47 protein-coding genes, 1 tRNA gene and 2 pseudogenes (1 of these 50 running past the window's edge) are annotated in these 57,671 nt (G+C 37.5%); 13 read left to right on the top strand and 37 right to left on the bottom strand.

Translation table 11 applies throughout. The annotated features are described in order from the left end of the window. Positions 1-59 precede the first annotated feature (59 nt). Together H5058_RS03595 and galU are read right to left on the bottom strand one after the other, a co-directional pair. On the bottom strand, positions 60-386 hold the full coding sequence (locus H5058_RS03595; RefSeq protein ID WP_182676883.1) for a four helix bundle protein: 327 nt from the start codon (positions 384-386) through the stop codon (positions 60-62). 1,091 nt (positions 387-1,477) lie between these two features. Beyond that, positions 1,478-2,359, bottom strand: a complete 882-nt coding sequence (galU, locus tag H5058_RS03600) for a UTP--glucose-1-phosphate uridylyltransferase GalU (protein ID WP_182676885.1) — start codon at positions 2,357-2,359, stop codon at positions 1,478-1,480. A 223-nt stretch (positions 2,360-2,582) separates the two neighbouring features. On the opposite strand from galU, the pseudogene H5058_RS03605 reads away from it, so the two are divergent. Further along, a pseudogene (locus tag H5058_RS03605) lies at positions 2,583-2,972 on the top strand (MBL fold metallo-hydrolase RNA specificity domain-containing protein); the annotation flags it as partial. Positions 2,973-3,147: 175 nt separating this feature from the next. Here H5058_RS03605 and H5058_RS03610 read toward each other — a convergent pair. The 25 genes from H5058_RS03610 to H5058_RS03730 all read right to left on the bottom strand — a co-directional run bounded on the left by H5058_RS03610 (position 3,148) and on the right by H5058_RS03730 (position 30,914). Then, positions 3,148-5,082 (bottom strand): nucleoside-diphosphate sugar epimerase/dehydratase, encoded by a 1,935-nt coding sequence (locus H5058_RS03610; RefSeq protein ID WP_182676886.1) that lies wholly within the window; start codon positions 5,080-5,082, stop codon positions 3,148-3,150. Positions 5,083-5,230: 148 nt separating this feature from the next. Further along, positions 5,231-6,406 (bottom strand): DegT/DnrJ/EryC1/StrS aminotransferase family protein, encoded by a 1,176-nt coding sequence (locus H5058_RS03615; RefSeq protein ID WP_182676888.1) that lies wholly within the window; start codon positions 6,404-6,406, stop codon positions 5,231-5,233. Positions 6,407-6,442: 36 nt separating this feature from the next. Further along, entirely contained in the window at positions 6,443-7,066 is a 624-nt protein-coding gene (locus H5058_RS03620; protein WP_182676890.1) for an acetyltransferase, read from the bottom strand. Then, positions 7,059-7,655, bottom strand: a complete 597-nt coding sequence (locus tag H5058_RS03625) for a sugar transferase (protein ID WP_220485782.1) — start codon at positions 7,653-7,655, stop codon at positions 7,059-7,061. The genes H5058_RS03620 and H5058_RS03625 overlap by 8 nt, the downstream gene beginning before the upstream one ends. Further along, on the bottom strand, positions 7,639-8,871 hold the full coding sequence (locus H5058_RS03630; protein WP_182676892.1) for a glycosyltransferase family 4 protein: 1,233 nt from the start codon (positions 8,869-8,871) through the stop codon (positions 7,639-7,641). The genes H5058_RS03625 and H5058_RS03630 overlap by 17 nt, the downstream gene beginning before the upstream one ends. Next, a complete protein-coding gene (gene wecB / locus H5058_RS03635; RefSeq protein ID WP_220485783.1) occupies positions 8,861-9,934 on the bottom strand; it encodes a non-hydrolyzing UDP-N-acetylglucosamine 2-epimerase in 1,074 nt (357 codons plus the stop codon). The genes H5058_RS03630 and wecB overlap by 11 nt, the downstream gene beginning before the upstream one ends. Further along, on the bottom strand, positions 9,934-11,046 hold the full coding sequence (locus H5058_RS03640; protein ID WP_182676894.1) for a glycosyltransferase: 1,113 nt from the start codon (positions 11,044-11,046) through the stop codon (positions 9,934-9,936). The genes wecB and H5058_RS03640 overlap by 1 nt, the downstream gene beginning before the upstream one ends. A 122-nt stretch (positions 11,047-11,168) precedes the next feature. Then, positions 11,169-12,437: an O-antigen ligase family protein gene (locus tag H5058_RS18615; RefSeq protein WP_182676896.1), complete on the bottom strand. Its 1,269-nt coding sequence runs from the start codon at positions 12,435-12,437 to the stop codon at positions 11,169-11,171. Between the two features lie 12 nt (positions 12,438-12,449). After that, positions 12,450-13,565 carry a glycosyltransferase gene (locus H5058_RS03650; RefSeq protein WP_182676898.1) on the bottom strand — a complete coding sequence of 372 codons (1,116 nt, stop codon included), beginning with the start codon at positions 13,563-13,565 and terminating at the stop codon, positions 12,450-12,452. Positions 13,566-13,570: 5 nt separating this feature from the next. After that, the gene (locus tag H5058_RS03655; RefSeq protein ID WP_182676900.1) at positions 13,571-14,704 is read right to left on the bottom strand and encodes a glycosyltransferase; all 1,134 of its coding nucleotides are present in this window, start codon (positions 14,702-14,704) and stop codon (positions 13,571-13,573) included. Then, positions 14,701-15,258 (bottom strand): acyltransferase, encoded by a 558-nt coding sequence (locus H5058_RS03660; protein WP_182676903.1) that lies wholly within the window; start codon positions 15,256-15,258, stop codon positions 14,701-14,703. Before H5058_RS03660 ends, H5058_RS03655 begins: the two co-directional genes overlap by 4 nt. Positions 15,259-15,263: 5 nt before the next feature. Beyond that, positions 15,264-16,367, bottom strand: a complete 1,104-nt coding sequence (locus H5058_RS03665) for an N-acetyl sugar amidotransferase (protein ID WP_182676905.1) — start codon at positions 16,365-16,367, stop codon at positions 15,264-15,266. Between the two features lie 8 nt (positions 16,368-16,375). After that, positions 16,376-17,137: an AglZ/HisF2 family acetamidino modification protein gene (locus H5058_RS03670; protein ID WP_182676907.1), complete on the bottom strand. Its 762-nt coding sequence runs from the start codon at positions 17,135-17,137 to the stop codon at positions 16,376-16,378. After that, positions 17,138-17,779 (bottom strand): imidazole glycerol phosphate synthase subunit HisH, encoded by a 642-nt coding sequence (hisH, locus tag H5058_RS03675; RefSeq protein ID WP_220485784.1) that lies wholly within the window; start codon positions 17,777-17,779, stop codon positions 17,138-17,140. Next, a complete protein-coding gene (gene asnB / locus H5058_RS03680; RefSeq protein WP_182676909.1) occupies positions 17,780-19,690 on the bottom strand; it encodes an asparagine synthase (glutamine-hydrolyzing) in 1,911 nt (636 codons plus the stop codon). A gap of 4 nt (positions 19,691-19,694) precedes the next feature. Next, a complete protein-coding gene (locus H5058_RS03685) occupies positions 19,695-20,222 on the bottom strand; it encodes a DapH/DapD/GlmU-related protein (protein ID WP_182676910.1) in 528 nt (175 codons plus the stop codon). Beyond that, positions 20,209-21,459, bottom strand: coding sequence for an oligosaccharide flippase family protein (locus tag H5058_RS03690; RefSeq protein ID WP_182676912.1), 1,251 nt, complete (start codon positions 21,457-21,459; stop codon positions 20,209-20,211). The genes H5058_RS03685 and H5058_RS03690 overlap by 14 nt, the downstream gene beginning before the upstream one ends. After that, positions 21,459-22,523: a DegT/DnrJ/EryC1/StrS aminotransferase family protein gene (locus H5058_RS03695; protein ID WP_182676914.1), complete on the bottom strand. Its 1,065-nt coding sequence runs from the start codon at positions 22,521-22,523 to the stop codon at positions 21,459-21,461. Before H5058_RS03695 ends, H5058_RS03690 begins: the two co-directional genes overlap by 1 nt. 7 nt (positions 22,524-22,530) lie before the next feature. Next, positions 22,531-23,112: an acyltransferase gene (locus H5058_RS03700; RefSeq protein ID WP_182676916.1), complete on the bottom strand. Its 582-nt coding sequence runs from the start codon at positions 23,110-23,112 to the stop codon at positions 22,531-22,533. Between the two features lie 2 nt (positions 23,113-23,114). Beyond that, positions 23,115-24,071: a Gfo/Idh/MocA family protein gene (locus H5058_RS03705; protein ID WP_182676918.1), complete on the bottom strand. Its 957-nt coding sequence runs from the start codon at positions 24,069-24,071 to the stop codon at positions 23,115-23,117. 13 nt (positions 24,072-24,084) lie between these two features. Then, complete coding sequence (gene tviB / locus H5058_RS03710; RefSeq protein WP_182676919.1) at positions 24,085-25,365, bottom strand: Vi polysaccharide biosynthesis UDP-N-acetylglucosamine C-6 dehydrogenase TviB; 1,281 nt, start codon at positions 25,363-25,365, stop codon at positions 24,085-24,087. Between the two features lie 56 nt (positions 25,366-25,421). Next, positions 25,422-26,366: a Wzz/FepE/Etk N-terminal domain-containing protein gene (locus H5058_RS03715; protein ID WP_182676921.1), complete on the bottom strand. Its 945-nt coding sequence runs from the start codon at positions 26,364-26,366 to the stop codon at positions 25,422-25,424. 108 nt (positions 26,367-26,474) lie between these two features. Then, complete coding sequence (locus H5058_RS03720) at positions 26,475-29,150, bottom strand: SLBB domain-containing protein (RefSeq protein ID WP_182676923.1); 2,676 nt, start codon at positions 29,148-29,150, stop codon at positions 26,475-26,477. A gap of 122 nt (positions 29,151-29,272) precedes the next feature. Then, positions 29,273-30,064 carry a YdiY family protein gene (locus H5058_RS03725; RefSeq protein WP_182676926.1) on the bottom strand — a complete coding sequence of 264 codons (792 nt, stop codon included), beginning with the start codon at positions 30,062-30,064 and terminating at the stop codon, positions 29,273-29,275. Between the two features lie 31 nt (positions 30,065-30,095). Then, on the bottom strand, positions 30,096-30,914 hold the full coding sequence (locus H5058_RS03730) for a mechanosensitive ion channel family protein (RefSeq protein WP_182676928.1): 819 nt from the start codon (positions 30,912-30,914) through the stop codon (positions 30,096-30,098). A gap of 260 nt (positions 30,915-31,174) precedes the next feature. Here H5058_RS03730 and H5058_RS03735 point away from each other — a divergent pair. Next, positions 31,175-31,250: transfer RNA gene (locus H5058_RS03735), tRNA-His, on the top strand. 85 nt (positions 31,251-31,335) lie between these two features. Here the strand turns inward: H5058_RS03735 and H5058_RS03740 are convergent. Both H5058_RS03740 and H5058_RS03745 read right to left on the bottom strand, forming a co-directional pair. Beyond that, complete coding sequence (locus tag H5058_RS03740; RefSeq protein ID WP_182676930.1) at positions 31,336-33,885, bottom strand: GGDEF domain-containing phosphodiesterase; 2,550 nt, start codon at positions 33,883-33,885, stop codon at positions 31,336-31,338. Between the two features lie 4 nt (positions 33,886-33,889). Beyond that, positions 33,890-35,431 (bottom strand): PAS domain-containing methyl-accepting chemotaxis protein, encoded by a 1,542-nt coding sequence (locus H5058_RS03745; protein WP_182676932.1) that lies wholly within the window; start codon positions 35,429-35,431, stop codon positions 33,890-33,892. A gap of 80 nt (positions 35,432-35,511) precedes the next feature. On the opposite strand from H5058_RS03745, the pseudogene H5058_RS03750 reads away from it, so the two are divergent. After that, positions 35,512-35,709: pseudogene (locus H5058_RS03750) on the top strand (ATP-binding protein); the annotation flags it as partial. A gap of 266 nt (positions 35,710-35,975) precedes the next feature. On the opposite strand, the gene H5058_RS03755 reads toward H5058_RS03750, so the two are convergent. The 7 genes from H5058_RS03755 to ampD all read right to left on the bottom strand — a co-directional run bounded on the left by H5058_RS03755 (position 35,976) and on the right by ampD (position 46,152). Then, a complete protein-coding gene (locus tag H5058_RS03755; RefSeq protein WP_058372475.1) occupies positions 35,976-36,650 on the bottom strand; it encodes a tRNA-uridine aminocarboxypropyltransferase in 675 nt (224 codons plus the stop codon). A gap of 316 nt (positions 36,651-36,966) precedes the next feature. After that, positions 36,967-38,394, bottom strand: a complete 1,428-nt coding sequence (lpdA, locus tag H5058_RS03760; RefSeq protein WP_089367702.1) for a dihydrolipoyl dehydrogenase — start codon at positions 38,392-38,394, stop codon at positions 36,967-36,969. Positions 38,395-38,551: 157 nt separating this feature from the next. Beyond that, positions 38,552-40,516, bottom strand: a complete 1,965-nt coding sequence (aceF, locus tag H5058_RS03765) for a pyruvate dehydrogenase complex dihydrolipoyllysine-residue acetyltransferase (RefSeq protein ID WP_182676934.1) — start codon at positions 40,514-40,516, stop codon at positions 38,552-38,554. A gap of 10 nt (positions 40,517-40,526) precedes the next feature. Next, the gene (gene aceE, locus H5058_RS03770) at positions 40,527-43,193 is read right to left on the bottom strand and encodes a pyruvate dehydrogenase (acetyl-transferring), homodimeric type (protein WP_086997657.1); all 2,667 of its coding nucleotides are present in this window, start codon (positions 43,191-43,193) and stop codon (positions 40,527-40,529) included. Positions 43,194-43,276: 83 nt separating this feature from the next. Next, on the bottom strand, positions 43,277-44,026 hold the full coding sequence (gene pdhR / locus H5058_RS03775; RefSeq protein WP_011327101.1) for a pyruvate dehydrogenase complex transcriptional repressor PdhR: 750 nt from the start codon (positions 44,024-44,026) through the stop codon (positions 43,277-43,279). Positions 44,027-44,732: 706 nt separating this feature from the next. Next, positions 44,733-45,584: a beta-lactamase regulator AmpE gene (gene ampE / locus H5058_RS03780; RefSeq protein WP_011327100.1), complete on the bottom strand. Its 852-nt coding sequence runs from the start codon at positions 45,582-45,584 to the stop codon at positions 44,733-44,735. 13 nt (positions 45,585-45,597) lie between these two features. Next, positions 45,598-46,152, bottom strand: coding sequence for a 1,6-anhydro-N-acetylmuramyl-L-alanine amidase AmpD (gene ampD, locus H5058_RS03785; RefSeq protein WP_182676936.1), 555 nt, complete (start codon positions 46,150-46,152; stop codon positions 45,598-45,600). A gap of 557 nt (positions 46,153-46,709) precedes the next feature. Between ampD and nadC the strand changes: the two genes are divergently transcribed. The 8 genes from nadC (at position 46,710) to yacG (ending at position 54,856) form a co-directional block, all read left to right on the top strand. Continuing rightward, positions 46,710-47,555: a carboxylating nicotinate-nucleotide diphosphorylase gene (gene nadC / locus H5058_RS03790; RefSeq protein WP_182676938.1), complete on the top strand. Its 846-nt coding sequence runs from the start codon at positions 46,710-46,712 to the stop codon at positions 47,553-47,555. 511 nt (positions 47,556-48,066) lie between these two features. Next, positions 48,067-48,516 (top strand): pilin, encoded by a 450-nt coding sequence (locus tag H5058_RS03795; RefSeq protein WP_182676940.1) that lies wholly within the window; start codon positions 48,067-48,069, stop codon positions 48,514-48,516. Positions 48,517-48,564: 48 nt separating this feature from the next. After that, on the top strand, positions 48,565-49,875 hold the full coding sequence (locus H5058_RS03800) for an O-antigen ligase family protein (RefSeq protein ID WP_182676942.1): 1,311 nt from the start codon (positions 48,565-48,567) through the stop codon (positions 49,873-49,875). After that, positions 49,875-51,104 carry a type II secretion system F family protein gene (locus tag H5058_RS03805; RefSeq protein WP_182676944.1) on the top strand — a complete coding sequence of 410 codons (1,230 nt, stop codon included), beginning with the start codon at positions 49,875-49,877 and terminating at the stop codon, positions 51,102-51,104. The genes H5058_RS03800 and H5058_RS03805 overlap by 1 nt, the downstream gene beginning before the upstream one ends. A 36-nt stretch (positions 51,105-51,140) precedes the next feature. Then, complete coding sequence (locus H5058_RS03810; RefSeq protein WP_182676946.1) at positions 51,141-52,049, top strand: A24 family peptidase; 909 nt, start codon at positions 51,141-51,143, stop codon at positions 52,047-52,049. A gap of 1 nt (position 52,050) precedes the next feature. After that, on the top strand, positions 52,051-52,683 hold the full coding sequence (gene coaE, locus H5058_RS03815) for a dephospho-CoA kinase (protein WP_182676948.1): 633 nt from the start codon (positions 52,051-52,053) through the stop codon (positions 52,681-52,683). Between the two features lie 120 nt (positions 52,684-52,803). Continuing rightward, entirely contained in the window at positions 52,804-54,477 is a 1,674-nt protein-coding gene (gene pilB, locus H5058_RS03820; protein ID WP_182676950.1) for a type IV-A pilus assembly ATPase PilB, read from the top strand. A 148-nt stretch (positions 54,478-54,625) separates the two neighbouring features. Further along, entirely contained in the window at positions 54,626-54,856 is a 231-nt protein-coding gene (gene yacG / locus H5058_RS03825; protein ID WP_011327088.1) for a DNA gyrase inhibitor YacG, read from the top strand. Positions 54,857-55,092: 236 nt separating this feature from the next. Here yacG and H5058_RS03830 read toward each other — a convergent pair whose 3' ends face one another. Continuing rightward, positions 55,093-55,578 (bottom strand): Spy/CpxP family protein refolding chaperone, encoded by a 486-nt coding sequence (locus H5058_RS03830; RefSeq protein WP_086996570.1) that lies wholly within the window; start codon positions 55,576-55,578, stop codon positions 55,093-55,095. Between the two features lie 164 nt (positions 55,579-55,742). On the opposite strand from H5058_RS03830, the gene H5058_RS03835 reads away from it, so the two are divergent. After that, entirely contained in the window at positions 55,743-56,432 is a 690-nt protein-coding gene (locus H5058_RS03835; RefSeq protein ID WP_182676952.1) for a response regulator transcription factor, read from the top strand. Next, on the top strand, positions 56,410-57,671 hold the 5' portion of the coding sequence (locus H5058_RS03840; RefSeq protein WP_182676954.1) for an ATP-binding protein. 154 nt of this gene lie beyond the right edge of the window; 1,262 of the gene's 1,416 nt are visible here — the first part of the coding sequence; the start codon lies at positions 56,410-56,412; its stop codon lies off the right edge, out of view. Before H5058_RS03835 ends, H5058_RS03840 begins: the two co-directional genes overlap by 23 nt.

Raw genomic sequence — 57,671 nt, forward strand, 5'->3', positions numbered from 1 at the left:
TTCTAGGTTCATCAAGATTATAATTCGGCTCTGGCTCTTTAATCGAGCTTTTTCTAATTTTAATTAGTGCCACTAGCATAACTAGCAACTTCTTTCGATTCAGCAATCAATTTTAAACCTAGTTCTCTTTCTATTAAGCCTATTTCTATGCCTATATAGATTTGCGTTACAAGCTCTCCAGCGGAGCCTTTACCATAGTACAAAAACCTTGCTTGATCGGCCTGTGAGTCACGTTCCATTCCCTCCGCTATGTTAGAAGGAATTGAAACAGCAGAACGAGTAACTTGATCTTTAAATCCGTAGTCTCTGCAATTAGCTAGAGCCTTATATGTATTGCAAGCCAACCTTGAAGATCTTTTCCAAACATCCAATTGTTCAAACTTCATAGTAATTCCTTTTAAGTGCTAGGTTCTAGGGTTTAGGTTCTAGGTTCTAGGTCTTCCTCACGCCTATCTCTTCATATCCTCCTAGTGCCTAGTACCTAGCACCTATCTTTTCATATTTTTCTAGTGCCTAGTACCTCGTACCTATCACTTCAGGCACGCTTCCGCCCCTAGGTTGCAGTTCCTACGTACTGATGCAGCTTAAATTTTGATATTTATAAGTGAGATTAAAACTACAATTACAAATTGCATAAAGGTTATTGTATTTTTTGTTTTGGCTCGTCGCTTTTAACTTGCGTTACTGCACTGAGAATTGATTTTTTGTGACTGGCTTTGGAGAAGTGTATTTTTATTTATTACGGGATACTCGCGATTTATTTCGAGGTTGACTGGTAATAATACTCGCTTTCCATAGCTATCTGCACATTAAATCAATTGCAGTATATACAACATCAAACTAAATGAGCGCAGAATTATACCTGATGCAGTCCACATGTAAATGACTAATTAAAGGACAGGTTTAAATATAAAAGGGCTGGTAAAAAATAAAATACCCTGTTCTAAAGATCACCCTGTTCTATATTCTTAGGTGGGCATTTTCGACTTCAGTACAGTAATAAATCATGTATCTAGCGACAATTACTCGCATAGTTGATCATGCAACGATTATTCATTGCGAAGGTGAGAGTTACCGACGCAAAACAGCGCTCAATAAGAGCAAATAAAATTCGGTGTCAACCGGCCAAGATTATTAATGCGAAGCCGATCAAGTTAATTGATTTAGATATTGACGATAGGTTTAAGCAATTATCTGTTATTCCATAGATTAAAGGGGTACGTAAAAAAATAGAGAGTGACCAATTACTTTTATTTATTTATTTAGATATCGACGAGTCTGAGGCTTTTGCTGTACCAACGTAGTAACACTAAAGATGGTAAAACGGATATTTTCGCTTACAGATTAAATTTTGGTAATAAATTAAATATCATATCAGTCGACTGTATAGCTAACTGGTATGATATTTACAGTAAAACGGCTCGCTGAATACGCTGATTGTTTTGCTTAAAGGTAAAATGATATGACTATGTAAGGGCTAATTTACTAGCGCTTTTAAATGCTCTGTAAATTCTTCACCTAACGTTTCGTGGCGTAGGCTGTATTCAACAATGGCTTTTAAATAACCAAGTTTATCTCCACAGTCGTGTGAACGACCACTCATATGAAATGCTTCTACCGTTTCTTGTGCTATTAGTGCATCAATCGCATCGGTAAGCTGTATTTCGCCACCAGCGCCAACGTGTGTTTTAGCAAGTAGCGGCCAAATATTTTTACTTAATACATAACGACCAACAACCGCTAAGTTTGAAGGAGCTAACTCTGTGGCTGGCTTTTCAACCATGGTATTAATAGCGGCACTTTCAGCTGGGATTAGTTCTACACCGTTAATATCAGCAATACCGTATTTGCTTACATCTTCTAAAGCGACAGGTTCTAGCATAATTTGACTGGCTTGCGTTTGGTTAAAACGCTTGATCATAGCTGCCAAGTTCTCTATTTTTTGGTCTGCGGTATAAGCATCGAGGATTACATCAGGTAATACCACCACAAAATCGTCATCGCCTATAATAGGCTTTGCACACAATACAGCATGGCCTAAACCTTTAGCTTCACCTTGGCGTACATGCATAATGGTTACATCAGGTGGGCAAATAGAACGTACTTCATCAAGTAAAACACGCTTAACACGCTTTTCAAGCGTAGCTTCAAGCTCAAAGCTGGTATCAAAATGGTTTTCAATCGCATTTTTAGAGCTATGCGTTACTAATACAATTTCTTTTATACCCGCAGCAACACACTCATTTACTATGTACTGAATCAGTGGCTTATCAACCAAAGGCAACATTTCTTTAGGAATGGCTTTGGTCATAGGTAACATACGTGTGCCTAAACCGGCAACAGGGATTACAGCTTTCATGCTAGTCCTTTAATAGTGTTTATTTGTGCAATTTAACAGATAGAAAATTGCGCCAAGATGAATAGCATAACAATTTAAGCGTTGATATTAATAAAATCGAGCTTAAATTAAACTCGCCAAAAATCACCTTCTTGCTACTGCCTCTTGGCTCTATTATAAAGCAATAATCATTTGATTATACAGACTTGTACTTCACAATATCATTTAGAAGTAACTTATAATACCCGCCATTATTTTAGCCGCCAGCGGCATGTGCACCGGCGGGCGCATTGTAAATTACCTAGAGCGCTTTTTAAGTGACAAAACCACCGACATACTATTTGTAGGCTACCAAGGGCGTGGCACGTTAGGTCGCGAAATTCAAAAATATGGCCCTCGTAACGGCTATGTATTTATAAATAACACCCGTATTACCATAAACGCCAAAGTACACACTATAAGCGGCTACAGCGCACACGCTGATCAAAAAGGATTAATTAAATTTGTAACCGGCATGCACAAAAAGCCCAGCCATATAAAAATAGTGCACGGCGATGATGATGCAAAAAATGCACTAGCAGATAAATACCGAGAGATTTTAGGGTATGAAGTCAAAATTGATATTGCAAAGTAAACAGGAAACGAAAAACAGATACAAGACGCTTAAGTAACCTAAATGCTATGCTAAGCATTTCGTTCCTCTAGCGCCTTTGCTTTATAACGATAAGTACAGGTTATAAATCAAAAAAAGATAAATTATCATAAAGAATATTAAGTAAATATTTTAAAGCATCTATCTTCAGTTAATCTTAATTACCATTAATTGTTGGTAAAACAGTTACGTTTGATCTATCCGTTAATTTTTCATTCCAGTTTAAATCACAAATACCATCAGATGGGGAGAATGCTGTTGGTGCTTTTAATAATAATTTACGTATTTGAGGGTGTTCCGATTGGTCACACGCTAATTTTAATTGATCTAAAAATGGCTCTAACTCACACCAAGGCATTTTAATTTCTAGTGCACTTAATATACGTGAATGGTCTGTACCTACAACATTATCACCAATAAGTAATTCTTCAAAAAGCTTTTCCCCTGGGCGAAGACCCGTACACTTAATTTCTATATCGCCTGTTATATGCTTTTCTGTTTTCACTTCTAGTCCTGAAAGGTGAACCATTTTAGTTGCTAAGTCTTTTATTTTTACTGGCTCTCCCATATCAAGCACAAATACATCACCACCAACACCCATAGCACCAGCTTGAATTACCAGTTGAGCAGCCTCTGGTATAGTCATAAAGTAACGTGTTATATCTTGGTGAGTTAAAGTAATAGGCCCACCTTGTTTTATTTGCTTTCTAAATAATGGCACAACCGAACCTGATGAACCTAATACATTACCAAACCTAACCATAGTAAAGCGTGTTGTATTTTGAATATCAGAAAGACTCTGAAGTACTAACTCAGCCATTCGTTTTGTAGTACCCATTATGTTTGTTGGTCGTACTGCTTTATCAGTTGATATTAAAACAAACGTTTCAACTTTAGTCTCAATTGCGGCAGTAGCAACATTATAAGTTCCAAATACATTATTGCGCACACCTTCTATTACATTATGTTCAACTAATGGAACATGTTTATAAGCTGCAGCATGATAAATAGTTTGCACTTTAAAAGTTGAAAATGTAGACGACACAAGCTTTTTATTTTGAATAGAGCCTAAAATAGGTAAAATTTCAAGACTCGAATCGATTAACTTACAGTACTCAGATAACTCTTTTTCTATTGCATATAACGCAAATTCAGAAAGCTCAAATAAAACTAATTTTTTAGGTTTATTTTTAATAATTTGCCTACATAACTCAGAACCAATTGAACCACCTGCGCCTGTAACCATGACCACTTTATTTTGAATATTAGCAGCCATCAAACTCTCACGCGGCTTTACCGAATCTCTTCCTAGTAAGTCATCTATATCTACTTCTTTAATTTCTTCTACACTAGTTTTACCAGAGACAATGTCAGCCATTCCTGGAATAGTCATTACCTGTAACTTAAACTTTTCAATTGCATTAAGTATTTCTTTTCGGCGGCTACGTTTGGCGCTTGGTAGGGCGAGTAATATTTTATTTACACATTTTTGTTTAGCTATATTACCAATTTGAGAAGGGCTATAAACACATATTCCTTGTATTAAGGCTGAGTGCTTTTTAGGGTCATCATCAATAAATGCGATCGGAGAAAACTCAGGACCATTTGCAAGTGCGGTTGCAAGCTGACGCCCCGCAGAACCAGCACCATAAATAATAACTCCTTCTTTTTTACGCATGGTTATTTTTCCAACAACAGCTCTAACTGTTAACCTTGCGCCACCAACAAATAATATACAAAAACTGGCGTATATAAACGGAACTGTTCTTGGAATAGGTGCATTTAAAAAAAACGAAAAGGCCACCAAGTAAAGTGTTGAAAATATAACCCCAGTAAGTATTGCCCACAGTGCTTGTGTATTCATATACCGTAAAACAGCACGGTATAGTCCTAATTTTACAAAACTAAGTAAGCTTAAAGGCAATAAGGCGCTTAGCAGAATCCAATTATGAATATTTGAAAATATTTGTATGCTATCTAAGCGAAACAGAAGTGCCAGCCAAAAAGCTACTGTTATAAAAATACTATCAATAAAAAGAGATACCACTCTTTTTTGAGGGCGAGGTAAATTAACAAGTAAATTTAATGACACATGTATTCCCTGAAATAAACAGTGAGGCTACTATAATATAGGTGGTAATTTTACTATAAGATGAACAAGTATTGTACTTAATAGTTAAAGACCATATAAATTAACTTTATATGGTCTTTACGACTTAGTTATTTACCCAAATAAATAGTTATTTAGAAGCTGAAGATAAAACATTATTTATAGCTAAAGTAGTTTTAGCTATTTCATCTTCAGTAAGTGTTGGGTGCACTAAAAACATTAGTGATGTTTCACCTAACTCTACTGCATTTGGTAAACGCTTTTCTGGTCGCCATGGGGTGTTATCGAATGCTTTTTCAAGGTAAACCTCTGAACAACTTCCTTGAAAGCATGGTACACCATACTCGTTAATTTCATTAACTATACGGTCGCGATCCCAGCCACTTGCTAACTGTTCAGGTTTTACAAACATATAATGCTTGTATTCAGCATGTTCAACATAATCTGGCACTGCAACTAAGCGTATACAATTAAATTTACTTGCAGCTTTATCTAGCTCAGCAGCATTCGCTTGGCGTTTTGCACTCCAACCATCCATTCGTGTTAACTGTATTCTCCCTATAACAGCCTGCATTTCAGTCATGCGCCAGTTTGTACCAAAGCTTTCGTGAAGCCATCTAAATCCCGGTGGATGCTCACGATTATAAATTGCATCAAAGCTTTTACCGTGATCTTTGTAGCTCCACATCGCAGACCATAACTCTTTTGAGTTTGTGGTTACCATGCCGCCTTCGCCACCAGTGGTCATAATTTTATCTTGGCAAAAACTCCACGCACCAACATGGCCAATACTACCTACAGAACGACCTTTATATTTAGCGCCATGTGCTTGGGCGCAATCTTCAATTACATAAAAGCCATGCTCTTTACTGAGCGCCATTATGGCATCCATTTCAGCGGGCATACCGGCTAAATGCACTACAATAACCGCTTTAGTCTTAGGCGTAAGTACCGCTTTAATACTAGCAGCTGTAATACCTTGGCTATTTAAATCAACATCAGCAAAAACAGGTGCCGCGCCTGCGGTAACAATGCTTGAGGCAGATGCTAAAAAGGTACGCGGTGTCGTTATTACTTCATCGCCAGCGCCTATATTTAATGCTTTTAAGGCAAGGTCGAGTGCTAAAGTGCCATTACCAAGTGCAATTGCGTATTCACTATTAGTCCACGTAGCAAATTCTTTTTCAAATTCACGACCTTCAGTTCCGGTCCAATAGTTTACTTTATTCGACAAAAGTACACGGCTAACAGCATCGGCCTCATCTGATGTGAAACTAGGCCAAGGAGAAAATGGGGTATTTAACATGGTGTTCCTATTAATTTATATAGAAATAAGGTCTTTTTATTGAGGTACTGCAGGAGAGCCAAATGCAGTAACGTTATCCGGTATATTCTTTAAAACAGTGCTACCTGCACCAATCAAACAGTTATCACCAATTGCTACTAATTGTTTTACATGGCTACCAATACCAACCCAGCTTTTACGACCCACAGTAACACCACCTGCTAAAGCCGTATTTGGGCAAATATGGGTAAAATCACCAATGATACAATCATGCTCAACAATAGCTGCGGTATTAATTATGCAACCCGAGCCGACTTTGGCAAATGCATTAATAACAGCGATCGCAAAAACCACAGTGCCCTGCGCTATTGTTGCGTATTGGCTTACAATTGCCGTTGGATGAATTAAGGTAGTAAGGCTAAAACCATTTTTTTGTAATAACTTTATTTTTTGCTGGCGGATGTCGTTATTACCAATCGCAACTACAACACTTTTATTAAGCTTAACATTATTTAAAGCGATTAAATCAGCACATGTTCCCAGTATTGGCCAATGTTCAATATGCGTCTTACTTGGGTAAGCATCATCATAAAAGTTAACAGTAAAACCAAGCTGTTCGGCAATATCAGCAACAATCTTACCATGGCCGCTTGCACCAATTATAGCGAGCTTTTTAGTCATTATTAGAACCTTTAAATGGCTCAATAGTTACATGCCCATCAGCACTTATTCCTTCACGTACAAAAACTTTTTTTACGGTAAGGAATAAAATTTTTAAGTCGAGAAAAAAACTTTGATTATCGACATACCAAACATCAAATTTAAATTTTTGATCCCAACTAATCGCATTACGGCCATTCACTTGTGCCCAACCAGTAATACCTGGGCGCACATTATGACGACGCGCTTGCTCAGTACTGTAAAGAGGTAAATATTGCACTAATAAAGGTCGAGGCCCTACTAAGCTCATATCGCCTTTTAACACATTAAATAGCCCTGGTAACTCGTCTAAACTGGTAGAGCGTAAAAATGAACCAAATTTAGTCATACGCTCATTATCAGGCAACAAGTTACCGTGTTTATCTTTAGCATCAAGCATGCTTCTAAACTTCATCATTTTAAATACTTTACCGTGTAAACCTGGACGATTCTGCGTAAATAAAATAGGTGAACCTAATTTAAAACGAATTAGTAGAGCAACTACAATCGTTACAGGCAATAAAGAAAGTAATGCGCTCAGAGCAACTATAAAGTCAAAGAGACGCTTCATTAAATAACTCCATATACTTTCTACTTAACACGTCAAAGCTTCTTTCGTTTATCAAGAAATTATAACCAAGACCACCGATCAACTTTCTATCCAATGGAGTCATTAGTTGGTATTTCTCAATTGTACTTGCAAAATTATTACTATTTTCAGCAGGGGTAAACTCCCCACATTTAGCTTCATTTATCATAGATGGGTAACCAGAGTACATACAAACTATAGGCTTTTTTGCATACATATAATCTATAAACTTATTTAATGAAATTCCGTATTTATATATTTTTTCATCACGTACTGAGGCAACAAGTAAATCTGATAAGCTCAGCAAATGCTGCACTTGCTCTTTTACTACTTTAGGAGCAAAAGTGATGTTCGTAAGCTCTTTAGCACTTTCTATCAAATGATCTTTTAAATACCCATCTCCAACTAATAAAAAATGTATGCAGCTTAAATGTCTCAACTTTTTTGCAGAATCAATTATATACTCTAGAGCATTAGCTTCCCCAAAAGTCCCTGTGTAAGTTACAATAAATTTATTCTTAGGTATGTATTGTTCAACATACTCTTCGCTCAACTTTTCTTGACTATTATCATAAAAAGCCAAGCTCACACCTTGTGGAATACACCGCACTTTAGAACCAAGGCCCACTTCATTTTCAACATGCAGCTTTAAACCAGGCATAGTACCAACTATGGCATCTGAATATTTATAACCTAATTTTTCTATTTTATTCAAAAACCAAATTAAAGGATGCTTTGAGCTAAAACCTTTTAAATCAATCAATGTTTGCGGCCAAATATCCCTTACTTCAAATATAAACTTAGCCTTATAAAACTTCTTATAAAAGCAGCCAGTTAAAACTGTAAACAAGGATAGCGAAGACGCAATTACAACATCAGGTTTTTCATATTTTTTATTAAACGCCATCATAAATACAAAAAAATCAAACCATAACCAACTAACAATACGTTTAATGCTTGTAGCTTTTGAGTATTTTAAAGTATTTACCCAAGTAACATCAAAGTTATTACTCTTCATGTCGAAATAACGACTTTTGAAATTTGGTAAATTACCATACAAATGAGAAGAGTTCGATGTAATAAGCCTAACTTTATGGCCAGTTTTTGCAAATTCTTCGCAAAAACTGGCCTGCCTTGTATCTGCTCCATACTCTTTTATGTTGGCATATTTTGATATGTACCAAATGTTATTTTTCATAATCAATTAAAGCATTCGCAATATTACTAGAAGCAAGCCCACTGCCATATAAATCAATATTAAAATCATTTGAGAAAGTGTGTTCGTCAAAAGTGCTTATAATTTTTGTCTTATCTGCACCAACTAAGACATTAAAATTATGTTCAACTAACTCTACCCATTCAGTCTCATCTCTGAGAGTAATACAAGGTTTTTCAAAAAAGAAAGCCTCTTTTTGTAATCCGCCGCTGTCTGTCATGACTAGCTTGCAGTTATCAATTAACCACACCATATTTAAGTAGCCTACAGGATCAATTAATTTGATTTTTGAAGATAACTTAACATGTAAAGCTTCAAGCTTAATTTTTGTGCGTGGATGTAAAGGTAGTACAACGGCAACCTGCTCTGCGATTTCATTTAATGATTCCACAATTGCAGTTAGTCTTTTTTCCGAATCTGTATTTTCAGCTCGATGTATGGTTGATAATATAAATTCACTATCTAAAGCCAGATCAGATGGTTTTTCAGCAAGCTCTCTATAAAAAATAGCGCCATCTTGCATTACATCACCTGATAATTCAATTTGAGTATTCCATTTATTAACGCCTTCACTTTGCAGATTATCTATTGCAGTTTGTGTTGGGCAGAATAAAATTGAACTAATACGATCTGTAAGTATTCGATTTACTTCTTCTGGCATTTTCATGTTAAATGAGCGTAAACCTGCTTCTATATGCGCAACTTTAATGTGAAGCTTAGAAGCGGCTAAAGCGCCAGCTAATGTTGAATTAGTATCACCATAAACAAGAACCCAATCAGGGCTTTCATTCAAAAGTACTTCTTCAATTTTCTCGATCATTTGACCAGTCATAGCCCCATGAGACTTACCACCAATACCTAAAAAATAATCTGGTTTTGGAATTTTCATTTCATCAAAAAAAACATCACTCATATTTGCATCATAATGTTGCCCAGTATGAATGATAACTTCTTTAAAATTATCATATTTTGCAAACTCGCGGCTTACACTACCAGCTTTAATGAATTGAGGCCTTGCACCCAATATGGTTACAACTTTAGTCATTATAATAGTTCCTTATATAATTTGAACAGCGCCTGCTCTTCCACAGACCAATTATATTTATTTTTAATTGCAGCTAAAGCATTAATCCCCATAAGCTCTGCATCTTTAGGGTTATTGATTATATAATTAATAGCTTCAGCAATAGCATAAATATCCATTGGATCAACACAAATACCACAATTATTACCTTCAACAACATCCTTCCACATTGGAAAATTTGAAGTAATAATTGGCAAACCAGCTGACATGTATTCAAACATTTTATTTGGTTGTGCATCTACGTGATTAGGATAGTTATGAAAGGTAACAATGCCCGCTTTTGAACGCCCTAAAACTTTTGCAGCTTCTTCGCGATTAATAAAGCCAAGCTCATTTACTTGATTCCAAGCGTCCCAAGATTTAACCTCTTCTTCTACATGTTTTTCAGAAAAGCGCCCAGCGAGATTAAGCTTTATATTTGGAGTTTCATCAAGAGAAGCTATAACTTGTTTAATTCCTCTTATTTCGGCGATTCCACCTAAATAACAAACTTCATTAGCCCTGACGTCCCATGTTGTGCTTAGATCTGAACTTAATTCACCTAAAATTGGATAATTATTAACTGTAAACGAGTTTGAGTTTATTTTTTTCAATTTATTAGTAATAGAAGATGTGGCTCCGATTAAAGCATCAAACTTCCTGAATACAAACCGCTCATAAAGACCGAATACCACAGGGAGGATCTTCCTAAAGAAAATATTTAAATATGGCTTTGATTTTAATTGCTTAGGTAAGTCTTCATGTGCATCGAATACAACTATTTTCCCTAACTTTTTTAATTTTACTCCTATCGGGATTAATTCAGGATCATGCAAATGATATATATCAGAATCTAATTCTTTTGCTTTTTCATAAACACTGTTGACAGTTTTAGTCATTCGCTCAATTCGACCTTTAGCTTTTTCTCCTGTGTCGAATATATTTACCTCATTACAAATTTCATCTCCTTCACCATCAGCAACAACTAAGTTAACAAGATAGCCTTCTTTTGCTAACGAGCTACACATTTTCAAAAAAATTCGAATGTCATGTCTAGGATGTGCAGATGTTAAGTGAGTTACTTTATACTTCATACCATTACCACTTGTTGTAATTACTAATATTATAAACTTAAATACAACCCTACATATAGAACTATTAGGAGTATAAAAAGCAGAAAAGCTTTATGTTCAATGAGTACTCTAAGAAAGTAACTTTACTTATTTGTAAAAGCAAAAATTTGCTTATCGTTAAAAGCTAAGATAGCCACAAACAGTGAGCTAAGACTACTGCTAGTTATCACTCCTGCTGGGATCATGTATATAGATGTCATGATAACAACTGATAAAGAGAAGTAATTAAAATTTCTTATCGAGGATACCTTTAATGAATTATTTAAAAGAAAGGAAAAAAATAAAAAAAAGAATAGCCAGAACGTTCCCACAGCCCCATAGGACCTTAAAAAGAATAGCCACTCATTATCTGATGCACCAAATACTTCACCACCTCTAGGAAGAGGGCCAACACCAAAAACTGGACTTAAAGTAAAATACTCTATATTTATAATCCACCCATGAAAACGTGTGATAAAGCTTTTATCATCCATGATATTAGCAAGCCCTTCAAAACGCCATAGAATTAAATTATAAATAACTTCATTTTCTTTCAAAAAAACAAAAGCTCCAAATAAAAATATTCCCATAAGTGTTAATACCAAGTATTTATAATAAGAAAACATTTTATCCTTTTTATAAAAAAAAAATAAAAATAGAGCTCCTATAACAAAAACAGCTAATGAAGATCTTGAAAGAGTCATTATCATAGCTATAAATATTAATAGTAGTTTAATACCTAACAACCTAGAAGCATTCGTTAACATTAAATACAAACCAGATAACAAGGTTAAAGCCATTAGATAACCTTGTGCATTTGGATTTCCTATCATTCCCACAACTCTGGGTGTTCCATACCCCTCAATAAGCGTAGTAAATTGAGTTGGTGCGACAAATGGGACGTAATAGTTATTAATATTTAATGGATTAAAAAACTGACTCATACAGATTAAAGCTGACACAGAGGCTATAGTTACTATGGATGATAAAGCAGCATTTCTTCTCTCTATAACGTTATCAACTGTAGTATCAAAATAAATATAATTATAAAAAACTAAATAAATAACAAACAGCTTCGCAAGCCAAATATATTTTGTTAAATCAAGAATGCTAGTAGGAAGGCCATAGGTTGCCCCCCATGAAATAGAGATTAGCAATAATAATGAAAATATGAGTATTAAACCTGCACGTACTGGTACTTTAACACTGATGGTTGCCGATTTAGATAATAGAAAAAATAAAAAAATAATTAAAAATGCCAATAAATCATCTAACCTAATTCCAATAAAACCTGGAACCTTAACTGTCGGAGTTAATAAAAAAAAGACTGAAAAAAGCACAGTCAACTTTCTTAAAATATTAAGCTTTTGCACATTAAACCTTATTTATAAAGTGTAGACTTGCTTAAGTAAATGAGAGACAACACTTTGAGAAAAGTTTAGACGAGCATAATCTATAATTTCTTCTTTATTAAATTGCGTCACAAGGAGCTTTTCCATACAATCAATGAAATCCTTATCATCCTTAGCAATAAATCCTACGCTGCTATTAACAATAGATTCGCTACCACCATTTTGCAATGAAAGTATAGGCAATCCGGCAGCCATAGCTTCAATAAGAACTACGCCAAATGTTTCACTTTTACTTGGAAGTACAAAAAAGTTTGATTTCCATAGTAACTCTCTTATTTCATTTCTAGGCAATTTACCTAATAAAAAAACATTATTACAAAGATCTAATTCAGTAATTAGTCTTTCCAAGTTTTGCCTTTCAGGCCCCTCACCAGCAATGAATAATCTTACATTCTTAAATCTAGTGATAAAATTTTTTAAGGCTTTAATAGCTAGTCTATGATTTTTATTCTCAGTTAAATTGCCGACAGATACGAAAATAGCATCATCAACACTAAATTTTTTGTTATGTATTTCTGCCGAGGTCTTTATTGGTTTAAAGTAGCTAGTATCAACTACATTGGGAATATAATAAAACTTTTCATTATATTGTTTCGATAAATGCTGAGCAAACTTCTTACTTACCGCAATATTAGCCTTACTTTCTTTGAAAACTAAGCTACTTAATTTGTTATGTCCACTCCACATAAGACTAGAGTGCTCAGTAACTACAAATGGAATTTTATACTTTTTCTTAACCCAAAGAGCTAGCTCTGCAGAAGATGAGTTATGTACATGAACAACGTCTGGAATTGAGTTTCTCGAAAGGTATCGCTTAAATATGCACTTACCGATAAATAATTGAATTATATTATTTAAATAACCCACACCACGAATTGCAGGTAACGACAGCAACCAATTCTCTGAAGATAACCTACCAAACTTTAAATTACGACTATTAAAAATATCATTAAGAGTTTTAGGTATTCCACCTAAAACAGCCACACAATAACCTTGGTTTCTTAACATTTCCACTTGATCTTGTATAAAAATAGCACGATTTGGATTTTCTTTTGTTGGGTAATTATAAGGAATTATTAAAATCTTCATTTTGGTTAAAGCGTCTTTTTTAAGTCGATAAAATTTACTAACGCACCTAAACCGTGCTTCCTTGAAAATTTCTCTTTTGAAAAGCCATTAGCTTTATAGTTTAGTTCAGAGGTCATTATCTCTTGCAATGCGTCGATAATTGATTGCTCATTATTAGAAGCCCACCAGACCGCAGGATAATCTTTAGTCACCTCGTGGATATTACCAGTTTGAGCTTCCCCATTTGTAATTATCAAAACTGGCAACCCTAAGCCAATGTAATCAAATATCTTAGTTGTCGACTCAAATGCCATGCCTGAGGCTAAAATTAATCCGATATCAGCACCCTTTGCATACCCTACAGCATCAGAGTATGAAACCAACCCAGTACAAGTTACACCTTTGTGATTATCCAAACCTTCTAATGGCTTACCTATATGCAATATATCAAACGCAAAACCTAAAGCTTTATTTGAAGTAAGTAAATTATCTATATTTCGATCTACAGCAAAACTCCCTAAATATACTATTGTTTTTTTTGAATTATTACCGACAGTGATCTTTTTAGTCGTATTGTTTAAGCTTTTTTCGTCATAGCCGTTATCAATAATTTCTATAATTTCTTGCTGCCTACTACAGAGTAATTTTTTACAACCTTCATTCATAACAATAATTTTGTCGGCAAACTCACAAAAAAAGTACTCAAATAAAACCAACATTTTACGCTTGAGTTTTACTGAGAGAGCCGTGCTCGCGTTACGTTCATTTTTAGCGAAAGGATCTCTAAAGTCTAAAACAATTTTGCACCCCATTGTTTTCTTCAATATCCTAGCTATAAAAAAATGAAGAAATGGATTCCCAGTAATAACAACAACATCGTACTTTTTTTTATTTTTTGAAAAATGTTTTTTTAAATCATAAAACCATGTTGCTCCTAAATCGCTTTTAAACAAGTGGCCTAGAAGTCCGGTTCTTGAATTTGCTACATGAAAAATATTATCTACTCTCGAAACTTCTTTGATATGTTGCTCTGATGCAGTGATGACATCTACTTCAACATCAACATGCTCTTTTATATTTTTCGCCCAGTAGCTAACACGTTGAGCTGCAACAGTCTTTTCCGGGGAAAAATAATAGGATATAAAAAGTATTTTTTTCATGGACGTTCCTTCAGCTTTTTACATGGACTGCCTGCTGCAATGCACATTTCTGGAATATTTTTTGTAACAACAGAACCAGAACCTAAAACGGTCCCATAACCAACATTTGCCATGATTACTACATTAGCTCCTACCCAATTATCTCCTTTTAATTCTACACAATGAATGATACCTTTTTGTTTCCAAATTGGGACATCTCTATTATCAAATGAATGTTGCTTAGAGCCACTTAAAATATGCACATGTTGAGCAGTAATAATATCATCACCTAAATTGGCTAGGCCTACTGTATTATATGCTCCAAACCTAACATTATTGCCGATTACTGTGTTTACATTGGTTACCAAGCATCCAAAAGAAAATATTACATTTTCACCAAGGCTTTTTAAGTGTTTCTTATAAAACGTATATCTAACTTTATTGCCTAACTTATAAGGAATTTGGCTAATTCTGATAGCAACAGTTTCAAACCCGACTAACTTTGTTAATAAAGAAAAAAACAAAACTAACACCGATACGTATAAATGCACAAATAACTTTATTACCACTTTCATTGGCTCTACTTACTTTTAAGATTCTTTAATAATTTAAACCACCACTGATTATAATCAGACTTAAAGTCAGTATGTTTCCGCGGCTTGCTCTTCATTATTTCTTGCCATTCACTTATAGAAAAGCCCAATTTTTTTATAAAGTATTCAGTGTCTTCTGGTAACTCATCTTTATTATAAGGCGAGATTTCCATTTCACGTTGAGCGTCGTCTCTAGTCATTTGTCCAGATGCAATTAAATTTGATAAATGAGCTCGTCGTTTATCGAAACCAAACTTCGCTGGTAAATAATAAGATTGAAAAAATTTTGTAAATCGAGATTCAAAATGCTTACCCCCATAATCTTTCCAACCAAGATTATCAGTAATAAACCGTTTCACTTCTTCTTTATTGTAGGGAACATAGTTTAAAATTCTGAATGACTGCAACTTCTTAAAGTACCTATAATAGATAACTTTCTTAAACAATGATAACTTGGGGTAATTTTTTAACTTAACTTCACCAAATTTATTATGTATATCAATTAAATTATCTAAGTCGCCGCTGTCATAACCCCAAGAAGGAGGCAATATAAATTCAGTTACATTATTATGACCACTTATCATGTACTGAATACTATATTTAGCTGCAATATTATAAACCCCTGCCACAAAAGCATGATCTTGTGGTACGTCACAATTAGGAACAGAAGCTTTAAAATAAGCTCTCTGTAAATCTCGTACTTCTTTCCAATTAACAACAATTGTTTCTAAATCAATGCCAAGTTTATTTGTAGCTGACTCAATGTTTTTTACAGCAATTTCAGAATTCCAACCTGCATCAATGTGCACAGCGAGCGGTTTTAATCCGTATTTTTTTGCTAAATAGGCAACATAAGTTGAATCAACGCCACCACTCATTCCGACGATACAATCATACTCACCTTTGCTTGAAGCTTTTATTTTTTTTACGGTATCGAGAAGATAGTCATTTGCTTCTTTCCCATCAATTGACTTATTCATCAATTCAGAAAAACCATTACAATAATGACATACCCCTTTATCATCAAATGTAATACCCGAGTCTGATGTGTCTAAAATACATTTTGTACAAATTTGATATTCTTTTCGCATGAGTCTTCTTATTTAAAAAGTTCTAATAATTTTGAATAGTCTGGGTAATTTACTAATACTGCGTCACGCTTACCGTGGTAAACAAATAAGCTACCGGCTGCTACTGCTGAAGCTCCAAAGTCTTTAACGGCAATTCGCATGTCTTCTAAACAGCCAGCACCACCACAAACAGTTATAGGAACAGTTACTAGTTCTGAAAGAGATCTAATGTTCTCTCCATCGTAACCATTTTTCATACCATCACGATCTACAAAGTTTAAAAAGATTTCACCCGCACCAGCATTAACTAATTCTTTGCAATAGTCACTCAAGTCAATTTTAAGCAGCTTCTTATTGCTAGGATCATATAAACAAGACCTCTTAAATATATCTTTTTTAATATTAATTGTAGCTACAACACTTTGGTTGCCATATTGTGATGCGATATCGGTAATCAACTTTTTATCATGTATTGCATTGCTACCAATAATGACTTTTTCAACACCTAAATTAAATAAGATCGACGCCTGTTTTAATGAAGTAATGCCACCACCATAAGAAAATGGCATAAAACACTCGTTCGTAATTGTTTTAATTAATTCATAATCAGGCTCACTTTTATTTGGTGACGCATCAATATCTAAAAAGATTAATTCATCAACTTCCTTTTCATTCAATATCTTAACTACATTTATGGGATCACCTATGTATCTGGGCTTTTTAAACTTTTTCGTTTTAACTATTCCGCCTTCTTGCAACAGCAAACAAGGTATAACACGCGTACTTAACATTTAGTTGGTGCCTTTATAGTTCACAAAGTTTTTAAACAATTGAATGCCAAAGCGATGACTTTTTTCTGGGTGAAATTGACACCCTATTACATTCCCTCGTTGAAAGGCAGAGACAAATTCATGGCCGTAGTTAGTGCTACATAAAATATCTTTATTATCCGAACAACTCACATAATATGAATGAACAAAATAAAATCTAGACTCAGTTGGAAGGCTTTCTAGTAAAAAGCTATGCTTTTTAGGATTGACTACATTCCATCCCATATGTGGGACCCTAAGACCTTGTTGATTTGGAAATAAAGACGCCTTCCCAGGAACTAAGCCTAAACCTGAGATTTCACCTTCTGCACTCCCTTCTGTCAGCAGCTGCATTCCAAGGCAAATCCCCATAAGAAGTGAATCATCTCGAGCTACTAACGTTTTTAACGCATCCGAAATACCAAGATCATTTAACCTCTTCATTCCATGATCAAATGAACCCACTCCTGGTAATAGTACTTTATTAGCTGCTGCTATTTCATTAGGGTTACTAGAAAAAATAACTTTTTTCGCACCTACTTTTTTAAGCATATTGGCGACCGAACCTAAATTACCAATCCCATAATCGATAATGACAATTATATCTTCGCTAGAATGATTCAACTACTTGCCCTCAGTTTCGACATTAAATACCTGAACCCAAATAGACAAACAAATTATACGCCATGCAAAACCTTCATACCTGCTATTCCCAAGAATTATATTTTCAGCTTTTTCAAAAGCAGCAAAATTTACTACTGCACTCAGATTTAACTTAGCTGATTCTAGTAACTCTAAAAACAATGCTTGGTTATCTGACATCCAATTTTCTTCCGGTGTTGCAAAACCAATTTTACTAATTCGCTCATATACTGTTTTTGGTAGTATTCCCTTGAGCGACTCCCTTAATAAAAACTTTGTTTTTCCTTCTTTAATTTTTAATTCAGAAGGACAAGATAAAATATACTCTACTAATCTATAATCCAGGAATGGAGCCCTACTTTCGACTGAATGAGCCATTGAATCACGGTCGCACCAGTGTAACTGCATGGGTACACTTGTATTGAATAATTCGTAATTTGATTCATCAAGTATTGAAAAGTGAATTTTACTTACCTCAATTGAATCTTTAGAAACTTTCCACCAATCATTACCTTTCTCATTAGTAAAAATAGCTGATTTAAACAAAAACAATAATGTTTTTACAACTCTCAACCCATTATAGTTATGAAGCTTTTTCAGAGCTTTCACTTCTTTGAAAAAGCTAAATATCTTGCCAGACTTTAACAGCTCAATAAGATAAACAAAGAAAAACCTGTGATAGCCTGCTAAAGTTTCATCAGCACCATGTCCATCTAATGTAACTTTAACATTTTTACTTCTAGCTAACTTAAAAACAGACCACTCAGCAAATATACTTGTAGTACCAAATGGCTCATCTTGATGCCAAACAACTTCCTCTAACATCGATCTCTTATCTGGACATATCAACTCAACAAAATGAGGTTCAGCTGTAATCGTTTCTAACACATCATTTATATAATTTCGTTCATCATATTTTTTCACTTCAGTGTAGGCTGAAAATGTTTTTTGCAAGTCATCTTTTCCTTGCCCTTTCAATACTGCATTAATTTCACAAGCTATAGAAGATGAATCCATACCACCTGATAGCCCTGTCCCTAACGGCACATCAGCTTGTAAGCGCAAGCGTACAGAGTCTTTAAATAACTTATGAAACTTAGTTGTTGCTTCTTTTAATTTATCTTTTACTCTTGCTTGCGGCCTGACATACCATTTAGATATAATCAGATTATTTACTTCATTCAAATCAATCTTAAATTTATGCCCAGGAGGTACTTGATGCACTCCAGCGAATAAAGTCTGCGATGTATGATCTGTTTGTCCATATTGCAAAAAGTCATAAACTCTAGCCGTATTCATTTTTGATTTCCAATGCGGTAAAGTCGTAAACTGTTTGATTTCCGATGCCAATGCGAGTGAACCGGCAGTTTTCCAGTAATATAATGGCTTTACACCAAAGCGATCTCTGGCACCAAATACACAACGAAGTTCGGTGTCTAGTATTTGGAATGCAAACATACCATTGAACTTTTCAAGACAAGATTCTCCCCATTCAATATATGCTTTTAATAAAACCTCAGTATCACAGTGAGAGTTGAATGTATGACCTAACACTACCAACTCTTCTTTTAGTTCATGATGATTGTAAATTTCACCATTAAAAGCAATCACGTAGCGCTTGTCATCACTTACCATTGGTTGAAATCCTGAGTCAGATAAATCAACTATCGCAAGACGACGATGACCAATCAATACACTGAACTTATCATTCAAAATGTCACTGTTGTCACCTACTCCACTCGAGCTTTTCATTATGTGGCTGACTTTGTTTTTAGTATCAAAAAGGTAAAAACCCTCCCCATCAGGCCCCCGATGAGAAATAGCATCGTTCATTTTTACTAAATCTTTAAATTCTAATCCAGTTGTTGAATAAAGCGCAGAAAAGCCACACATATACCTATAATTCCCTAATAATACGAGCGGGAGTTCCCGCTATAACCACATTCCCAGCTGGGAACGATTTTGTTACTACTGAATTTGCACCGACAACAGTATTTGGCCCTAATCTAACTTTTGGCAAAACAACGACTCCAGCACCCAACCAACAATTTTCGCCTATTGAAATGGGGCCACTTCTCTCTGAGTTTTCTAATCTGTAATCCCTCAAATCATGATCAGAAGTAACCATAATAACGTTAAATGACCAAATTGTTTTGGCGCCTATTGATATGCCATGAGTTGCTTGAAAATAGCAACCACCACTGACAGCTAGACTTTTTTTTACCTCTATACAATTATCTTGTATTATAAATTTACTAGGAGCTATTAATCTGCTTGAGTAGTTTTTACTGTATTTACAAGCATCGATTCTGAAAACATTTTGAAATAGAAAGTTTATCAAGCAAACTCCAAACCCTATTGAGCGAGTAAACAGATACCATTTAAATATGTATGTTCCTTTAAGCATATACTTAATTTTTTGCATTTAATTGAGCCCTTTTTATACCAAATACTACCGCAACCAAAACGGTTGCATAATAAGCAACATTGATTAACGTATAAGTTTTAATAAAGTCACTTTCATCAATAAACTCGAGCAGTACAGAAGCCAAAGTGAGTATCCCTAAAAACAAAATACTTATCATCATCAATAAGTCTGATTTATCATAAGCAACAAAATAATATGACAAGGGTGAAATTACAAAACTTAAAAATATAAATGGAGACATTAAAGCTGCATATACTCCAGCAATACGCCATTCCACACCAAAAATAAATGAGAATATTTCTTCACCAAATAAATAAATAAATGCAAAACAGGGAAAAGATAAAGTTAAGAAAAAAATATTTTTTATAATAAAGGTAAGCATTGCCTTATCTGAAATAGACATTGCAGAGAATCGCTTATAAATAACTTGTCCTATAGCCTTATTAACTAAAGTCACTGGCAACATAACCATTCTATAGGCCAACCCAAATAAACCAGCAGCTTCTAACCCAAAATTTTTAAGTATAAAAAAAAGAGGGAAGTTTATGATTAATATATTAATAACATTAGAAGGGGTGTTAAATATAACTAACTGTTTATGTTTTCGAAAAGCCGCAAAAAAGCTTGTCTTTTTTAATGATAGTCTTTCTTTGTATATCTCAGCTTTATAAGATAGGTAGATAATTATCAATATTGTAGCAAGGGTGAAGCCAAAAACTAATCCATATTGAGTGTAACCAAAATAGAAAAATAGGTAGCTAAAAACAAATCTCAAGGCAACAAAAGATACCTGGGACGTAGCGTAAACGGAGAACTTTTCTTTTTTAGTTATAAATTGGTTTAATACTAAGTTAGTTGCTGAAAATAACACCCCTAAAAGAACGAGTTCTTTAATATCAAACAATTTATTAAAACCAATAAGTGTATAAAAAGTGCTTTCTAAATAAATTGTGATGCATAGTATTGAGAGCAAAAATATTGAAATTACAAGCATTAAACCTAATATACTTGATAATTCTCTAGCGCTTTTACTTTTTACAATAGCCATCTCTAAGCTTAAAAATATAAAAGCTGCAAGTGTTCCTGAGTAACTAATAAATGCAGTAAATACACCAAATTCCTCTGGAGAATATAGCCGAGTTAATACTGGTGTAAGTAATAGCGCCAAAACCTGAGCGAAAAGGGCGCTACCAACTAAAGTAAGAATATTTCTTACATACTTACTTTCAAACATTAAATATATGGATGCATAGGTAAGCTAAAAACACTCTTAGCTAATTTTGATGCTATAGGAAACACTTTATCAGCATAGTTTAATTGTTTAAAAGCAGTTTGCTGATGCATACAAGTACCATAATAAATCATGGTTGGTATACCTTGCTCTTTATATTTTGCCATTTCTGCGTCACGATTGTCAGAAACCAATGTATATTGTGCCCAAGAGCTAATATAGCCTTCAGGTACTTGAGGTGTTTTATATTTACCTACTAACGTTTTTTCGTAATTGTCAGCAGCCTTATTACGATTAACAAGTTCAGTGGGGAACTCTGCTAACTTTTCAAGTAATATTGCAGCTTGAATTGTATCTAGTCGAGAGTTCATACCAATGCGAACATTGTCATACTTGTCGCTACCTTTGCCATGCACACGATAGGATTTAATCAACTCAGCATATTCGTCATTATTGGTAAATATTGCACCACCGTCACCATAACAACCCAGTGGTTTAGCAGGGAAAAAGCTTGTTGTTGCTATATCACCAAAACTACCTGCTTGCTTACCATTAATACTGCCGCCAAAGCCTTGCGCGGCATCTTCAACTAATTTTAAATTGTATTTATCAGCAACTTTTTGGATTTCAGGATAATTGGCAGGTAAACCAAATAAATCAACAGCTATAATTGCTTTTGGAATTAGCTTGCCTTCGGCAATTGTTGCTTGAATACGCTTTTCAAGATCGATAGGGCAAATATTAAAAGTAGCCTCGTCTGAATCAACAAATACCGGTGTTGCTCCTTCGTAAGCAATAACCTCTGCAGTCGCAAAAAAAGTAAACGTTGGGCAAAATACTGCATCGCCTTTTTCAATGTTAAGCACCATCATGGCAAGCGTTAGAGCATCAGTACCATTAGCACATGTAATTGCGTGTTTTACACCTACGTACTCGGCTAACTTCTCTTCTAGTTCATGCACCTCAGGGCCCATAATATATTTACCATGATCCAATACACCTTGAATACGCTTATCTATTTTTGTTTTTAGGTGCTGGTACTGCGCAGCTAAGTCTATAAATTGCATTTAGTAATTACTCGTTAATTAAAGTCAGTGTTGAACCTAATAGTTGATAGGTATCGCCTGTATGCTTGCATTTTTCAGTGCCTGCACCACTAATTGGTAACCCAAGCTGCTCGCCATATTTACTGATCCAACCAATCTGCTTGGCAGGTACGCCCACCACAAGGGCAAATGCAGGTACATTTTTATTTATGACAGCACCAGCACCAATAAGCGAATATTCACCAATGGTTACACCACACACAATTGTACAGTTAGCGCCTAATGTTGCACCTTTTTTAACTAGCGTGTCGCGGTATTCAGTTTTTCGCTCAATAAAAGAACGTGGATTATATACGTTAGTAAAAACCATACTTGGACCACAAAAAACATCATCTTCAATATGCACATTATCGTAAACAGATACGTTATTTTGTACTTTAACGTTATTACCGATTGTCACTTTATTACCGACAAATACGTTCTGCCCTAAAGAGCAACCTTCACCTATTAGCGCCCCGCTACACACGTGTACAAAATGCCAAACACGCGTGTTATTGCCTATTTTAGCTCCATCATCAACAATGGCGCTTTCATGCACATGGTAATTCATAACTACAATACCTTCGATAGTGACGGGTGAGCTTTATTACCAGCTTCAACAATTGACATTTCACGAATTTTTTCAACTGTTTCAATAGCAACTCTATTTTCGTCAATTCCAAAGCCGTTACCAGCTAATATATTTTGATAGCTTTGAGTATGCAAATCGGTAAAGCCGCCTGAAAACTCAAGCTCTTCGGTATTATTTCCATCATTAATGGTAATACTACGGTAAGTGAGTTTTTCACCCTTAACCGCATTTTCAGGTAGATTATTAGCATCAATTGACAGAAACCATTTCACACGTGCTCGTTCGTACTCAAGGTAACCACTAGACGTTTTTTCATCCCTAAAATGGACTTCGTTATGCTTAAGCTCACCGAAAATAAAGTGCAGCATATCGTAAAAATGCACACCGATATTTGTCGCTACACCTCCTGATTTATGGTCAAATCCTTTCCAAGACTTCATGTACCATTTACCGCGCGATGTCATATACGTTAAATCCACATCAAATACTTTATCTGCTGGCGCTACGGCTACTTTTTCTTTAAGCGCGATAATAGAAGGGTGTAATCTTAATTGCAGAATAGAATTTACGCTTGCGCCATACTTTTCTTCATATTCTTTAAGAATATCCATGTCTTCAGAGTGAAGTACTAAAGGCTTTTCACAAATTACATCAATACCATTTTTTAATGCATATTTCATGTGAGGTGCATGCAAATAATTAGGACTACAAATAGCAATATAGTCTAACTTTTGCCCTTTCATTGCACAGTCTTCAACATACGCTGTAAAGTCTTCAAATTCAGTAAAAAACTCGGCGTCAGGGAAATGGCTATCCATAATCCCGACTGAATCGTTAATATCCATTGCGACTAAAAGATTGTGGCCTGTTTCTTTTATTGCTTTTAAGTGACGAGGTGCTATGTAACCTGATGCACCAATTAATGCGAAATTTTTCATTTTAAATCCTTTGTTACAATCTGATGTCTGAATCTTTAGAGCCAAATACATGCTTTACATCATATAAAACATGCTTTTGTTTACCTAGTTTACGAATGGCATCACTACCCATTTCTTTAAACTCACTGTGGTCTACAGCTAATATAATACCATCGTAGTGATTTTCTTTTAGCTCATTTACTAATACTAGGTCATACTCATGCTCTACTTCTGCAGCATTTGCCCAGCCGTCATAAACATCAACGCTCATGTTGAAATCTTTTAACTCTTTAACAATGTCGATAATTTTTGTATTACGTACGTCTGGGCAGTCACCTTTAAAAGTAAAACCAAGTACGAGTACCTTTGCTTCATCAACATGTATTTTTTGACTTGATATTTTTTTCACTAATTGAGTTGCAACGTATTCGCCCATACCATCGTTAATACGACGACCAGCTAAAATCACCTCAGGGCGATAACCTACTTCTTGCGCTTTATGCGTAAGATAGTATGGATCAACACTAATACAGTGCCCGCCAACTAAACCTGGCTTAAATTTTAGGAAGTTCCACTTTGTACCTGCAGCATTTAACACCTCTTCTGTGTCGATACCCAATCGGTTAAATATTTTTGCGAACTCATTAACAATCGCAATATTTAAATCTCGTTGGGTGTTTTCAATTACTTTCGCAGCTTCGGCTACTTTTATAGAGCCTGCTAAATGTGTGCCTGCAGTAATTATCGAACCATAAAGATTATTTACAAACTCGCCTATTTCAGGGGTCGAACCCGAGGTGATTTTCATTATTTTTGTTAACGTATTCACCTTGTCGCCTGGATTGATACGCTCTGGCGAATAGCCTGCAAAAAAATCTTGGTTAAATACTAAGCCTGACACTTTTTCAATAATTGGCAAACAAACTTCTTCAGTCGCACCTGGGTACACTGTTGACTCATAAATAACAACATCACCTTTTTTAACAAACTCACCAAGCAATTCAGATGCTTTACGAAGCGGTGTTAAGTCTGGCGCATTACCTTCGTCTATCGGGGTTGGTACCGTTACAATATATACATTACAGTTAGTTAGCTCTTGTTTGTCGCAAGAAAAGTTTAACTGCTTAATATCTTTAAGCTCTAAATCACTAACTTCTAACGTAGCATCATGCCCAGCGCTTAACTCATCTACTCGCTTTTGGTTTATATCAAAACCTAAAACAGGATATTTTTTCCCAAATTCTACAGCTAGCGGTAAACCTACGTAACCCAAACCGATTACACCTATTTTAATTTTTTCACATGGTATGTACATTTAATTTTCTCTTAAACTTTGAAAGCTTTTATTTAATATACTTTGAAATCTACACTTTAATCTTTTTTGTAGAAATAGCGCAATAATACATACATAACACCTAAAGCAGCCCCTAATATAAAACCCAAAATACATATTAAGGCTCGTTTAGGTTTTGCTTTTTGCTCTGCAACTATTGCGGGATCAATAGTTTTAAACACATACTCATCACGTGCATTAGCGAACATCTGTGTTTTAGTTTGCTCTTCAATTAAGCCGTATAAAACTGCTCGTATGTCTGCGACTTTAGTTTGTTCAATTTGTTCAGTTAAAAATGAGGTACTTCTTTGAGCCTCATTAATATCACGCTTTTTCATCTCTAAGTTAATATCTTTAATAAGCCAATCAACCCAGTTTCTAGCTATTATTGGAGACAAGTGTTCAATAGAAATAGTAACTAATGAAGTTTCTTGGGAGACATTAACTTTCATAATGTTTGAAAAATTATTATAAGCCTCTTGCATTGATGGTTCGGCACTTAGAGGAGGTTTGACATCACGTAACCAAGTCTGACTCTGTGAATCATAAACCTCTGGATTATAACCCAAAATGTTAGTACTTCTGTCCCAAGATTTTACAGCCATTAAATCTGGTAAAATTTGATGGCCGTCTATAAACTCGGTAATAAATTTACGAGACTTAAGTATTTCAAGTGCCATTTGAGTTTTATCAACCCCGCCGCCAGCACCTAAACTAACACCAGCCAAACTTGCTAAGCCACCTAATTGACCAGCAATCCCTGTAGCTTTATTTTGTTCAGCTGGTGCCAATAATGCTTCAGATTTATAAATATTAGGAAGATTAATAGCGTAAAAAACTGATGCCACAGCAAATAAAGTAGTTATTACAATAATAGACCATTTACCTTGCCAAATAGCTGCAAATAATTCTCGTAGATCGATTTCGTCATCAGCGGCTGCTAGCTCATTTTCTTTTTTTTGGTTGTCTAAATAGTTTTCCATGTAAATCTCAGGCTCACTCTGCACGGCATAAAACCCCGCCTATTTGAATACATGCGCGATGTAAAATCCCGCCTACGAACAAGCGCGGCGTAAAGCCGCGCATGATTATTAAATACCGCTTATAGCAGCGACTGCTACACCTAATTGGTAAAGAATTTGCGTTGCGGTGCTCCACAGAGTAAGTTTATCCATATGGCCTGCATCCATTGGCACTACTATGGTATCCCCTGGCTCTAACTTATCTGAGCTATTAGCGGAAAACCACCCACCCGTATTAGGTATTTTTACAGAGCCATTAGCTTTAATTATATAAATGCGGTCGTCATCGGCGCGCTCTTTTAAACCACCACTAAGCCTTATGTATTCATTTACATCTACACCAGCCTGGTATAAATGCGTAGTTGAGTAGTTAACCTCACCCACTACGCTAATAGAGTCGCGTTTACTAGGTACATATAACGTGTCGCCATCTTGTAGTACTAGGTTTTGTTTATTATTTACTATAAGAGGCAGGTCAATAACCAAACGCCCTACAGCTTCCACATCGGCTAGGTCGTTAAGTAACTTGTTCATTTCGTCATAAGAAAGCGTATTACCGCTTACCGAGTTTTGAAAGCTTCTTGAGGCTATATCACGTCGAAGTTCAGTTGCTAAACGTGTTAACTGCTGTTGTTCTTGCTGCTTAACCGACTGGCGAATAAACACTGCAGCTTTTTGCTCTGCAAACGGTGAAAAACCACCGGCACGCTTTAATAAGTCAGTTAATGTTTCACCGCGGCGAATAGTATAAGTTCCCGGAAACTTAAGCTCGCCATTAAGTGATACTTTCACGTTTTCTTGCCAATTAGGAATAGAAAATATGTTAACACTGTCTTTACTACGTAATGAAATATTACTTTTCGACTCACCTTTTAGTGCGTTGCCTAGGTCAAATTTTATATGTTCGATTCGCGATGCGTCATTTATATCAATGCGGGTAATTTCAGCTTGTTTGGTGTAACTGGATTCTAGCAAGCCGCCTGCTGCGGTTATTAAATCAAGCACTTCCCCATCTACCATTAAAGGATAAACACCGGGGTAGGTTACACTGCCGTTTATTTCTACCAACTGCATGGCATAATTAAGTGAGGCTTGCTGTTTTAATTTATTAATAATTGGCGCTAATAAATTATAACGACTGAATAGTGCGTAATCTTCAGGTTTTAACTCTTGATCTTCTTCTTTAGCTTTACGTTTTGAAATTTCGGCTAAAGTAAGTATTTTATTATTATCAAGTACAAGCTCTTCGCTCTCTTGATTAATACCTATGTATTTTTCAAACTCTTTTTGCTCATATTTATGCCATTGCTCTACTTTTTGCTGTTGCTCTTGCTGAGCCTGACTTAACGCCATGTTTTCGAGAGCTTTTTTTTCAATGTCTTTTTCTTCAAAACGACTAAACACTATTATTTTGTCGTTTGCTTTTAGTGCTAAATCGTTCTCACTATTTTTAATAATAGCTTGAGCTACGTCAAACTGGTGAATTTCAATATCGCCATTTATGTTAATTTCACGAACGATTAATGCATAACTTAAATCGGCTTGCGGTAATAAGTCACCACGTACCGACTTAAGTACATCAGAAACACGCTTACCTTGATACCACTGGTAGTTACCAGGGCGGGCAACAGCACCAATTAAACTAATTGAATTTTTATATTGCGCGCTAATAGAATTAACGTGAATACGATCGCCATCTTGCGGAATGTAGTTAATTTGCTGATCCGAAAAATCAACTGATAGCACTGTTTTTCGTTGTTGCTCGAAGCGTTCTACTATTACATTTTTTGCATAAGCATTCGGCTTTAAACCACCTGCCATATTTAATAACTGCTTAGCTGTTTCACCTTTTTTAAGCTCAAAAATAGCAGGGCGCTTTACTAAGCCATCTACTGTTATTTGTGCCCCAACCGAAGGTATAAATACTACATCACCTGGTTTCAATACAATATCGTTACTACTATCACCATTAATAAGCAGCTCATATAGATCAAAGTTAGTAATTACTTTACCCGCACGCTTTACTTGAATGTTGCGTAGTGAGGCAATGTCAGACACACCACCACTTACAAATAACGCGTGCGATACTGTAGTAAGCGACGATACGCTATAGCTACCTGGCTTATAGGCTTCGCCTAATACCATTATGCGCATACTACGTAGCTGACCAAGTGACACAAAAGCTTTAACGCCAATTATTTCTTGTTCTACTTTAACTTTTATTAGATCTTTAACCTCACCAAAAGTTAAACCCGCTACTTGTACTGGGCTTAAATCAGGAATATTTATACGGCCTTCGCGATCAACTATCACTTCAAAACTGTTGCTTTCTTTGCCATAAAAGTTAATAAGTAGTTGGTCTCCTCTCCCTACCAAGTAGGTATCGGGTACTGCTGCGGTTTCGCTAGGCATAAATGTGGTGGGTTCACCTGCAAAAAGCTCATAACCAAAGGGTTTAATTTCATTTACCTCTGGTTTAAAGCGCTCTTCGTCAGTTAGTTTTTTGTCTTCTTTTTCTGGGCGTTCACCAATTGTTGATTGTTGTTCAGCATTATTATTTTTTGATGAAGTAGCAGTACCAGTAATAATTGATAAATCAACCCCATACTGCTTAGCCAGAGCCTCTTGTTGAGACTTTGGGAGTTTTTTAAATTGCTCTAATTGTGAGGCTGTTGGCGTAAATGCCAACGCACTAAAGCTACACATTAATATGAAAGCACTAAAAAGGTGTTTAAAAACGTTCACAAGTAGGTATTTCCCTAAGTCTACAACAAGAATTGCTGCGTATGATACATGATTTAAATACAAATAAAAAAGGGACATTAGCCCCTTTTGTCACTTAAATGTCATTATATTAGTTTTATTGGTTAAAAGCTGTAAACCAGCGTTAATGAGGTCTCTGTATCTGTGCTTTCTTTATCATCGGCAACGTCTGAGTTGTTGATGATATTGTATGCAACCTTCATTTGTAATGAGCCATTTATTTTAGCAAGTAGTGCGGTTTCTGAGCGCGTTTTAGTGTTAGTGTCGCCGTATTCTACTGCTACTAATTGTGTAAAACGTGCGTTATCAGAAATTTGCCAGTTGTAATCAAGCTTACCTAAGGCAATAATTTCGCCTTCAAACTCACCCGCAAGTGAATTACCGTTGTCGTCAACTTCGCTGCTTTCGTCAGGGTATTTAAAACGTTTATAACCTGGGCCTACTTCAGCATTTAACCACATACTGTCTTCATTAATTAAACGCATACCGTAACCGGCAGATACTACCGACTCACTTCTGTAGGCACCAAAGTAGTCTGAAACGTGTGAACCATAAATGAATAAATGCGAGTGCTTTTCATTTAATTTGTAATTGCCTTGAGCAGAAATAGCATACTTTTCGTTGGTACGTTGTTTGTTTTTAGTACCGTCGTCGTTTTCTACTTCGTCTTCTTTGTAAATACCGTCAAGTTTGTACTCATTATTCCAACGCTCTAGGTGATGTAATACCTTAATGCCACCTTTAAGTGTGGTGGTTTCGGTGTTACCGCTAGTAATTATAGCGCCTAGCTCACTAGTAACTTCCCAAGTTTTTTGCTCAACTTGCTCAGCGTCGTCTGCAAATGCGTTAGTTGCTGCTGTTGCTGCAACTAAAATTGATAAAAGCTTTAGTTTCATTAAAAATAACCTTTGTATAGCTGTAAGTAAATTAATCTTGTTTGCGTAAATGTACATCCATTTGAGGGGCTGGAATATTGATCCCTTGCTCATCAAATATAATTTTAATTTCTTCGAGTAAACTCCAGTACGTAGGCCAATAATCGGCTGACTCAACCCACGGGCGAACTATAAAGTTTACGCTTGATTCAGCCAGTTCAGATACTGATACATTATAAGCTGGATCTTTTAAAATACGTGGCTCGTTATCAAGTATTGATTTAAGCACTTCTTTAGCTTTGCGTAAGTCGGCGTCGTAATCTACACGAATTACTAAATCTATACGGCGTGTTGACTCGCGTGAATAGTTAACGATTGCATCTGACATGATTTTTGAATTTGGCATTATGATAACTTTGTTATCTGGGGTGCGCAGCTCCGTTGAAAATATTTCTATTTTTTTAATGGTGCCGGCTTTATTACCTGCCTCTACGTAGTCGCCCGATTTAAAAGGGCGCAGTAAAATAATTAGCACGCCCGATGCAAAGTTAGAAAGCGAGCCTTGTAGTGCTAAACCTACGGCTAAACCCGCAGCACCTAAAATAGCGATAAATGAAGTTGTTTCGATACCTATTTGCGACAGCGCCATTAAAATAGTCGCCATAAATACTATGGCAAATACAATGCTAGAAACAAATGAGCCTACTGCTTTGTCTACTTTCTTTTTGTCGAATGCTTTTTCGGTTAAGTTTGCACAAAACTTTGCAATTCGCCCACCTAATAAAAAGATCACCAGCGCTATTACTGCTTGAATACCATAATGTAAAATTAGGCCGGAGTTTTCGTTAAGCCAATTGAGTACCGATTCCATTTTTATCCCTAGAGGTAGTTCATCTGATTTTATCGGCAAATTATATATCATTTACATTTTAGATTCATTAGATAATGGGTTTGTATAAATGAGTTTTAACCCAGTTACTTATTAAAGCAATCGTTAAGCTGACTGCTTTTCGTGCAAAATACACACTAAACACACTGTTTTACTCTTTTTTTAATTTTTTTCACTTTTTTGCTTCACAACTTTTAATACTTTATGTATTATGCGCCTCACACCAACCAAGGTGTGTTGTGGCGGTTGTAGCTCAGTTGGTAGAGCCCCGGATTGTGATTCCGGTTGTCGCGGGTTCAAGCCCCGTCAATCGCCCCAATTTTTCTTTCCTCAAGAAAAATCAAAAATCAAAAATCAAAAAAGTATTAATCCTTTAAGTTGTTTATCCAGTTTTTATATTTTATTAAAGCCGCTCTTTCCACTGTTCAATAAGGAGTGGTTTTGAAAATAAATAGCCTTGAAATAAGTTGCAGCCGCGTTGTTTTAAGTAATTAAATTGCGCGGTTTCTTCAACGCCTTCGGCAACACTATTTACACCTAAAGCACTGGCCATATCTATAATCATATTGACTATTGTTTTACTGGAACTATCCTCGTTATCCATAATGCCATCAACAAAGTATTTATCTATTTTAAGCTCTGAAATAGGCAGCTCTTTTAAATAACTTAAACTTGAATACCCTGTTCCAAAATCATCAATTGAAAACCTAAAGCCCATTTGATTAAGCTCGATCATAGTGTCTTTTACCAGGTCGATGTCTGACACTAAGGTAGTTTCAGTCAGTTCAATAATTAAGTGCTGTGGCAACACTTGCCATTTTTGCACGCTAGCTAATAACTTCTCTTTAAAGTCTGATGCCACTATTTGCTTGGCGCTTATATTTACTGCAATACAGGTGCTTTTACCTGACAGAGAAACTTGATGTAATAGCTTACATACGCTATCAATCACCCAATCGCCAATTTTAATAATGGCCTCACTTTCTTCGGCAATAGGTATAAATTCCGCAGGGCTTATTACGCCTAATTCCTCAGAATGCCAACGTAATAACGCCTCTGAAGAATGAAAAGTATTTTCATTAATATACTGCGGCTGAAGCGCGAGTTTTAGTTCGTTGCTTTTATCCACGTTAATCAGCAAATAGCGGATTTTATTGGTGCGTTCGTAGCGTTTTAATGCATCTAAATCGGCAAAATAATAACCAAAAGGCGCTAGTTTTTTTGCTTGCTTTAAAGAATACTCTAATTTATTGAATAGTGAGTCGTAAGAGTCTTTTTTTGCATTGATAATGGTGCTACCCAAAGAGGCACTTAATACCACTTCAAAATCATTGATTTTATGTGAAAAGTTTTTCAAGGCTAATATTTTAGAGTCGATTATTGGTTGTTGTAGCTCTAAATCACTTAAGCTGTGGTTGGGGTAAGTACTAATTATTAAAAAGGAATCAACTCCACTTTTATACAGCTTGTACTCTCCTTCAACGGCTTTAGAAAGCTTTTGGGCTGCTAAAATAAGTGCTTCGTTGCCAGCCTCAATTCCGTATTTAAAGTTAAATTGCGCTAACTTATCTATATCTAATAACGCAGCATAAATATAACCATCATTTAAACTGGCACTTTGCAGTAAACTTCTGCATTCACGCTCAAACCAGCGTTTATTTTTTAAACCGGTAATAGGATCTGAATAAGCTAAGTTATAAATGGTATCTTGCGCTTCAAGTTTTTCACTTATGTCTCTTACTACACCAATATATTCAACATGTTCACCTCTTGGTGCCTTTGTAAGCGACAACTCTATTTGAAAAATAGTACCGTCGCATTTACGAGCTGGGAGTTGCCTTCCCACTCCAATAATTTTAGCTTCCCCTGTTTGCTCATAATTTCGCATATAAGAATGATGCTTTGAGGCATAGGGCTCTGGCATTAAGTTATTGATTGATAAGCCTAACATTTTATTATCATCGTAGCCAAACATAGTGAGTGCTGTTTTATTACAATGAACAATAATGCCTTTTTGATTAATGGTAATAACCGCATCGTTAAGGTTATCTAAAATAGCCTCAAGGCGGCTTTTTTTATCCTCTACTTTAGCTTTTAAATCGTACTCTAAGGTAACGTCCTCAAACGCACCTTGAGCGGCAATTAAATCATTGTTGCTATCGAAAACAGGTTGCCCGCTAGTACGCACCCATTTTTTTCGCCCTTGTGCATCTACAAACTCAAAGTCTTCACAGTAAGGCAGCCCTTGTGTTTGTAGCCGCTCAAATAGCTGGCTTATTCGCGCTTGTTCTTTTTTACTAGCATAATGAGCAATAGCCTGAGTCGTATTTATTTTAGTATTAGTAGTAAGCGCATAAATTTTGTAAACTTCAGGCGAAAAATATAATTCATCAGTTAAAACTGTATATTGCCAACTCCCCACTTTTGCCATACTTTCAACTGCATCAGTCAGCAGCTTTTGCGAACTTGATTTATTCTCTAAGAAACATTTTTGTATGTAAACACTGGTATAGTTAGCAAAACTTAACAGGGTTGATTTATAAGATTCTAAATTTTGATGCGCATTAAAATACAGGCCCACTAATACACCTGTTAGTAAGCCCTCATCATTTAAAATAGCAGCCCCAATATAGGCATTGGCATTGATTGCCTGTAACAGTTTGTTTTCAGGGTAACTTTGCTGTAAATCATGAGTAATAAAGCAAATACTTTGGGTTAAAAGGGGCTCACACGGCGAACCTTCAAGGCTGTAAGAAAAGTTTTCAACCACCTCGGCATTACATAAAACTAACTGCGTAGTGGCTAATTTATCTTCATCAACGGAGGCAATAAATAAATAATCGGCTTTTATTTCTTGCTGCAAAGCACTCAATTGTGCACTTAAATTTGCGCATTGAGAATACGGTGCATCATAGGCTGCGCCTATATCGGAGTGTTTGCTGTCCTTGCTCACGTTATTAACCTACTTTAAAAGAAAGACCTAGGGACGCCAATGCCTTAGAGTGCTTTTCGATTGCATCAGACTCAGCACCTACACTATGTGCTTGGGCCAGATTATCTGACGATGCGCTGCTAATATTAGAAATATTACGACTAATTTCTTGCGATACCATACTTTGCTCTTCTGCCACGGTAGATATTTGCGTTGCTAAATCTGAAATATCAGTAATTGCAGCGTATACTTTTGAGACGATATCTTGGGTGTTACGGGTTTCTTTCACACAGCTCTCTGCCGCATTTTTACCCGCTTCCATGGTTTTTGACCAGTTAAGTAACGTAGATTGCATTTCAGAAATAGAGACTTGAATTTGCTCTGTGGCAGTATGTGTTCTGCTTGAAAGTGCACGCACTTCGTCAGCAACAACTGAGAACCCTCTACCGTGCTCACCGGCTCGCGCAGCCTCAATAGCTGCATTAAGTGCAAGTAAATTTGTTTGATCGGCAATCCCTTGTATCTCTTGCATTATATCACCAATTTTTTCAGCCTCTGTTGCTAATTCGGTTGCTGAACTTGCGGAGTTATCCACCTCATTGGCGAGTAACGATACCTCCTGCATGGTACCTGACATCGCTTTTGTTGCGCTTTCGCAGTCTTGGTGAGCTTGTTTAACGCGCTGATTAGTGACTAAAGTATTTTTAGCTACTTCATCTATTGAGTGCACCATTTCTTCAACCGCTGAGGATACTTGATGCAATTCGGATGCTTCTTTTTCAACGCCGGCCTGTGCAGCCTCAGCACAAATTTTGAGTGAGTCTGCACCTTTACTTAAGCTTAAGGTACCATCAATAATACGCCCTACTATTGTAGTGACTTTTCCTTCGAGTAATTTAATTTGAAAATCAGCAAAACTAAATATATTACTGCCCGAAAACACATGGCGGGAGATACTGTCTGACTCAGTTTTTCTTTTTTTAAGGTATCGCTGCGATAAAACGAGCTGATCATAATAAATAACAAATGGCAGAGGAATAAACAGCAAAATAAACCACAGTGAATAACTAGCTAACCAAGCAAAAAGTGCACTAAAGCATAAATATAGAGGGAGTTTGAGTGCCGACAGATTATGAGTAAATGTATTTATAGACTTGCCACTATTAATACGCTTATACAGATTTTCTGCGCTGTTTAAGTACTCAGGTAATAGTCGGCGCCTAACAGATTGATAGCCTATTTTTTTTCCATTTTCATAAATTGGCGTTACAAATGCGTCAACCCAGTAGTATTGACCATTTTTACATCTGTTTTTAATTGCACCTCGCCAAGCAATATCATTTTTTAAATTAGACCATAAATCGGCAAACGCAGCTTTGGGCATATCAGGGTGGCGCACCATACTATGGTTATTACCTACTAGCTCGTCTAATGTATATCCAGCAACTTTACAAAAGTTATCATTTGCGTAAGTTATAACTCCTTGCAAGTCTGTAGTAGAGAGTAGTTCTTCATCAATACCAAAAGTAACTTCCTGATCGACTATCGCTTGTTTTTGCTGACTCATTTGAATGATATTCCCTTAAGGTGATATATCGTTAAAGAATAATTTATAAATACAAAAGGCGCAATTACAATACTTTTTTATTTGAAAAAGGAGCGATAATACTCACAAGTAATCTCCCATTTGGACAATGGGGAAGCATTTTTGCGAATGATACAGCGTTAACATCAGCTATGTTAGATAGAATTTTACACCACTCACACATTGCTCAAATTAAGGGGGAAAGTTATAGAATTAAAGAAAAGAAACAAGCAGGGTTAATGGAAAACCTTAATAAATAGTGGATCAATATTCAAATGGTGGAGTGGATCACTTTTCGGTTGTTGTTGACATAAAGCCCCACCTACGGGCAGCTTAAACACCGTGCTTGGCTTACCTCTGCCTGAAACCTGATACCTAGCACCTGCTCTTAATCTTGTAGGCGAGAGTTTACCTCGCGCAGTTTTTTTATTTTAAAAAGCGCGGCATAAAGCCTCGCCTACGGGCAACTTAAACATCGTGCTTGGCTTACCTCTGCCTGAAACCTGATATCTAAAACCTGCCCTTTTTACTCTGGCCTACCTTTATTACGTTTACCTAATAAGTACGCGTCGCGGAATTTTATAAAGTGCTGTTCTAATTTAGAGGCTGCATCCTTCTCTCCCGCTAACGCTAATACCATAATAGCCACTTCTGCAGTACCAAGTTGATGCGCATGGGGAGCAACACGTAGACGGTAGTCTGAGAGTTTGTCGGCAGTGATCGATAATACCGGAAGGTTATCTAAATACGGACTTTTGCGGATCATTTTTTTAGCTTCGCGCCAGGTTCCGTCTAAAAATATAAATAGCGGTTTTTTACCGGCTGTTATATTTACTTCAGTTACGGCTCTGCCCGGCTCTACATCTTCAGCAGGAAATACCACCATAGGTTGATATTGCGGATCGTTTATTAATGCTAATAGTTTGGCATCGGGATCGGTTCTGTCCCATCTAAATGCATAGTTTTCAGGTATTATTTCGGCAATTAAACGCCCAGTATTTGAAGGTTTAAAGCTTTCATTATGATACATAAGTAAACAAACAGCAGCGTCGCAATCGGCCTGTATAACCCCTTCGCAAATACAGTAAAGCTCTGCAAGTAAGCATTGCTGGCAACGTGTCATTTTAGCACCCCGAGCATTGAACTCACGGCGCGATTCGCTTATTTGTTGGGCACGTAATGCTAAAACGGCATTTTTCACTGGGGGTTTACCTTAAATAAATTAGGCGCGCATTGTAGCTATATTTGATAAAAATAGATATGTAAGGGCGCAGTGAAAAGAGTATTTTAGCGTTCAGGTTTTAGGTATCAATAAGGTAATACAACCCTGTAGCCGAAAGTTCACCTCGCGCAGTTTTTTAATATTAATAAGCGCGGCATAAAGCCCCACCTACGCATACCTCCAGACACTGAGCTTGGTTTGATCTCTGCCTAATACCTAATACCTAAAACCTGCTTTTTCGCCCATAAAAAAACCCAAGCTGGGCTTGGGTTTTTAAACAATTAACTAAAAGAAATTACTTTTTCTTTTTAACTGCTTTTTTATTTGGTAAGTCAGTGATTGAACCTTCATAAATTTCAGCTGCTAGGCCGATTGATTCGTTCAATGTTGGGTGAGCATGAATGGTAAGTGCTAAGTCTTCGCCATCTGCGCCCATTTCTACTGCTAGGCCAATTTCGCCCAGCATTTCGCCTGCGTTAATACCAACCATAGCGCCACCGATTACACGGCCACTTTCTTTATCAAAAATAAGCTTAGTAGAACCTTCTGTACGTGCAGATGCAATTGCACGACCTGATGCAGCCCACGGGAATACCGCAGTTTCAATGCTAAGGCCTTGCTCTTTTGCTTCTTTTTCAGTTACACCAACCCACGCCATTTCTGGATCTGTGTAGGCAATTGAAGGAATACATTTAGGATCAAAGTAATGTTTTTGACCAGAAATAACTTCAGCTGCAACGTGTGCTTCGTGAACCGCTTTATGCGCAAGCATAGGTTGGCCAACAATGTCGCCCACTGCAAAAATGTGCTCAACGTTTGTTTTAAGCTGCTTATCAACATTAATAAAGCCGCGATCATCAACGTTAACGCCTGCTTTATCTGCATCAAGTAACTTACCGTTTGGTGTACGGCCAACTGCTACAAGTACTTTGTCGTAACGTACTGGTTCTGCTGGTGCATTTTTACCTTCAAACGTTACATATAGGCCATCGTCTTTTGCGTCAATGCCCGTTACTTTAGTAGAAAGCATTACATTAAATTTGTCGCTTACGTACTTTTGGTAAATTTTAACAATGTCTTTATCAGCAGCAGGTACTAGTTGATCAGCAAACTCAACTACGTCGATTGCTGAACCTAGTGCACGGTATACTGTGCCCATTTCAAGGCCAATAATACCACCACCAAGTACAAGTAGCTTTTCAGGGATATCTTTAAGCTCTAGTGCGCCAGTTGAGTCAATTACGCGATCATCTTCTGGGATGAAAGGTAAGCTAACTGGTTTAGAACCTGCAGCAATAATTGCGTTGTCGAACGTAATTGTTGTTGTACCGTCGGCGCCTTCAACAGCAATGGTGTTGCTGCCAGTAAATTTACCGTAACCGTATACAACTTTAACTTTACGCATTTTCGACATGCTAGTTAAGCCACCAGTAAGTTGGCCAATAACAGAGTCTTTCCATGAACGGATTTTGTCTAAGTCAATTTGTGGTGCGCCAAAAGTAACGCCATGATCGGCCATTGCCGCTGCGTCATCAATTACTTTAGCTACGTGTAAAAGCGCTTTTGAAGGGATACAACCCACATTTAGACATACACCGCCTAGTGTATCGCGAGACTCAACTAGTGTAACTTCTAAGCCCAAGTCAGCAGCACGGAAAGCCGCAGAGTAACCACCAGGACCACCGCCTAGTACAACAACTTGAGTTTTTAATTCGTTGCTCATGCTATTACCTTAATTATTTGAACGGGACACAGCCCCAAGGTTTAACTGCCATGCTTCTGCGAGGCAGAAATTCTGTGCAAAGATTGTATCATTGCAAATGGTAAAAATCCCAGCAAAAAACAACTGGCTGGGATTTGATTTCATACATTTTTAGCGATTACATCACTAATTGACGAATATCGCTCATGTAGCTTGCCAGCGTAACAGTAAAGCGTGCTGCTAGCGCACCGTCAATCACTCTATGGTCGTACGACATTGACAATGGCACCATAAGTTTTGGTTCAAACTCTTTACCATTCCATTTTGGCTTCATTTCAGATTTAGACACACCTAAAATAGCCACTTCTGGCGCGTTAACAATCGGCGTAAATGCCGTACCGCCAATACCGCCTAAGCTTGAAATAGTAAAACAGCCACCTTGCATATCTGCCGAGGTAAGCTTACCGTCGCGTGCTTTAGCTGATACTTCCATTAACTCGCGTGATAGTTCAATAATGCCTTTTTTATCAACATCTTTAAACACAGGTACTACTAAACCATTTGGCGTATCAACCGCTACACCAATATTAATGTACTTTTTAAGAATTAAGCTTTCGCCGTCGTTAGACAGTGACGAGTTAATAGTTGGAAATTCGGCCAATGCTTTTGCTGCGGCTTTCATTACAAATACTAGTGGCGTAATTTTAACACCTAGCTTTTTCTTCTCGTTAAGGGCATTTTGCTCTTTACGGAATTCTTCAAGGCTTGTTATATCGGCTTCGTCGAACTGAGTAACATGTGGGATTTGCACCCAGTTACGGTGTAAGTTTTTACCCGATAGCTTTTGAATACGCGATAGTTTTTTCTCTTCAATTTCGCCAAACTTAGCAAAATCAACTTTAGGCCATGGAATAAGCCCAAGCTCACTGCCGCCTGCGTTGCCTTTACCTGCCGACAATTGACCTGATTCAACTTGCTTAACTAGGTTTTTAACATAGTTTTGCACGTCGTCTTTTACTACGCGGTTTTTACGACCAGAGCCTTTTACGTTAGCTAGGTTTATACCAAACTCACGTGCTAAGCGGCGTACCACAGGCGATGCATGTGCATACGCGCTATTATCAGCAAAGCTTTCGTTGCTAGCTGCTGGAGCAGATTGCGTCGCTGTTTCGGCTTTTGGCGCTGGTTTTTCGCTTTTAGCAGCAGGTGCTGACTTTTCGGCTTCAGGTTTAGCTGCTGCAGCAGGTGCGCCACCAGCAACTTCAAAAACAAAAATTAACGAGCCGGTCGATACTTTATCGCCCGTAGCTACTTTAATTTCTTTAACTGTGCCTGCAAACGGTGCCGGAAGCTCCATTGCCGCTTTGTCGCCTTCAACATTTAGTAACGATTGATCTTCAGTAACGCTGTCGCCAACGGCTACTAAAATTTCGGTCACTTCAACTTCGTCGCCACCAATATCAGGCACGTTAACTTCTTTTGTGCTTGATGCTGAGCTTTGCTCGGCTGCTGCCGGTGCTGCCGGTGCTGCTTTAGTTTCGGCTGGTGTTGATTCAGCAGCTGGTGCTGCAGACTCGCTACCTGCTACTTCAAATACAAATACCAATGAACCGGTTTTTACTGTATCGCCAGTCGCTACTTTAATTTCTTTAACTGTGCCAGCAAACGGCGCAGGTACTTCCATTGATGCTTTGTCGCCTTCAACGCTTAAAATAGACTGATCTTCGCTAACGCTGTCGCCAACGGCTACTAAAATTTCAGTTACTTCAACTTCGTCATCGCCAATATCTGGCAAGGTTACGTCTTTTGCTGCAGAGCCAGAAGCCGCTGGTGCTGGTTTAGCGTCAGTTGCAGGCGCTTTTTGCTCTGCTGCAGTGTCGCTTTTAGCTTCACTTGCATTTTCGCCTTCACTCTCGCCTTCAAAGATAAACACTAAAGAGCCAGTAGCTACGTTGTCGCCAATGCTTACTTTAATCTCTTTTACCGTGCCAGCTGTGTCGGCCGGCACTTCCATTGATGCTTTGTCGCCTTCAACGGTTAGTAATGCTTGGTCAACTTCAACAACGTCGCCAACGGCTACTAAGATTTCGGTTACTTCTACTTCATCACCACCGATATCGGGTACTTTAATTTCAATACTCATTGCAAACCTCTTATGCGTACAGTGGGTTAAGTTTGTTGGTGTCGATATTGAACTTTTTAAGTGCTTCAATAACTACCGACTTTTCAACTTCACCACGTTTAGCAAGTTCAGATAACGTAGCAACTACAACGTAGTCTGCGTTAACTTCAAAGTGACGACGAAGGTTTTCGCGGCTATCAGAGCGGCCGTAACCATCGGTGCCTAACACTTTATAGTTATTGCTAGGAATAAACGAACGCGCTTGCTCTGCGTAGTTTTTCATGTAATCGGTTGCTGCAACCGTCACTGAATCGTTTAATACGCTAGTGATATACGCTGTTTTTTGCTCGCCTTCAGGGTTAAGCATGTTAAAACGCTCAACATCTTGGCCATCGCGCGTTAGCTCGTTAAAAGACGTTACTGAGAATACGTCAGACGCAACACCGTAGTCTTCGCTCAATATTTTAGCTGCTTTACGTACTTCAGTCATAATAGTACCCGAGCTTAATAGCTGTACGTTGGCTTTTTTGCCTGCGTAACTCTCTAGCTTGTAAATACCTTTACGAATACCTTCTTCAGCGCCTTCTGGCATAGCTGGCTGATGGTAGTTTTCGTTCATTAACGTTAAGTAGTAGTAAATGTTTTCTTGATCGTCACCATACATACGACGAATACCATCTTGAATGATAACCGCTACTTCGTATGCATACGTTGGATCGTAAGAAATACAGTTAGGTACTGTGCTGGCAAGAATATGGCTGTGGCCATCTTCGTGTTGTAAGCCTTCGCCGTTAAGCGTAGTACGACCAGCTGTTGCACCCAATAAGAAACCACGTGCTTGCTGATCGCCTGCCATCCATGCCATGTCGCCAACGCGTTGGAAACCAAACATAGAGTAGTAAATGTAAAATGGGATCATTGGTAAATCGTTGGTGCTGTACGATGTTGCTGCAGCAACCCATGACGACATTGCACCTAACTCGTTAATACCTTCTTGCAGTACTTGACCCGATGTAGCTTCTTTATAGTAAGAAACAATATCGCGATCTTGAGGTGTGTAGTTTTGGCCATGTGGGTTATAAATACCAATTTGGCGGAACAAACCTTCCATACCAAAGGTACGTGCTTCGTCGGCAATAATAGGTACTATGTTTTTACCAATGCCTTTGTCTTTTAGTAAAATATTAAGAGCACGAACAAAACCCATAGTGGTAGAAATATCACGTTTTTGTTCTTCAAGTAGCGGGTTAAACGCTTCTACTTCTGGCACTGTTAGCTTTTCGCTAAAGCGTGCAATACGCTTAGGTGTATAACCTTTAAGCTCTTCACGACGAGCGTGTAAGTAAGTGTGCTCAGGAGTGCCTTCTTCAAGCGTTAAATAAGGCAGTTCGGTTAGTTGCTCTTCAGATATTAAATCGTCAAGGCCTAGGCGTGAGCGTAGGTGTGCAACATGCGACATGTCCATTTTTTTAACTTGGTGCGCAATGTTTTTACCTTCAGCCGCTTCACCCATGCCGTAACCTTTAACGGTTTTAGCAAGAATAACAGTAGGACGACCTTTGGTTTCTTCTGCTTTTTTAAATGCAGCAAATAATTTAGATGGCTCATGACCACCACGCTTAAGCGCAAAAATTTCGTCATCTGTCATATCAGCAACAAGTGCTGCTGTTTCAGGGTAACGACCAAAGAAATGCTCACGTACATACGCGCCATTTTTTGCTTTATACGTTTGGTAATCGCCGTCAACCGTTTCGTTCATTAGTTGTAATAACTTACCGGTTTTATCTTTAGCCAGTAATATATCCCAACCGCTGCCCCACACTAGCTTAATTACGTTCCAGCCAGCGCCTTTAAATAGGCCCTCTAGCTCTTGAATAATTTTACCGTTACCCATAACTGGGCCATCTAAGCGCTGTAAGTTACAGTTAACTAAGTAACATAGGTTGTCTAACTTTTCGCGTGCGGCAAATGAAATAGCGCCACGAGATTCTGGCTCATCCATTTCGCCATCACCTAAAAACGCATATACACGTTGGTTTTTAGTGTCTTTTAAGCCACGGCCGTCTAGGTATTTTAAAAAGCGTGCTTGGTAAATAGACGAAATAGGACCAAGGCCCATAGAAACCGTAGGAAACTGCCAAAACTCAGGCATTAATTTAGGATGAGGGTACGACGGTAAGCCTTCGCCACCTACTTCTTGACGGAAGTTATCTAGCTGTGATGCCGATAAACGCCCTTCAACAAATGCGCGTGCATAAATACCCGGAGAAATATGCCCTTGGTAATAAACTAAGTCGCCGCCGTCTACATCGTTTGGTGCTTTAAAAAAGTGGTTAAAACACACCTCATAAAATGCCGCAGACGATTGGTAAGACGCCATATGGCCGCCTAAATCGAGATCTTTTTTCGATGCACGCAATACAATCATAATCGCGTTCCAACGAATTATTGAACGAATACGGCGTTCAATATTTACATCTCCCGGGTAAGCAGGTTCTTGCTCTACCGGAATTGTATTGACGTAGTTAGTGGTAATACCCGTTGGCATATCTACGCCATCTAAACGGGCTTGCTCTAACACTTGCTCAAGTAAAAACTGAGCTCGTTCAACACCTTCTTCGCGCACAACCGATTCAAGAGCTTGTAACCACTCTTGTGTTTCTAGCGCGTCTACGTCAATTTTATTGACTTCAGACATATGGAGGTTTCCTTATGTTTAAAATACGAATGTTGTGTATTTAACACATCCCACTTACTAATTTTGAGTAAGGATGTATTTGCTTAATTTTGTTTGGTGCGTCTTAAACTGCGTTCAATTCGCGAATGTTCTTTACCCGCTTCAAGTAATGCTTCTTCTATATATGCTAAATGCGCATTACTAGCTAAGCGTGCTTCTTCGGGCTTACCTTCAATAACAGCATCCATTAGCAAACCACGGTGGTGGCCTAATTGGTTACTGATATCTGATTTTGTTAATAACACGGTTAAATTTTGTAATACATTTTGCTCAAGCAATGCCTGCATGCCTCTCACCAAATGTAGTAAAACAATGTTATGTGACGCCTCTGCAATACAAAAATGAAAAGCATTTATTGCTTTCGCTTTTTGTTGTAGGTCGTCTTGTACCAAAGCAATTTGATCAAAGCTTTGTTTTACTTTAATAAAATCGTTATTGGTGCCACGCAGTGCAGCGTAATACGCAGCAATCCCTTCTAATGCATGACGAAATTCAAGTAAATCAAACTGCGACTCAGGGTGTTTACTGATCAAATCAAACAGCGGATCAGTGAGCCCTTCTTCGAGCTGATTTTTTACATACGTACCGCCGCCTTGGCGTCTGGTTACTAAACCTTTAGCTTCAAGCTTTTGAATCGCCTCGCGCAGTGATGGCCGCGACACTTCAAATTGCTTAGCTAACTCACGCTCCGGTGGCAGTTTTTCGCCTGGTGCCAACGACCCCTCAAGAATCATGTTCTCAAGTTGTTGTAAAATCACATCCGATAATTTTGCAGCTTTAATCTTTAAAGACATCAGTCAACGTCCGCGTTGTATAAATACCAAAAGCCCTTAAAACCAGGCTTTGAACTGAACAATTTAGCCAAAAGGTAAATTGGTCATACCAAATTTTGACATACGGTAACAAAAAGCCTAATTGCTGTCAATTTACAGTAGCTTTAAGGACACTTAGCCAGCGTAACGCATTCAGCGCAAAGTTTAAAGAATACACAAAATAGTATAAATAAAGAAAGGTAAATGAGACGAAAATAAATTGGTCAGACCAGGGAGGGTAAAAGTGATAACGGAGAGTTTAGGTGTTAGCAGTCAAAAATAAGTAAACACCCCGTAGTCCGCAGTGTAACTTTAATGAAAGCCCGTTTATTCACAAAGAGGCTAAGAGAGCGCTGCGCTTTAGAGCAGTGAAAAGTAATAGCTTAAAATGTTAACTTTTTTAATGTTTCCTCATTTACTCTCATTGCCTTCTCTTTGTGAAATAGTATCTTTGTTTGAAAAGAGAAGTGTAAAACCGCACTTACACAATCCACACACCGTGCTTAGTTTTATCTTTTGTCTGGAATTTGTAGTGCCAAGCTTGCTGGCGCGATATTTTTAACAAAAATTATAATTACTTAAAACATTCGCACTACGTGCGCGGTGGCAAGCCCCTCGCCTACGTATAACCTCAAACACCGAGCTTGGCTTTATCTCTTCCTAAAACCTGACGCCTAAAGCCTGCCCTTTAATCCAGCCCACCAAACAGGGTTAATAATGCAATCAGTACTAAATAAAACAATACATTACGTTTTACCAGTTTAATCATACAAGTGGCTTCGTACGCGCAGTCGTAGTAGCGTTTTTCTACTTGCTCTGCGGCTAAGGCGGTGTAAGTAACCACTTTGCGGTTAGGGCTTGAAAAATCAAGCGCGTAGCGTAACCAGCAACTAGTGCCTTTATTAAAGTTACCTATTACTAAATAACCAAAGCTGGTAATACGCGCTGGTAACCAGTCAAGCCAAAATAATAATCTGTGTAGCATTTTAGAATGCTTTGCTATTATTTCGTCGTCATCTTGCGTTACTAAATCGGCGAATGTGCGTACGAGTGCATATAAAACCGCACCGGCTACGCCTAATATTACAAACCAAAAAATCACCGCGCAGTAAAATCTAAAGTTAACCCATGCCAGGGTTTGCCCAACTGTTTCGCCGTCTTGCTCTTCTTCTGTGCGATTTTGGCCCATTTGCAGTGCATATAAAGTGGCTGCGGTTTTATCATCTCGGGTTAAAGCATTTAAGTACGACTTATATAAGGCACGCTGCTTAGCACAACCAAAGCAGACTAATAATATTGTTACATTAAAAATAAGTTGCCACAGCACAAAGTCAGACAGCAAATATAAACAACCAATAGCCAGTACAGGTAAAAGTAGCCACACTAAAAAGCCAACACCCGAGCCAAATACGCCTTTATTAGTGAGCAGGTTTGCCGAGCGATTTACATAACCGTCTGCGTAGTAGCTAATTTGCCAATGGGCTGAACGAGCACCTAAGCGCTCAAGTATTAATGCAATTATTATCGAAACCAAAATCATTGTTGTTACTCACTTAGCCTGATTGTTTAAGCATAGTTAAAAATAAATGCCAGTTAAAGCTACTACCGGGGTCTGTTTTTCGCCCTGGTGCTATATCGCAATGCCCTACAATTCGCTCTGTTGTTATATTTGGATAGCGTTGCATTATGGCTTTACTTAGTGTTTTTAAACTAGTGTATTGCGCTAAAGTATAAGCGGTGGTGTCGGTTCCCTCAAGCTCAATGCCAATGCTAAAGTTATTGCAGTTAGTTTGCCCATTAAATTCAGACGCCCCAGCATGCCATGCTCGCTTAGTAAATGGCACGTACTGCACTAGCTCACCGCTGCGTTTAATAAAGCAATGCGCCGACACCCGCACACCGTGTAAATCGCTAAAGCTGCTATGCGCTTCACAATTAAGCGTACCCATAAATAAATCATCAACATAAGGCGTGCCAAACTGCCCCGCCGGCAAGGATATATTGTGAATTACCAATAAAGAAACGTCTGTATCACTCGGGCGCTCATCAAAATGCGCACAACCACGCTGCACAGCACTATTTACCACCCCATTTAAATCTATGTTCATAATTTAAATCAAAAGATCGACATAACATCGATGCTAAAGGATTTAATTTAAAAATGATAGACGCAGCAATAAAAGCTTACCAACCACCGAATTTGTAGCCGGGAATTTACCTCGCACAGCTTTTTAATTTTAACCAGCGCGGCATAAAGCTTCGCCTACACATAACCTAAACACCGAGCTTGCTTTGATCTTTACCTAAAACCGACCCTTTTCACAAAGAGAAGACAATGAGAGCAAATGAGAAGCCACTTAAACAACTAATTTATTTTTACTACTCTAAAGCGCAGCGCCCTCTTAGCCTCTTTGTGAATATGTTTTTCGCACTACGTACGGCGCGGTGGCAAATCCCTCGCCTACAGGTAATTTAAACATCGAGCTTATCTCTACCTAAAACCTGATACCTGATACCTGAAACCTGCTCTTCCCTAAAACCTGACACCTGACACCTGAAACCTGCTCTTCCCTAAAACCTGACACCAGCCTTTACCACAAAGCTGGTTATTGCAATTCAAACATAGTAAAATTTACCTAATTTATTTACTGTTACGAGCTTTTTCATGCCTATTCCACACACTTTAGTTAGTCAACTAGTTACTCTTGCACTTGGTGAAGATTTAAATTACCAAAGTGCTGAAAATGGCGACATTACCGCGCAACTTATTCCAGCAAACGAGCAAGCAAACGCTAAAGTAATTACCCGCGAAGACTGCATATTTTGTGGTAAAGACCTAATTGTTGAAGTATTTAAGCAAGTAGAGCCAAGCGTTGTAATAAATGTACTAGTAAACGATGGCGATGCAGTTAAAGCTAACAGTACTTTATTTACAGCAACAGGCTCGGCTCGCGCTATTTTAACTGCCGAGCGTACAGCACTTAACTTTGTACAAACACTTTCGGGCACGGCTACTACCACAGCTCATTATGTAAAAGAACTTGCGGGTACAAAAACCCAACTACTCGATACCCGCAAAACCATACCTGGTTTACGCATTTTACAAAAGTACGCCGTTAAATGTGGCGGCGGTGCAAACCACCGTATTGGTTTATACGACGCGTTTTTAATAAAAGAAAATCACATAGCAGCGTGTGGCGGTATAAACAAAGCAATAGCGCAAGCTAAACAAAACCAACCAAACAAACCAATAGAAGTAGAAGTTGAATCACTTGTTGATCTAAAACAAGCGCTAGATGCGGGTGCCGATATTATAATGCTCGACAACTTTAACGTAGAGCAAATAAAGCAAGCTGTAGTAGTTACTAACAAACGCGCAAAACTTGAAGTTTCGGGCAATATGACCCTACAAACGCTTAAAACTTACTCACAAGCTGGGGTAGACTTTATATCGAGCGGAGCGTTAACAAAAAACTTACAATCAATCGATTTATCAATGCGATTTGATTAATAATAACGCAGACTTTAAATTTAAACTGCGCTAATTCATTGACAATAGATACTATAAAGCATTAAATAACTCGAAAGGATTGCTTTTTAACATTTTGTTAAATAAAATGCTTTTTTAAAATATAATCCGTGTACTAAAAAGTAAAAAACAGTGGTAAACTCACGCTGTTGTACTATAAATGAATGTACCATTAATATAAAAGCACTAATTAGCTGCTTTAATATTAATGAGTGCAATGAAATGTATAAAAAGTTAAGTATTTATACAGCTATACCTAAAAATATAAGCTAATTTATAAATATAAAAGTAACTAAGTAACACATTAAAGTGCTAAATATTGGTAAATTTAATAACTAAATTCACAGCGTGTTCTTGTTTATACAAACTAAAATACGCTGTACAGTAAAGTTTATTCTTTAAGTAAACAGGTTAAATAAACAAATTAAGCTAAGCACTAGTGCTACTTAAATAGCGTTTATTTACCACAACATTATCCTTTAGGAGAGGAAACATGAAAACAATGACTCAAAAACAACAGGGTTTCACCCTAATTGAATTAATGATTGTAGTAGCAATCATCGGTATTCTTGCTGCAGTAGCTCTACCTGCTTATCAAGACTACACAACTAGAGCGAAAGTAAGTGAAGTTATCTCATTTGGTAGTTCAGCTAAAACAGCTGTTAGTGAGTGTGCAATTTCAAACGGTGCTCTAACTAATTGTGCAAGCAATAGTAACGTTGGTTTGGCTGCAGCGGGTGATATTGAGTCAACTTACGTTGAATCAGTTACTGTAGGAGCTGCTGGTGCAATTACAGTTGCAATTCAAGGAACCAATACAGATTTAGATGATGGGTCGCTGTCATTTACACCATCATATACTGATAATGCAGTTTTATGGACGTGTGAAGTAAGTGCTACAACTCTAAATAAATTCGTACCTCAAAACTGTCGTAAAAGCTAATTAAAATTAATTCAAGTAAGTAGCCTAACGGGTTACTTACTAGCACATATGAAAATACAAAATATCGGTCTATATATATTATGTTCTTTTTTAATTTTATCGCTATTCCCTACAATCGATTCATATTTTCTCGGATTATATAACGAAAAAAGAGGCTTTCAAGTTGCGGTTTTAGCCTTATCTATTATTTTAGTTCCAAAACTAAGGTTAGATAAAAAGTATTATTCAATTTTAGTAATCATATTTTTTTCCGCTTTATTGTCGACAATTTTTAGTTATAATAAGCTGCAGGCAGTATTAAATTTTTTACACTTAATACTACTTATAAACATAATAAATTTAGGGTTTACTCTACAAAAAAATATAAATAAAATTTTCTTTCTACTTTTTTTCTCAAATCTATTTGTTGTATGTTATTCACTGCTTAATTATTCTTTTTTTATTATAAATCAGGCTCAACCATATCCTGATGCTATATTATACGGTTTTTATAACATTCGCTTTTTTAACCAATTCCAAGTTCTTTGTATTCCTTTTATTATTTATTTTTTACCGCATAAAGAGTTATCTAGAGTCGCATTTACATTACTTATATTGAATATATTTCTACTCCTTTTAAGTAGTGCTCGAGGAGCTATTTTGGCTTCGCTAGTTATGCTTATACTCGGCGGATACTATCAACTAATCAATCGGAAGCAATTATTAAAAATATTAAAGTGCAGCTTTATATCATTAATATTATTTTCTATATATTTTTTACACCACCAAGATTCTGAATCGATCAATTATGTTATACGGACAAGTAGCTCACTCCGCGTAGAGATTTGGAGTGACTTATTATCTAACTTAGTACTATCCAATATTTTTATAGGGAATGGGCCTGGAGTATATTTTTCTCAGGAATATGGTAATAGCCATCCACATAACAGCGTATTGCAATTTTTGTATAACTGGGGGGGAATTATAACCACTTTTGTTATAATCTTATTTTTTAAACTTTTTCAACTTTGCATCAGATATACCAAGAACAATAATATACCTGAATTCAATATTTGCTTTCTCTCACTTCTGGGGTTATTAACCTATTCACTAGTAAGTGGGGTTATTGTAATGCCTATACCTCAAACTTTTATTTTTATTTTAATCGGTATTTTACTGAGCTACTTACCTCTAAACTTGAAAGTTAGTAATAAATCAGAAAATAATATAATTATATACTCTCTATTATCTCTTTTTTATATATTTTTTGTAATACTAAGCTATAACTGTTTAGACTCGACTCCTTATGGACCTAACTTTTGGTCAAATGGTCAAGTTTCTTTTAATCAATGTAAAATAATGTACTTGAAGGACCTTTAATGGCAAAGCACTCAGGAAAAAAAACTTTAGATACTTTCCAGTGGGTTGGAGTTAGCGCCAGGGGCAAACGTCTTGAAGGGGAACTAACTGGTAATAGTATTGCTTTAGTAAAAGCTCAGCTTCGAAAGCAAGGTATAACCCCTTCAAAGGTTAAACGAAAAGCTAAACCTTTATTTGGTTTGCAGAGTGTTCAAAAAATAACTCCTAAAGATATTGCTTTAGTTACTCGCCAAATTGCAACTATGTTATTAGCTGGCGTGCCATTAATACAGTCAATAGAAATGATTGGCTCAGGCTCTACAAATAAAAGCATTAGTAAATTAATGGAAACCATCTCTGATGAAGTAAAGGCGGGCCAGCCATTATCTACAGCATTAAGAAAGCACCCGCGTTACTTTGATGATTTATACTGTGATTTAGTTTCATCAGGCGAGCAGTCTGGTGCACTTGATAGAATATTTGATCGTGTCGCTATTTATAAAGAGAAGTCTGAAGCGCTTAAATCAAAAATTAAAAAAGCGATGTTTTACCCTATTGCGGTATTAGTTATCGCACTTATAGTTACCTCAATACTACTAATATTTGTAGTACCGCAATTTCAGGATATTTTTGCCGGGTTTGGCGCTGAACTGCCTGCTTTTACCTTGTTTGTAATTGGTATATCGGAATTTATGCAAGAATATTGGTGGATGATGCTAATAGTAATTGTTGCATTCGGCTGGGTGTTTAAAGAGGCGCACCTTAAAAGCTTAAAGCTGCGCGATGCTACCGACCGAGCCATATTAAAACTACCTGTTATTGGCATGATTTTAAATAAAGCGGCTGTTGCCCGTTACGCTCGTACGCTTTCGACTACTTTTGCGGCTGGTGTACCGCTAGTTGATGCGCTAGATTCTGCTGCAGGTGCCTCAGGTAATGCGGTTTACCGTTATGCTATTTTAGAAATAAAAGCAGAGGTAAGCTCGGGGAACCAAATGAACTGGGCAATGCGTAACTCTAAAATATTCCCTGATATGGTAATACAAATGGTGGCTATTGGTGAAGAGTCAGGCTCGCTCGATGGCATGCTAGGTAAGGTAGCGACTATTTATGAGCAAGAAGTTGATGATGCAGTAGATGGGCTATCAAGCTTACTAGAGCCAATGATTATGGCTGTACTCGGCGTATTAGTTGGTGGTTTAATTATTGCCATGTATTTGCCTATATTCCAGCTCGGCTCTGTTATTTAGTTTTTTAAACTCATTATTTAATTATTTGGTCGTTATATGCAAAGTATTATAGAAGTGATGCAAAGCCAATTATGGTTTTATTTAACCACTATTGGCTTGGTGAGTTTATGTGTTGGCAGTTTTTTAAATGTGGTTATTTATCGTTTGCCTTTAATGATGCAGCGCGAATGGCAAAGCGAATGCCGGCTGCTGCTAGAAAGCGAGCTGAAAAGTAATAAAGCAAACACTAACGAGCCTTTTAGTTCAGGTTTAAACTCAACTTTTAATTTAGTAAAGCCCAACTCTACCTGCCCTAAATGTAAAACTGCAATTAAAGCGTGGCAAAATATACCTATTATTAGCTGGTTATTTTTAAAAGGTAAATGCGCCAGTTGTAGTAACCCTATATCGGCTCGCTACCCTATTGTAGAGGCGATAACTGCACTATTGAGCTTAGTTGTTGCGCATAAGCTAGGCGCTACCGAGCAGGCTTTACTTTATATAGCAATTACTTGGGCTTTAGTAGCGCTTACCTTTATTGATATTGACCATATGCTCCTGCCCGACCAAATTACCCTACCGCTTGTATGGCTGGCGCTTATTGCAGCAGTACTTGGCTACACCGTCAACCCAACTGATGCCATTATTGGGACGGCTTGCGGCTATTTAAGCTTGTGGAGCGTATTTTGGTTATTTAAATTACTTACCGGTAAAGAAGGCATGGGCTATGGCGACTTTAAATTACTTGCCGTGTTTGGTGCTTTGCTTGGCTGGCAATCGTTATTGACTATTATTTTGCTCTCGAGCGTAGTGGGCGCCATTATTGGTATTGCGCTATTAACTATTCAAGGTAAAGACAAAGCCACCCCTATTCCATTTGGCCCCTACCTTGCTATTGCAGGCTGGATCACCATGTTATGGGGCGAACAATTGCAAGCTAGCTACTTTAACTTAATTGGTTACTAATATGAGCGAACAGGCGGTTAAAGTAACAAACATAAATAATTGGGTACTGGGTTTAACTGGTGGTATAGGCTGTGGTAAAACGGCTGTAAGTAATATGCTTGAAGCGCTGGATATTTGCGTTGTTGATGCCGACATTATTGCGCGCCAAGTAGTTGAGCCAGGCAGCGCAGGGCTAAAGGCAATTGTTGCACACTTTGGTGCTGATATACTCTTAGCCGACGGCAATTTAAACCGCAGTGCTTTACGCGAGCTAGTTTTTAGCAATAATGAGCATAAAAACTGGTTAAATACGCTATTACATCCACTTATTCGCCAGCAAATTATTACCGATTTAAATAATGCCACCAGCCCTTATGTGGTACTTGTTGCCCCGCTACTTTTTGAAAACGGCCTAGATAAATACTGTAACCGCACTTTACTTATAGACGTGCCAAAAAACGTGCAAATAGAGCGCACGGTTAAACGTGATAACATAAGCTTAGAGCAAGTAAATAGTATTATTGCCGCGCAAATGTCGCGTGAACAAAAACAACAACAAGCAGATGATATTTTAAATAACGATCGCAGCCTAACTCTAGTTAAGCACGACTTAATAGCTTTGCATAAAGGCTATTTAAAATTGGCGTTAAAATAGCCATAAATTACAAAAACAGTTATTTTAATTGCTAAAATCAGCCTAGATTGTGATGGGCAATGTAATCCCTGCTTTTTTCTGATAAATTGCTAACTATTGAAGGATTTAAACAGGTGCGCAATGAATATTAACTCACCGTTATTAAGAAAATTTATTACCCTTGGCCGTGTTGATGCCGATATAGTAAAAACTAAACAGCAAGAGTTTGCCTCTACTGCTGAGCTTATTGCTAAATGCGGAAAAATTGACAGTAAAGATTTAGCGGCGCAATGCATTGATTTATTTAGGGTACCTTTTTTTGATTTAAAAGACTTTAATACTGCACTTATTTCTCCTGAGTTAATAAAAGAAAAACTGATCCGTAAGCATCATATTTTGCCTTTAGTACAAAAAGGCAGAAAAGTGTATATTGCCGCCTCTGATCCTACCGATTACGGCGCATTTGAAAACTTTGAATTTAGTACCGGCTTGTCTTGCGAAGTGGTAGTGGTTGACTACATTCAACTCGATAAAAAAATAGAACAATTGCTTGATGCCACTGGCAGCTTAAATTTAAGTGATGACGAGTTTAAAGAGTTTGCCGAACTAGACGCCGATATACAAAAAGACACCCCTAAAGACGATGATAAAGACGATGCACCAATCATTGTTTACATCAATAAAATATTAATGGATGCGATTAAAAAAGGTGCGTCTGATTTACACTTTGAACCCTACGAGCACAAATACCGAATTCGTTTTAGAATTGACGGCATTTTGCACGAAGTAGCCAGCCCACCAAACAGTTTAGCTACTAAGCTTTCGGCGCGTATTAAAGTAATGTCGCGCCTTGATATTGCCGAAAAACGTAAACCACAAGATGGCCGCATAAAGCTAAAAATAACCGAGCGTAAAAGTATCGACTTTCGGGTAAGCACCATGCCCACTTTATGGGGCGAAAAGATTGTAATGCGTATTCTTGATTCATCTAGCGCCATGCTTGGCATTGATGTATTAGGTTACGAACCCGAGCAAAAAAAGCTGTATATGGATGCGCTTGAGCAACCACAAGGGATGATATTAGTAACTGGGCCTACAGGCTCGGGTAAAACAGTATCGCTTTACACCGGCTTAAATATATTAAACCAGCCTGAGCGTAATATTAGTACCGCCGAAGATCCAGTAGAAATTAACCTCGAAGGGGTTAACCAAGTACAAATTAATATTAAAGCCGATATGACTTTTGCTAACGCACTACGGGCATTTTTACGCCAAGATCCCGATGTAGTAATGGTAGGTGAAATACGTGACCTAGAAACCGCCGAAATATCTATTAAAGCGGCGCAAACAGGTCACTTAGTGCTTTCGACCTTGCATACTAACTCAGCGCCCGAAACCATTACCCGCTTATTAAACATGGGCGTACCTGCATATAACGTAGCAAGTTCTATTAGCTTAATTATAGCTCAGCGCCTAGCGCGCCGCTTATGCCCTAAATGTAAAACGCCTGAAAATTTACCTAGTGAAGAACTGCTACGCCAAGGTTTTAGCCAGCAGCAAATTAGTGAAATGACCTTGTATGCTCCTAAAGGTTGCGAAAACTGTACCGATGGTTATAAAGGCCGTGTAGGTATTTACGAAGTAATGAAAATTACCCCAGAAATAGCACAAATTATAATGCGCGGTGGTAACTCACTAGAAATAGCTGAAGTGTCGCTTAAAGCCGGATTTAATAACCTGCGTTTATCGGGCATTCGTAAAGCCGCCGACGGCATGACCTCGTTAGCTGAAATTAATCGAGTAACGAGTTTTTAATATCAGGTATCAGGTATCAGATATCAGATATCAGATATCAGAAAAATGATACGACCCTATAAAAGCCAATACAATACTAAAAGCATTTAAACTGACTTAGAGTTTAGCTATTAGACAGCACCATTTAAAACAAGATTGAGAGATTACTATGCCAACTATTGTTAACTGCCCAACCTGTAAAAGTAAGGTTGAATGGTCAGAGCAAAGCCCACACCGCCCATTTTGTTCAAAACGTTGTCAGCTTATTGATTTAGGCGAATGGTCGTTTGAAAATAATAGAATTTCAGCCCCTATCACTTCAGCTGAAGATTTTAGCCAAGACATGATTGAAGACATAGAAGCCATGATGGCAAAAAATGAAGATGACTTTTTTAAGTAGTAAGTAGGTTTTGCCTAGAGTTTGTAGGCGAGAGTTTACCTCGCGCAATCGTTTTTAAATTTTAACCAGCGCGGCATAAAGCCCCGCCTACGGGTAATTTAAACACCGTGCTTGGCTTTGTCTCTATCTAAAACCTGACACCTTGTTTTACTTAAACAACATACAAAGCAAAACACCGAGCTCAAATTGAACTCGGTGTTTTATTTTATCTAGCCAAAAACTTATCCAACTAAAAGCTATTTTGAATGTTTTTTCTTACCCATACGCTTTTGCATTTTTGCAAACTTTTCTTGCTGCTCTGCATTTAAAACTTGCCATACTTGATGTTGAGTTTTTAATTTAATTAAACCCATTTCTTCACCTTTTTCGTGGCGTTGAGCTAGTAGCTCTTTTGCTGCATTTTCGTCAAACGTTGCAGCTGATAACAAGCTTTCCATTTTAGCTTTGTGAGCGGTACGCTGTGCTTTGCGCGCTTCTTTGTCGGTGCCTTTAAGTGCTTGCATTTGCGTTTTTTGTGCTGCAAATATAGCTTCTAATTTAGTTTGCTGCTCTTGTGTTAAATCGAGTTTATCAGCGCCGCGCTCCGATAGTAAAAAGTGCGCTTGTGAGTGGCGACCTTGCTTATGCATATCGCCTTTGGCCATAACACTGGTTGCACCGAAAGTAGCGGTTGCTAAGCCACAAATAAGTACTAGTTTTGAAAGTGTATTTACTTTAGTCATAATCATTACCTTTACTATTGGATTGGTTGTTTTAATCTGTTGAGCTAACTATACCCGCTGCAATGCAAAGTAACGCAAAGCAGTGTAAAGGTTATGTAAAGATTCACTTTTGTACTATTAAACAGGTAAAATCAGCACATACGGCACAACCCAAGGGTTTGAAAATGAAACTATTAATGATTGATGACGACACAGGTTTGTGTGAGCTATTAAGCGAGTATTTAACCGCGCAAGGCTTTAGCGTGCAAAGCGTACACGACGGCGAGCAAGGCCTAAAGCTAGCGCAAGCGAACGACTACGCACTAATACTACTTGATGTAATGCTGCCTACCCTTGATGGTTTTGAAGTACTTAAACAACTTAGGCAAACCAAACTTACGCCGGTAATTATGCTTACCGCCAAAGGCGAAGATTTTGATCGTATTTTTGGCCTTGAACTTGGCGCAGATGATTACATACCTAAGCCTTTTAATCACCGTGAGTTACTTGCTCGAGTTAAAGCAATTACGCGCCGAATTGAACATATTACTAGCATGAATGCCACTAGCAGCAATAAATTAGTCGTTAACGGGGTTACTATTAATTTAGCCGCCCGTGAAGCATTAATTCAACAAACTACCTTAACCCTTACCGGCACCGAATACGAAATACTCGCATTACTTGCCAAACGTGCTGGCGAGGTGGTTAGTAAAGAGCAAATAAGTGAAGACGTACTTGGCAGACGCTTAGCCTCGTTTGATCGCTCTATTGATATGCACGTTAGCAACATTCGTAAAAAAATAGCTGAGCACTTACCTAACGAGCTAATTAAAACCATTAGAGGGACGGGCTATGTCTTTATTCAAGGCGAATAAAGCGCCCTACTTTGCGTGGCTAAAGCAACCGCATCACTACTTGTTTTTTAAAGTGTTTATTTGGTTCTGGCTTACTATTATAGGTACCATAGCTGCGCTTGTTTTTTTAAGCCATATTACGCTAATTAATGTACTCAGTAATGAGCCATTAAAAGGGCCGATGAAAAAAAACCTCGCTCATACCGCTAAAAGCATTGAGCGCGCAGTTATCAAGCATCAGCGTACCTTGAGCGATATTGTTACTCACCCTAGGCTATCAAAACGTAAGTTATTATATTTAAGTGCCGCGCAAAGCGATGACTTTATAACCAGTAAAGAAGTGCCGAGCAATATTGATTTAAGCTTACTTAATTTTAGTAAAAGTATGCTGCCGCAGGTAATATTTACCGAGCATTTTCAGGCCTTTGGCCCTATCAGTATAAATGTACCTGAGGGCCATTTTTATTTATACGAAATAGACATAAACCACCAGCCGCCGCTATTCGTGCGCTTAATGTTAATGCCTAAATGGATAAAAATATCGATTGCGATTATTGCCTCACTTATTTTAAGTTTTTTATTTAGCCGTAACTTAATTGCCCCTATTAATAGCTTAAAAAAAGCGGCTATTAAACTCTCTGCCGGCGATTTGACAGCCCGGGCTGCTATATCCGTTAATCGTAAAGATGAGCTGGGTATATTAGGTCGCGACTTTAACCGTATGGCCGATCAATTAGCGCAATTAATTAGCGCGCAAAAACGCTTACTGGCCGATATATCGCACGAGCTGCGCTCGCCACTTACTCGTTTAAAAATGGCGACTGGCCTTGCGCAAATGCAAGCAAGCGAAGCCAGCCAATCGTACTTACTACGTATAGAAAAAGAAGCCAATCAACTCGATAAAATGATTGCCGATGTATTACAAGTGTCGCGTTTGGAGGCAAATAGCCAAGCATTATCGCTACATAAGCAGTCGCTGCAAGATATTGTTGATCATGTACTTAACGATGCCACTTTTGAAGCAAAACAGCATAACAAGCAACTGCAGGTAAGTGGCTCGGCGGCGGTAACGCTAAATTGCGATGAAGCGCTAATTGCCAGCGCACTGGAAAACTTACTGCGTAACGCGATTAAATATGCACAGCACACTATTAGCCTTACCCTAAAGCACGGTGATGCCATTTATATTGAAATATGTGATGATGGCCCAGGTGTACCAAACAACCAGCTTAGTAAGTTATGTGAGCCGTTTTTTAGGCA

This window comes from Pseudoalteromonas sp. SR45-4 (assembly GCF_014163535.1).
Taxonomy (GTDB): Bacteria; Pseudomonadota; Gammaproteobacteria; order Enterobacterales; family Alteromonadaceae; genus Pseudoalteromonas; species Pseudoalteromonas nigrifaciens.

Excerpts from the sequence above, each read along its gene's own strand:
- H5058_RS03595 (WP_182676883.1), bottom strand. The coding sequence starts at position 386 with ATGAAGTTTGAACAATTGGATGTTTGGAAAAGATCTTCAAGGTTGGCT.
- galU (WP_182676885.1), bottom strand. The coding sequence starts at position 2,359 with ATGAAAGCTGTAATCCCTGTTGCCGGTTTAGGCACACGTATGTTACCT.
- H5058_RS03615 (WP_182676888.1), bottom strand. The coding sequence starts at position 6,406 with ATGTTAAATACCCCATTTTCTCCTTGGCCTAGTTTCACATCAGATGAG.
- H5058_RS03620 (WP_182676890.1), bottom strand. The coding sequence starts at position 7,066 with ATGACTAAAAAGCTCGCTATAATTGGTGCAAGCGGCCATGGTAAGATT.
- H5058_RS03625 (WP_220485782.1), bottom strand. The coding sequence starts at position 7,655 with ATGAAGCGTCTCTTTGACTTTATAGTTGCTCTGAGCGCATTACTTTCT.
- H5058_RS03630 (WP_182676892.1), bottom strand. The coding sequence starts at position 8,871 with ATGAAAAATAACATTTGGTACATATCAAAATATGCCAACATAAAAGAG.
- wecB (WP_220485783.1), bottom strand. The coding sequence starts at position 9,934 with ATGACTAAAGTTGTAACCATATTGGGTGCAAGGCCTCAATTCATTAAA.
- H5058_RS03640 (WP_182676894.1), bottom strand. The coding sequence starts at position 11,046 with ATGAAGTATAAAGTAACTCACTTAACATCTGCACATCCTAGACATGAC.
- H5058_RS03650 (WP_182676898.1), bottom strand. The coding sequence starts at position 13,565 with ATGAAGATTTTAATAATTCCTTATAATTACCCAACAAAAGAAAATCCA.
- H5058_RS03655 (WP_182676900.1), bottom strand. The coding sequence starts at position 14,704 with ATGAAAAAAATACTTTTTATATCCTATTATTTTTCCCCGGAAAAGACT.
- H5058_RS03660 (WP_182676903.1), bottom strand. The coding sequence starts at position 15,258 with ATGAAAGTGGTAATAAAGTTATTTGTGCATTTATACGTATCGGTGTTA.
- H5058_RS03665 (WP_182676905.1), bottom strand. The coding sequence starts at position 16,367 with ATGCGAAAAGAATATCAAATTTGTACAAAATGTATTTTAGACACATCA.
- H5058_RS03670 (WP_182676907.1), bottom strand. The coding sequence starts at position 17,137 with ATGTTAAGTACGCGTGTTATACCTTGTTTGCTGTTGCAAGAAGGCGGA.
- asnB (WP_182676909.1), bottom strand. The coding sequence starts at position 19,690 with ATGTGTGGCTTTTCTGCGCTTTATTCAACAACTGGATTAGAATTTAAA.
- H5058_RS03685 (WP_182676910.1), bottom strand. The coding sequence starts at position 20,222 with ATGCAAAAAATTAAGTATATGCTTAAAGGAACATACATATTTAAATGG.
- H5058_RS03690 (WP_182676912.1), bottom strand. The coding sequence starts at position 21,459 with ATGTTTGAAAGTAAGTATGTAAGAAATATTCTTACTTTAGTTGGTAGC.
- H5058_RS03695 (WP_182676914.1), bottom strand. The coding sequence starts at position 22,523 with ATGCAATTTATAGACTTAGCTGCGCAGTACCAGCACCTAAAAACAAAA.
- H5058_RS03700 (WP_182676916.1), bottom strand. The coding sequence starts at position 23,112 with ATGAATTACCATGTGCATGAAAGCGCCATTGTTGATGATGGAGCTAAA.
- H5058_RS03705 (WP_182676918.1), bottom strand. The coding sequence starts at position 24,071 with ATGAAAAATTTCGCATTAATTGGTGCATCAGGTTACATAGCACCTCGT.
- tviB (WP_182676919.1), bottom strand. The coding sequence starts at position 25,365 with ATGTACATACCATGTGAAAAAATTAAAATAGGTGTAATCGGTTTGGGT.
- H5058_RS03715 (WP_182676921.1), bottom strand. The coding sequence starts at position 26,366 with ATGGAAAACTATTTAGACAACCAAAAAAAAGAAAATGAGCTAGCAGCC.
- H5058_RS03725 (WP_182676926.1), bottom strand. The coding sequence starts at position 30,064 with ATGAAACTAAAGCTTTTATCAATTTTAGTTGCAGCAACAGCAGCAACT.
- H5058_RS03730 (WP_182676928.1), bottom strand. The coding sequence starts at position 30,914 with ATGGAATCGGTACTCAATTGGCTTAACGAAAACTCCGGCCTAATTTTA.
- H5058_RS03745 (WP_182676932.1), bottom strand. The coding sequence starts at position 35,431 with ATGAGTCAGCAAAAACAAGCGATAGTCGATCAGGAAGTTACTTTTGGT.
- lpdA (WP_089367702.1), bottom strand. The coding sequence starts at position 38,394 with ATGAGCAACGAATTAAAAACTCAAGTTGTTGTACTAGGCGGTGGTCCT.
- aceF (WP_182676934.1), bottom strand. The coding sequence starts at position 40,516 with ATGAGTATTGAAATTAAAGTACCCGATATCGGTGGTGATGAAGTAGAA.
- aceE (WP_086997657.1), bottom strand. The coding sequence starts at position 43,193 with ATGTCTGAAGTCAATAAAATTGACGTAGACGCGCTAGAAACACAAGAG.
- pdhR (WP_011327101.1), bottom strand. The coding sequence starts at position 44,026 with ATGTCTTTAAAGATTAAAGCTGCAAAATTATCGGATGTGATTTTACAA.
- ampE (WP_011327100.1), bottom strand. The coding sequence starts at position 45,584 with ATGATTTTGGTTTCGATAATAATTGCATTAATACTTGAGCGCTTAGGT.
- ampD (WP_182676936.1), bottom strand. The coding sequence starts at position 46,152 with ATGAACATAGATTTAAATGGGGTGGTAAATAGTGCTGTGCAGCGTGGT.
- nadC (WP_182676938.1), top strand. The coding sequence starts at position 46,710 with ATGCCTATTCCACACACTTTAGTTAGTCAACTAGTTACTCTTGCACTT.
- H5058_RS03795 (WP_182676940.1), top strand. The coding sequence starts at position 48,067 with ATGAAAACAATGACTCAAAAACAACAGGGTTTCACCCTAATTGAATTA.
- H5058_RS03800 (WP_182676942.1), top strand. The coding sequence starts at position 48,565 with ATGAAAATACAAAATATCGGTCTATATATATTATGTTCTTTTTTAATT.
- H5058_RS03805 (WP_182676944.1), top strand. The coding sequence starts at position 49,875 with ATGGCAAAGCACTCAGGAAAAAAAACTTTAGATACTTTCCAGTGGGTT.
- H5058_RS03810 (WP_182676946.1), top strand. The coding sequence starts at position 51,141 with ATGCAAAGTATTATAGAAGTGATGCAAAGCCAATTATGGTTTTATTTA.
- coaE (WP_182676948.1), top strand. The coding sequence starts at position 52,051 with ATGAGCGAACAGGCGGTTAAAGTAACAAACATAAATAATTGGGTACTG.
- pilB (WP_182676950.1), top strand. The coding sequence starts at position 52,804 with ATGAATATTAACTCACCGTTATTAAGAAAATTTATTACCCTTGGCCGT.
- yacG (WP_011327088.1), top strand. The coding sequence starts at position 54,626 with ATGCCAACTATTGTTAACTGCCCAACCTGTAAAAGTAAGGTTGAATGG.
- H5058_RS03830 (WP_086996570.1), bottom strand. The coding sequence starts at position 55,578 with ATGACTAAAGTAAATACACTTTCAAAACTAGTACTTATTTGTGGCTTA.
- H5058_RS03835 (WP_182676952.1), top strand. The coding sequence starts at position 55,743 with ATGAAACTATTAATGATTGATGACGACACAGGTTTGTGTGAGCTATTA.